The sequence below is a fragment of the Frankia sp. EI5c genome (assembly GCF_001636565.1).
GTDB lineage: Bacteria > Actinomycetota > Actinomycetes > Frankiales > Frankiaceae > Parafrankia.
This window is the reverse complement of record NZ_LRTK01000053.1, coordinates 1-57,671: the sequence shown is the minus strand read 5'-3', so window position 1 is coordinate 57,671 and position 57,671 is coordinate 1. Positions and strand designations below refer to the sequence as shown.

Below are 57,671 nucleotides of genomic sequence, written 5' to 3'. Positions count from 1 at the left end.
CCGGCGGGGATGTCTGGCGGCCGGACCGCGTAGTTGAGTTCCGACCGGTGGCTGTCCTGTTCGTACTCCTGCCCCAGCAGTCCCGCGACCGCGACCGGTACGGCCGCGATCAGAACGATGGCGGCCCCGCGGTGCAGGGCCCACGCGCGGGTGGATGTCGGCGTCCGCGTCGGCGGCGAGGTGCGCATACGAGCGAGTCTTCCGGTCAGCCGCCGGGACGACCTGAGCGCGAATACTCAGATTCGCCGCCCGGGACCAGCCCCGGCCGCCCCTTGCCGCGGCCGGTGCTCCGTCAGATCCTCGGGCGCCCAGCCGGGGAATGGGCGCCCGACGTGAACGGCCAGCGCAGAGCAGCCGCACTGGACGTCCCATGACGGATCGCGGCCCGGCAACTCGCGGATTTGGAGATCAGCGGCGCTTCGTCCGCCAGTGTCCGTGGACGTCCACCCCCGCGCCCGCAGCCGGCGAGCAAGTCGCGCCGACGCTGCATCGCCTTCAAGCCTGGCCGTTCCCCTCTGCTGGATCGGTGACGTCGGCACCTCCGAGTTCGTTGCCGGTCCGACGGCGGGGCCGCCGCAGCCACGCGAAGAACAGGCAGAGGGCACCCACCGGAAAGCCGATGAGGCACGGACGCCAACCGTCGGGCATCGTCGCGTTCACCCCAGACAGGATCATGGACGCTGCGACGATCAGCCAAAGGGACAGGGGGCGCCTGTATGCCATCCTCCGCGCGCGACGCACTGCGGCAGTATGCACTGCGGAAGCGACGGCTTGCCATCGCCGGACTTCGTCGCCATCCCGTCCAGCGGCAAGGGCGACCCAGCGACTCGCGCCACTGAGCTGTCGTTTGGGTCGAGGAGGTTGTCGTGACGCCAGACGTCGATCATCACCGGAGGGTGACAATGAACCGCCCCGGTCTCCACCGAACCCGGGGCGGTTCACGGGCCGCCCAGTGTCCGTCGGTGTCCACGTACGTCCGTCGGCTCGGGTACAGCGGTCGGTACACCTGTGCCCGGCCACGCGAGTCGAGGGCTGGCGCCAGACCGCCCATCGGCGGATCGTTCGCGATCTACCGTGACATCCCAGCCTTCCACCGAGAGTACAAAGTGGTCACACCAGTGGATCTCATGGGTCGACGGCCACCTCCGGCCGTATCCTGTCCTCCGTGAGCACCCGGCGAGACGAGTTGCACCGGCTCATCGATCGGCTTCCCGAATCCCAGGTGGCACCGACCCTGACCCTTCCGCAAGAACGCACACCAACCGAGGGCGGAAGCGACGAACGGCCGTTGCCGGACTCCGTTGCCACCCTGTCCAGTGGTAGAGGCGACCTCGCGGCCCGCGCCAGTGGGCTGTACTCCGTGTGGAGGAGGCTGTCATGACGCCAGACGCCGATCGTCGCCGGATGGTGACGATGAGCGAACTGCGTCGTCGTCGCGCGGACGTCTACGCGATCGCGCGACGCTACGGTGTGAGCAACATCCGTGTCTTCGGCTCCGTCGCCCGCGCCGAAGCAGACAACGCGAGCGACGTCGACCTCCTTGTCGATCTCGCTCCAGGACGAGGTCTGTTTGACCTCGGTGGCTTCATCAGCGACACCGAAGCGACGCTCAACGTCCACGTCGACGTCACGACGGTCGCCGGGCTACGCCCTCGGCTCCGTCCACGGGTCCTGGCCGAGGCTGTCGCCCTGTGAGATCGGACGATGAGCGCCTCCGCGACATCATCGAGCATGCGCAACTGATCAGCGCGCATCTCCCCACCTCTCGCGAGGAACTCGACCAAAACGTTGTTCTGTCCGCCGCCTTGATCAGATGGGTAGGAATCATCGGGGAAGCCGCAGCACGACTGTCGGACTCCTTCCGCACAGAGCACCCCGAGGTACCCTGGGGCGCGATCACCGGCATGCGCAACCACCTCGTACACGGCTACTTCTCCGTGGACACGGACCTGTTGTGGACCGCGGTCACCGTCGAGATCCCCGGGCTTTCCGTCACCGTCAGATCCTGGCTGAATGACTGACCCAAGCGAAGATCTCCGGCAGCCAGATCCTCGCGAAATCTCTCGGATTTGGCCTCCAACCCGGCACAGTGAACGGCCGCCAAGGAGCACGCTAAATACGTTCATGGTTGTTCGCAAAATGCGAGATAAATATGGAATGATCTCGATTTAATCGAGATCATTCATCTTGCGAAAGGTGCTCCGACAAGGAGCTACGGGTGCGCCGCCAGGGACTTGAACCCCGAACCCGCGGATTAAGAGAAGCAGGCGCTCCGTCCACGGACGTCCACCGACGTCCAGCAGGTCGGCGCGACCTGGGCTGCGGCGCCGGTCCGTGTCCGCCGGTGTCCACCGACGTCCGCCGGCTCGGGTACAGCGATGGGTACACGGTCGCCGGGCTCCACGGGGGCTGGGAGAGCAGACATGTCGGCCCCAACCTGGCCCGGCTCGAACGGGCTGGTCCCCTCCACAACGGGCCGGCGAGTGGGGGTGGCACCCGCTGACCGGCGCAGGCCCAGGGTCATCTTACAGAACGTGCCGATCAACGCAGGCGACTGTTAATCCGGATGCCTCGGGCGTGCGGAACCCCATGCCGTCGCCTCGTTGGCGGCCGAACCTTATGTTCCGTAGCCCTCGGCGCACCGTCCACGAACGTCCACCGACGTCCCTTGGCGCAGGTCGCGGGCTCGGTGATGTCCACCGATGTCCAGGAACATCTGTTCCCGTTGCAGTACTACTGCAGTACTCCGGATCTCCGGAAGCCGGTAACGGACCGTAAGAATCTGTGAGGTTTGCCGGCCTTGCGGCTTATTCGTGACTCAGGAAAGTGCGGCAGGAATTGATCGCTACGTCGGGGAGCGAACTGTGACTGCTATTCGGGTGGAGTCTTACTTGCCGACTGTTTCGGAAGAACATCGACTCGTTGAACGCTAATCGAAAAACCGGTTTCCAGACTTATGCGCTCCGCCTGTTCGTCAAGCTCTTTCCAGCGTTTCTGCATCGGCTTGGTGTCGGAATCGCGAATAGCAAGGAACACGGCTTGGTCGACTTTTTGGCTTTTCATATAGACGGGGGTCTGGCTCCGCAAGCCATTCCAGAACTGGCCGTGGGCGAGACGCTTCATCTCCAGGAGCACTCGCATACGGCGATCGGCTGATATTGTGAAATCTACTGGTCCTCGCCCTGTCTCGACCTCGCGGTCGAGACGGACTCCGGCTGCCTCGCAGTAGCCGTCAAGAATTCCGAGAAAAAGAAGCTGCATATTGGTTTCGGGAATAGCCTCCAGAGGTGTTGAGTTTTTCCAAAATACCCGCCACCCTCCTCTCTCCTCTGCCCAGTGGCGAAACTTGGCAATGATCGAAGAGACAAAAGCCATGAGCTCTTCGGATGAATTTATCGTCGCAGTGCTCTCAAATGGCTCTTCTCGAACAGCCTCGCGTGCAACCCGTTGCCACTTGACCAACAGCTTTGGATCNCTGCTTACATCATATGGCTGAGGTCGGCCGCGTTCCTTTACGCTAATCCAGTCTCGTAGAGAAGCGCGGTTTCTCTTCGCTATATCGACAATCTCCGACTTGCGCACCTTGGTTGATATATCTAGGTTGAGGTCATCGCGTAGAGCTGTGTCGAGATCGTCAAACCAACTGTCGGCTGAAATCGTAGGAAGTTCTCGCAGAAAACGTTTTGGAACTAGGATTATCGGTTTATCGCCGGACGGATCGACTGGTAGCAGGTGAGTCGCATCGGTCCATCTCTTCCGCATTTTGTTGAACTCGCTGCGGGGAACCCTAACTGTTTGCATCGGGATTCCTAGAGAGTGACAGACGTGTTGCGTGTACTCGATAAATTCGGGCTTCAGGAGACTGCATGTTATATCGGAGATCCGGTCTCGATGTATTCCTTCTACTAAGATTCCAAGTTCTTCGAAGTGTCGGATATCTCGCATGCCTCTTTTGATTGCTTCCGACATGGCCTCAATGACCTTCTGGGCAAGGCCAGGACCTGATCCGGAGCCATCGACGCCCTTACTTGCAAAGCCAAGGCGAAATTCTTTTGGCTCAGGGAACNCCATCAGGGAGAGCGCTCGCTTGTAGAACTGGTGTCTTGGGTTGAGGTCGCTTGCCGCGAGAATCTCGAATCCTTCATGGAAGTAGTCTATTATTTTGTCGTGCATCTTTTGCCAATTCTCATTGGCGTCAAGGAATATCAAAAATGGATCAACGAAGAGTAAGGTATCTCTTTCCAGGATCGGGTCAAACCATTCCTGATTGTCGACGTCTTCGATATTGAATAGTTCGCTAAAGTAGATTAATCTCACCTCGTCAAATTGATATGGGACATCATTGTATGATCTCGGTGAGATCGTGTCTGCTAGATAGCGCTTCCTGGTGCGCAAACTGCTGCTAAGCAGAAAGTCTGGTGTGTGCAGATTGGTTGCCAGGAGAGACGATGCCGCTGGAGTGGGACGCGCACAGGCCGTCGTCTCGGCGGGCACCTGACGTGGACGCGGCGCATGGTGCGGAATCTGCGGCGCAGAGGGAGGGTCCTCGATCGAAAACGGGGAGTCGACGGTAGGCGTTGGCGCCATGGCAGGCCAAGGTTGGGTGGGACTACCGCTACTGACCGGGCCGCTGGTCGTGCATCCAATCCGTAGTTAGATCTTGATCGTCCGCCGACGCCTGTGGACGTCCACCGGGTTCGCGGACCTGGTGTGCTCCGTCCGCTGGTGTCCACCAGCGTCCGTGGCCGTCTACCGCCTCGGCTGTCAACTTGGCTGTCGGCCAGGCCGCCGCTCTGGCTGCCAGCATCCCCCTGATCCGTAGCTTTGGTACCACTTCCATGGTGCCTCCGCGGGCTCTTCAAAGTCTTAAAAAGGAGGATCCGAATCTAGGCGTCCATTTGTAAATGTATATGATTCGTCCTTCAGAAACAGAACTATACGCTTTTCGTCTGAAAGAATCCGTAGTTTTTCGGTCAGCGAACCGAGTGGCCTCTGACCCTCGTTGACATGGATAAAATAGGCGCCATTCCTGGTGCCGTCACTGTGTATCTCGATATTATTTTCGCTGTAGTATTTTTCCATTGTTGCATAGAGATTTGCGATAAATGGACTCACCCCCCGACTTTCTTGTTGGATGTTGTAGTAAATGTCGCGGGCTGATGAATTTAGTGCACCTTCGAGCTTTTCTATCTTAGCGTGCAAGATGTCGGCAGTCTTTTGATGCTCTCTCAATAGAATTAGGCATTCTGCCAGCATTTCTCGTTCAGGCCTCGGGCGATCCTCCTCATTCTCCGCTGACGATTCGTGCTGTGCTTCCTCGTTGATTGTTGAGATGGATTCGCAAAGCTCCCCCCAGAAGGCATTAAGACGCTTCTCTAGTATTTCAGTCTTAATCGGTTCTGAAGCTGCCGAGTTGATGGCTTCGAGCATCATCCGGACCTGTGTCTTATTCGCGGCATCGACTCCCTGGAACTGCTTCAATGGTCCGTCTAGATCTGCTGCGGTAAGGTCAACAAGGAACGGAATAACTCGGCCTTCCGAGAGGGATTTGCTGAGTGCGCCGGCCTCGAAGTTAATCCACGGTGCATGCTGCGTCCGTTTGGATACACAGATTATTCCTATTTTAGTGTTTTCAAGCTCTTCGGCCAGTACGCTCATGGNGCGACTTCCGGTTGAGATATCTTGCGAGGACACCCAGAGTTCGACGGACTGAAGAATGCTTGGAATCCACTCCTTTAATTCTTCCGCTGCTTTCCTCATGTCATTTCCAGACCAGCTAATGAATACTCGCATATTCTCCCCCGAGGATCATTTCTGTTTGTCGATTTATTTCTTCTGGTGCTCGATGAGCTGTTAGTGGCCCGACGCGCCGGCGAGCACGGCCGCCCACGGCCGCGCGCAGCCGTCGCGCGGCGTGGCCGTGCCGCGTCTTGATCCCAAGAACGAGAGTTTCGGCAACGTGCGGGCTACCTGCCCTGCTCGTGGCGGTGACGCCATGCGGTGCAACGCTCCACGTAACTGGGCAGGNGGTCGCGGGCGAACTCGTTAGGGCTCCATGGCTGGGCGGGGAGGAACTCGGCGGGCTCGGCGCAGGCGTAGGCCCATGCGTGGCGGCCGTGCTCCAGGTCGATGCGGCTGACGGTGTAGAAGTCGGCCTCGAACGCGTCGAGGGTGCTCCACTCGGCTTCGGTGAGGTCGTCGAATAGGTGTCCCGTCGCGGTGGCGACCTGGTCGCGGATGAGTCCTGGGTAGATCCGCTCTGGGAGGGCGATGACCCGCCATCCGCTCACGGCGACGGGGACGCGGTGGGGGTCGCGGTCGATGAGGGCTCGCAGGACGTCAGGGAAGAGGAGGCTTCCGNAGACGAAGAGGGGCGCCGGGTCCGCCGATGCGGGGTCCAGTCGGCCAGAGCTGGGTGAGTTGGTGCGGGGTGCTGGGCTGGGTGTAGACGGCACGGAAGACCTTCCCCACGGTTTCGGTGTCGGCGGTGTCGGCAAGGTTGACGAACCAGTCGATGCCGGCGGGGTAGGCCCACAGGTAGGTGCGTAGCTGGGGGTCGTTGCCGCGGTCGGTGAGGATGTCGGCGATGGCGTCTGCGGTCCAGAACGGGACGCATGCGCGGGCATGGTCTGCGCAGTCTGCGACCGGGACACCGGCGTTGATGGCGCGGTGCAGGTCGGCGCGGATGAGCTGTAGGTAGTGGTCCAGTCGGACTCGGGCGGTCACGGCGGTGTCGTCGGGGGNGACGAACAGCGGCATGGCCTGCGCGATGCCTTCCAACAGCACCTGATAAGGCACGTGGACCGACAGCAGGCGCGGCCAGAGAACGTCGGTGCGGCTGGCGGTGGCGGTGTAGCTGGCGCTCTGGAGGGCGTGGCCGAGGATCTCGTGTAGGGCGAACTGACGTAGGCGGACCTTGGTGAAAGCGGCGTTGCGCAGGTTGAAGCGGAGACGTACGTCCTGTCCGGTGCCGTCGAGCCAGTAGGCCCAGTAGGCGTCGACGTCGGCGGTCGTGATCTCCAGGGTGTACGGGGCGTCCGTTTCGGCAAGGGCGCGGACGGCGGGCTCTGCCTCGCTGGCGGCAGCCCGGATCATCTCGGGTGCGTCGGCTGCCTCGACTGGTCCTTCGGCGTTGCGTAGCTGGCGGTCGGTGGTGGCATCCCAGGAAACCCCGATGTCGGCCAGTGCCGTGCGGGCGCGTTCACCGACGGCGGTCACGTACTCCTCGGGCCATCCGGCCGCGGAGCATCCCTGGGTGGCGGTCAGGTAGTCGTCGAGCGGGGGCCGCTCGCCGAGCAACGCGCCGAGATAGGCCAGATGGGCGCGGAGCTGCTCGGCGCAGACCTGGTCTCCGTCTCGCTCGGCTCGCTCGTGGAGCTGTGTGAGTGTGCTGTGGACGTCCAGGCGGCTCGGGGCCGTCGTCACCTTGGCCGCGGTCGGCGCGCAGTCGAAGTCGATGACCGGTGACGCCTTCCGGGCCTTCTCGTAGGCGTCCCATGCCCGTACGGTCTGTTCGATCTCGTCACGTAGACGCATGCGCGGTGTCCCATCGCAGCGTCACGAACTGGTTCGGTCGTAGGTTCCGGCGGGTCAGCTCGATGACGACTCCGGTCTCGTCNCGGGCGAAGGACAGACCTTCGGCCGCGGAGATCTCCGATCCGTCCGGCCGGTCCTCGGTCGCCGAGCATCGGGTCAGCGACGTGACGCCCTGGTGGCGAAGCCGGATCGTGAGGGTGCCGGTGGGGCGGACGATCGACTGACGCCAGTAGTGGTCGTAGACGAACCGTCCGCCGGTGCTGCGGTAGCCGACGGTCGCGGATTCCCCGGGCTGGATGGCGGGGAAGACCTGGCAGGCGAAGCGGGCGCTGAGCTTGGTGTCGTGGACGCGCTGGATGATGATGTTGCGGTCGGGGGAGGGCAGGGCCTCGATGTCCAGCGGGCCGTTGGTGGTCTCGAACCACAGCTCCCTGTTGAGCCTGGTGAACGGCGTGGCCGTGCCGTTGTAGAGCTCATGCCGGTAGGTCAGTGTCGCCCATCCGTCTTCGGCAACCTCGATGTCGATGGTCAGGCTGCGGTCCTCGACGTCTCCGGCCGGCTCGCGGGGCACCGGCATGCTCACGCCTGCGGTCGTGGTCGCGTAGGCGCTGGCCCGGTGATGGTCACCGATGCCGGCAAGGGCAGNGGAGGGCGGCGCGTCGGCTCTGGTCGTCTCGGCTTCCCACGGGCGGGGCGCGAGTCGGAAGTAGGCGCCGGGGATGCGCAGAGCGTCGGCGATGCGCTCGACCAGGTCGAGTGAGGTGATGTTGCTTTCCCCGCTCATGACCCGGCTGACCCGGCTCTGCGTGAGGCCGCGGACGGGGGAGGACACGCGGTCCTGGCTGGCGCCGTCGTACTTGCGCATGAGGCGGAAGATCGCCTGGAAGTCCAGGGTCTCGCAGGCGGCGCGGAACTCCTCGCGGGCAAGGAGATCAGGCGAGACGGTGTAGGGAGGGGCGGGCTGGGCCATCCGCCATCTCCTCGGGTGCGGGCCGACAGCCAGGGTCAGCGGGTGGTCAGGTCGCTACGCAGAGACTAACGCCACCATGCCACCTTGGTATGGGTGGTTCGCCGCTGATCTGACGCTTTGGCGCTCGGATGGCGCCTGACAGCCACTCGGCAGGCGGTGAACCGCCCGGATTCCATGCACACCGTGCCTTGCCAACTTGACGTTTCGTGACGCATCGGATGCGGACGACTCTTGTTCGCGGGCCACCCCGCTCCGCGTCGAGTCGGGATCTCCGCGGGGCGGGGTGGCGTCCAGGCCGTGAGGCGACGTGAGCGGATGAGGGGCGCTACGGGTGCGATGGGACATGACGGAGCAGACATGGACGGAACCTCGCGGCGGGTCCGGGGGTTCGCGATGACGTGGGCCAGCGGCTCATGCGAGACGGACGGGGAACCGGGCGTGGGTCTGCTGCCGTGGGGCGCGGACGCCTGGGCGCTCGTCGTACCGGCCGGCTCGTCGGCGCAGGCGCTGTACGCGGCGATGGCGGACATGCCCTCTGGCCTGCGCTTCGTCGAGTCCTTCGGGGACGTGGACACGGTCCTGGTCTACGAAGCGTCCGGGATTCGGCTGTCCCGGCGGCAGCTGCCGGGCTCGTTCCTGCGCTCCATGCTCGAACTCGACCCGGCGTCGGTCGGGGAGGACAACGGCCGGCGCTGGATGACTGAGGGGGAACGCGGGGCGTACGACGCGGGGAAGGCGGACATGGCTGATGCGCTGCGCCGGCAGGTGATCCGGCGGCGTCGGCGTCCACGGGCGTGGAGTCCCTCGGCACTGGAGGACTGACAGCACGAAGAGTCGCGATGGGCCGGACCTCGTCGGGGGGGTCCGGCCCATCGTCGTCTCAGGACGGCGTCTGGCTGTCCGCCCTGGTGACGGCCTGCTCGACGGCGGCGAGCCTGGAGGTGACCTCGGTGAGCCGCTCCTCGACCCGGGCCAGAGCGGCGAGGATCTCCCGGCCCGTGGGCTCTCCGGGCGTGCTGGCGACCGGCGGCTCTGACACGAGCACCTGGATCAGGTGATCGTCGGGCCACTCCAGCGCCTGGGCGATCGCGACGAGGGTCTTGTTCTGCACCCGGCGGCCGGCGCCGTGCTGAAGTTCGCGCAGCGTCGACACGGACACTCCCGAGATGCGGGCGAGCTCCTGCTGACCGATGCGACGGCGCGCCATCCGCTCGTTGAGCGCCGATGCGACGGCGGCCCAGTCCTCGCCGTTGACGGGCCCGCGGGCCCGGTACACCGGGGTTCTCCGGTCAGCCATGCGCGCATATTAGCGGCCCGCAAAACGACGCCAGAACCCATCCCAGCATGCCATATCACCTTGGCATGAACCTATGAGCGCCTGCATGGCGCCCATGTCACGGCTACATACAACGCTGGGTTAGCGGTTGATACGCGCTTGCTGAGCGGTGGATCGTGTATCTCGTCAGCCGGAACGCACGGTTGGTTCCGGGTAAAGGCGAGTGGAGGTGGCACGGTGGCGGTTCCGCAACGCATTCCGGTGCGGTTTGAGGACGTGTTCCCGCACGGTGCGTTCGTGCTGGGCGTGGAGGCGGCGAGCGACTTCGACAAGGTGAGGGAGAAGGCGGCGGACGTCCAGGCTCGGGACAAGGACACCGGCGAGCGGGTGTGGTCGGTGCGGGTCCTGGACGCGGACCCGATGGCCCGGAAGGCTGAACTGAAGGTGAAGATCTTCGGGGAGGTGGCGCCGGTCCTGCCGGACAACCTGCCGGGTCTCCCGTTCCGGCCGGTGATGTTCGAACACCTGGTGGTGGTCCCGTACGTGGACACCAACGGGTCGCAGCCGCGGGTGGCGTTCTCGCTGCGGGCGGGCGTGATGCGGCCGGTCGGTCCGGCTCGGCGGACCAACCCGGGGGTGGCGGCGTGAGCGGGCGCGAGATGGACGGGCTGCGCTCGTCGACGCACCTGGGGCTGCACGTGGGCTCGGACTGGTCGACCCGGTGCCACACCTACCCCGACAAGCCTCCGATCCTCTCCGTGCACACGGGCCGGACGCTGCTGTCCGTCTCGGCGGCCGGTAGCGCGGTGACCTCGGATCAGGTCGACTTCGCGTACGCCCTGCTCGCCGCGGTGAACGACTACCTCATTGAATGCGAGCGTTTCCGGTTCGCCGCTCAGGATGCGGCCGAACTGCCGGGGCATCTCGCCGCGTAGCTTCTCCGCGGTTCTCCTTCACGTCAGGCGGCCCGGAACCCTTCGTTCCAGCGAACGGTTCCGGGCCCGCCCCGCCTTCCTTCACCCCCTTTCTTTCGACTCCTGGTTTCGTGTGCTCTGAAACAGGTGGTATCTGTCATGTCCAGAATCAACGGCGACCGGGGAATTCCCCGCATTCCGTCCCGGCCCGACAAGATGCGGGTCCCGATGTGGATGCTGCTGCTCGCGGTGGCGGGCAAGGGGCTGGTGCTCGGGGTCCGCTGGTGCTGGCGGCATCGGGTGGCGGTGCCGGTCGCGCTCGTCTTGGCGCTGTTCGCTCGCCGGTTCGGGGCGCTGGGCCTGGTGGCGCTGCTCGTCGCCCTGGTCCTGGTCGCGGTTGTCTGGCGGCGCCTGCACGCCCGGTCGTTCGGCTGGCTGGCCCGGTGGGTGTGGGGCCGGGTGCGGCTCGGGTTCGTGTACCGGCGGCGGTGGCGGCCGGCAATGGTGCACTCGGGCCTGGCGATCCGCATGCCGGCGTCGAACGGCGATCAGGTGACCTTCGACGAGTACTTCCCGCGTATCCGGTCGATCCGCTCGACGCGGGCCGTGGATGTGCTGCGGGTGGAACTGCTCCCGGGGCAGACACCGGAACAGTGGTCGGACGCGGCCGAAGGACTGCGGCACGTCTTCCGGGCTCGGCGCTGCCAGGTGCAGGCGGAGGCGCACCGGTTCGTCCGGTTGCACTTCCACCACCGCGACACCCTGACCAGCCCCGTCGAACCGGCCGGGCTCGACCCGTCGGGCCCGGTCATCGACCACGACCCGGACGGCGACGCCACGGCGACCGGCGAGCCTGACCGGCTCGTCGGGGACCTCTCGGCCGTTCGCGTCGGCCGGCGGGAGGACGGCAAGCCCTGGACGCTGCCCGTGCGGGGAACCCATCTGCTCATAGCGGGGGCCACCGGCGCCGGTAAGGGCTCGGTGCTGTGGTCGGTCATCCGCGGTCTCGGCCCGGCCGTGCGCGCCGGCCTCGTCGAGCTGTGGGTGTGCGACCCCAAGGGCGGGATGGAACTCGCGTTCGGTGAGCCGCTGTTCGCCCGGTTCGCCACCACCACGGAGGAGATCGCGGATCTCCTCGACGACGCGGTCTCGGTGATGCAGGACCGGACGGCCCGGCTGCGCGGGGTGACCCGGCTCCACACCCCGACTCCCGGCGAGCCCCTGATTGTCCTGGTGGTCGACGAGATCGCCTCGTTGACGGCCTACGTCACCGACCGGGACGTCAAGAAGCGGATCGGGGCGGCGCTGCCGCTGCTGCTCTCCCAGGGCCGGGCGCCCGGGGTCGTGGTCCTGGCAGCGGTGCAGGACCCCCGGAAGGAGGTTCTGCCGTTCCGGGACCTGTTCCCGGTCCGGGTCGCGCTGCGGATGACCGAAACCGAACAGGCAGATCTCGTGCTCGGCTCCGGGGCCCGCGACCGGGGCGCACGCGCGGATGAGATCCCGGTGTCCCTGCCCGGGGTGGGCTACGTGCTCCACGAAGGACAACCGGAGCCCGTCCGGGTCCGGGCCTCGTTCATCGACGACACCGAGATCAGCCGGACCGTGTGGTCCTACCGGCCCACTCCCGCGGCCGGCGGCGGCTGGACACCGGACCTCGACCCCTACCGTGACGACGATTCGGCCGATCACGACAACTCCGCCGACGGCTCCTGGTGGGGTGAGGTGGCGTGAACGGCCCGGCCGGCGAGATGCCTGACGATCTGCTCGACTCGGCCGCGCCGGTGCCCGTCCTGCCGGTCTGCGCGACCTGCGGGCACCTGCGCATCACCCACCGGCGCGGCCGGTGCCGTGCGGACCTCGGCCCCGGAACCCTCTGCGGCTGCGCCCTCTTCACCACCGCCCCGGCCTGTCCGCCGGCCGCTGTGCGCCTGGACCTCGACGACCGGGAGGACCTCACCTCTTGATGACCGGCCTCATCTCGGCTGACCCTGACGACTCCGCCGGCCGTGACGATCGTGACGATCGTCCGGGTTCCCGGGCGGCGCGGATGCGGATGCCGCTCGCTCGTCAGGTCGTGGAAACGGTCGCCGTGGAGAACGGCGTATGCGTGCGGCCGATGGCGATGCGCCGGACGAACCTCGACACCGGCGAAACGGAGATCATCCCGGTACCGTGCGGGGCCACCCTGGCGAGCAAGTGCCCGCCCTGCGCGGAGAAGGCCCGGCGGCTGCGGATGGCGCAGTGCAAGGCNGGCTGGCATCTCGACGACGAACCGCTACCCGACCCGGACCCGCCCACGGACGAGGCGAAGACCCTCGCGGGCTTCCGCGCCGACCTCGAAACCGTCCGACTCGACGCTGAACGTGACGGGGACACGGCCGGCGTCGCCGAGATCGACGAACTCATCGGCCAGGTGGACGAGGAACTCAACNCCCTCGGCGTGCGGGGGAAGGCGGCGCCGGACAGTCGGGATCGGCCTCGCCGTGTCCGCTCGACCCGCCGGCGGAAGGATGCCCCCGACCTGCCCCGGCTCCCGGTGGACAAGCGGACAGTCGGACGGACCTTCGAAGCGACGGACGGCACCACCTGGCGGCCGTCGATGTTCCTGACCCTGACCTGCGACTCATACGGGCGGGTCACGAGTGAGGGAACCCCGGTCGATCCGGGCTCGTACGACTACCGGCGGGCGGCCCGCGACGCGATCCACTTCCCGAAGCTGATCGACCGGTTCTGGCAGAACCTGCGCCGCGCCGTCGGCTGGGATGTGCAGTACTTCGCCACCCTCGAACCGCAACGGCGGCTCGCCCCGCACCTGCACGCGGCCATCCGCGGCACGGTGCCCCGGGTCCTGCTGCGCCAGGTGGCGGCGGCCACGTATCAGCAGATCTGGTGGCCCTCGTGCGACCGGCCGGTCTATGACGACACGTGCCTCCCGGTCTGGGACGACACCGCGGCCGGCTACCTCGACCCGGACACGTCCCGGCCGCTCCCGACCTGGGATGAGGCAGTGGACGCGATCGGCGACGATGCCGAACCGGCGCACGTCGTCCGCTTCGGGCCACAGCTCCGCGCGGACGGTGTCACGGCGAACTCGGCGAACACCGGCCGGATGATCGGCTACCTGACCAAGTACCTGGTGAAGAGCCTCGACGCCTGCCATGCGGTCACCACCGACGCTCAGCGGCGGCACGTCGATCGGCTCGCGGACGCGCTGCGCCACGAACCGTGCTCGCCTACCTGCTCGAACTGGCTGCGCTACGGCGTCCAGCCGCGCAACCCGAAACCGGGCCTCGTCCCGGGGCGGTGCCGGGGCAAGGTCCACCGGCGGGAGACGCTCGGGTTCGGTGGCCGGCGGGTGCTCGTCTCCCGGCGCTGGTCCGGCAAGACCCTGACCGACCACAAGCATGATCGGGTCGCGTTCATCCGGGAGCAGCTCGAAGCCCTCGGCCAGGTGGCGACCGGCCCGGCGGCCACCGGCACCGACCCGGCGCGGACGGTGTGGACGCTGCTTCGGCCCGGTGATCCGGCGGCCCCTCGGCGCGAGCACCTGTTGTTGCAGGCGGTCGCGCAACGGCATGCCTGGCGTGCACAGCTCGACGCGGCCCGCGCTGCTACGGCCGGCGGACCTCCGGGAACCGGCCCACCGGCGGTGGCGGACGCTGCCTGAGCTGTCGTCTCGATCGCCTGGAAGGCAAGGATGACCAAGCTTCTCGTGACACCGGCCGAAGCCGCCGAGATCCTCGCGCTCAGTCGGAGCACCGTGTACGAACTGCTCGCCGCGGGCGTCATCGAATCCGTGCACGTCGGCCGGTCCCGGCGCATCCCGCGCGCCGCGCTCGACGCCTACGTGACCCGGCTGCGGGGCCTCGACGTCGGCCACGGTGCGGCGGCATGAGGCGTGCTACCGCTCGGCGGCCGGCGGAAGCTCGGGCCGATGTTCGGCAATCCAGGCTTCGACGTCGTCGGTCTGCCAGATGTGGCCTGCGGCGAGCGTGGCATGCGGCTTCGGGAAGGTCGGGTCCTCCTTCAGGAGCTGGTTCACCCTTGTCCGGCCCACCCCTAGCCGCTGCGCGATCTCCGCCGCACCCATGAGCGGTTGTCCCATGACCGCAGACTACTGGACGACCGTCCAGGCGCCATGTACCGTTGGCGTCGCTGGACGGTCGTCCAGTCGATATAGGCGGTCCCGGCGGGTGCGCCAACACCCAAACCGGGACCTGAGATCCCACCCTGCTCATGACAGGAGCGAGACCCTATGCCCATTTTCCCGTCTGGCAGCTTCGGCGCCTGGCGCACCCCCGGCGACGGCGGATCTGCCCTCGTCTCCGTGCGCTCCACCGACACCGGCTATGAGCTGCTCGTCCGTCCCGGTGNGGACGTTGGTGACCTGATGGCGATCCTCGCGGGGCTGCCCGTGGACGCCTTCTTCACCGAGCACTTCGGCGACGTTGACGCGGTCCTCGCGTTCCGTCGGGTGCCTGGTCTTTCGGCAACGGTCCTGGACGGTTGGAACCCCTTGACGGGTCCGGCGGCGGCGGGCGTTCCCCGCCCGTAGCGGCTGTTCTGCCTGCTCTACCCCCATTTTTCTTCCGTTCTCTGGTGGCGCTTGAAGCTGTCGGGGTGTCGGACGGGTCCAGGGTCGGCCGAAGGCCGATCGCGTAGCGACGCGCAGCGCCCTGGACGCGGCCGGCGCCCCGACAGACCATCCCAGCGCCAGAGAACGGAAACCCACCGGCACCGGGCGACGCCACCCGCGGCCCGCGTGCACCTGACCCGTTCTTCGGCAAGGAGCTGTGTTCGCCATGCCCACCGACAACGACAACACCCCGACCATGAGCCTGCCGCAGGCTCTGCGTGAACACCTCGGCCGGGCCCGCGCCGGTCAGGGCCGGGAGTACCCGCAGCCTGAAGGAGAGTCCAAGTTCGCCTGCGACATGGGCGACAGCCGATACGGCTGCGCCTGGTGCGACAACATCGCCTGGCCCGACGGCAACCCCCTGGACGGCGAGTGATGGCCGCGGGGGACGGTGCCGGGAACGACCGGCGCAAGCGGCGACGCTCCCAGGGCGAAGGCGCTCTGTTCCAGCGTGCCAGCGACGGTCTGTGGGTCGGCCGCGCCGATCTCGGCTGGGTGGACGGAAAGCGTTCCCGCAAGACGGTCTACGGCAAGACCGAGAAGGAATGCCGCGAGAAGCTCACCAAGGTCCAGCGCGCGGCCGAACTCGGCGTCAACGTCACGGCTGAGCGCCGGACGGTCGCGGTCTGGCTGGGGGAGTGGCTCGACATCAAGGAGGGCGACGGCACCCGCGCGTCGACGCTCCGGGCGTACCGCTGGCTGATCAACACGCACATCGTTCCGGTGATCGGCCGTGTCCAGCTCGACAAGCTGACGCCGTTGGACGTCCGGCGGCTCGTCGCCTCGGCGAAGAAGTCGGGCCTGTCGGCCGGCAGCGTCCGCCACGTGCACAGCCTGATCCGCAACGCGCTGGCGGAGGCCGAGCGGCTGGACCTGGTGGCGCGCAACGTGGCGAAGGCGGTCAAGGCGCCACCCACCCCGCATCGTGAGGTCCGGGCGCTGCGTCCGGAAGAGGCGCGCCGGCTCGTCGAGGTGCTCCGCGGTGAGCGGCTCGAAGCGGTGTTCGCATGCGGCCTGATGCTCGGGTTGCGCCGCGGGGAGATCCTCGGCCTGCGCTGGTCGGATGTCGACCTGGACGGCGCGACCCTCCACGTCCGCCAGACCCTGCAACGGGTCGACGGCTCGCTGATGTTCGTCCCGGCGAAGACGGAGCGGTCACACCGGCGGTTGCCCATCCCTCCGAAGCTGATGGCGATCCTGCGGCGGCACCGAGCCACCCAGACAGCGGAACGGACCGGCCTCGGTGACGCCTGGACGGAAACCGGCCTCGTGTTCACCTCGTCGATCGGCACGCCGTTGGAGCCGCGCAACGTCAACCGGCGGTTCGACGTGCTGCGTCGTCAGGCGGGGCTGCCGTGGCTGCGGCTCCACGATCTGCGCCACGCCTTCGCGTCGATGCTCTTCGCTGAGGGCGTCCCGGCCCGGACGGTGATGGAGCTGCTCGGGCACTCCACGATCCAGCTCACCATGAACACCTACACGCACGTGATGCCGGAGACCCGGCGCGACGCGGTCGGCCGGCTCGACCGGATCTTCAGCGACGATGCCGGCGGTGCCGCCGACGTCGACGAAGCGGACGGGGAGGACCTCGCGGGCTGACCGTGTACCCGAGTGAACGGGCGACGCCCCGGGATGGCTGTGTACCTTGCGGCGCCCGGGGCGTTTGCCGTCAGGGCGCGGAATGTCTGGGGTACAAAAGTGGGTACAGAACCCTTTTAAGAACGACTACCGAGAGCCATAAGGCCTGGTAGATACGGGTGCGCCGCCAGGGACTTGAACCCCGAACCCGCGGATTAAGAGTCCGCTGCTCTGCCAATTGAGCTAGCGGCGCGTGCCTCCGCGTTCCCGCGGCGACGTGGACAACCATACCAGCTCCGCGGGGCCTCTGACGCGGGGGGGGGCTGGCCACTTCAGGTCGCTCCGTCCAGTCCCCGTCCGGTGCCGGGCTCGGCACCGGACGGGGCGTGCGCTGGGACGGGCCAGCTCGCGCGGCAGGCGGTGGCGCGCTACTCGCAGCCGATGCCGTCACCGTCGCCGTCGAGGCGGTACGGGTCGGACCCTCGCACGTAGACGGGTCCTTGAACGTACTTGGGACCGTTCCCCGTGCCGCCCTCGCAGTCGTAGTCGGATGCGTTCGGGTCCAGGCAGGCCCCCGAGTAGGACGGGTGGCACGCCGGTCCCGCAGGCGGCTGGGCCGGGGGTGCGGCGGCAGGAGGCTGGGTCCGCGGCGCCGCCGCCGGCGGGGCGGGTGGCACGGCCGCCGCCTGAGCTGGCGCTTGCATCGGCGGCTGAGCCGGAGGCTGTGCGGGCGCCTGAGCCGGCGGCTGGGCCTGGGCCGACCCGCTTCCTGGCCGGACGCTGGCCGCGCTCGGCCGGGAGTCGGCGGTCGCCTGGGCGGCGCGCTGGGAGACCCTCGGTGCCACGCTCCGCGCGGTGGCACCGTCGGCGGATCCTGAGCTCGCCGCGCCACCGGGGGCGTTCAGGCCGTCCGGTGAGGTCTGGGTCGGCTCGGGCGTGATGGGCGCCGTCGACGTTGGTGACGGTGTGGTTTCCCACGCGGTGCTCCGCGGGCTGGCCGGGGATGTCGGCGGCAGAAGATCCGCTGCTCCCGTGAGGTGGGTGACCTCCCTCGCGCCGGTGGAGTCGCCCTCGCCCTGGCAGGCGGCCGCCAGGAGCATGGTGAGGACGGCGCAGGTTCCCAGCAGGCGCCGACGGAGGACGTCTCGACGGATGACACCTCGGCGGAGGGCGCCTCCGCGGGCGGCGGCCGGGTCGTCCCGCGGAAGTTCGCTGGGGACGGGGCGGCCGCGATTGGCGCGGCTGGTTTCGGGCACGGCTGAACTGGTCACTTCTGATCTCCNCCCGAGGTCTGTGACCGGGTCAGCGTAGATTGCCGCCCCCGCCCGAACCGGCGATGGTGTGGCTGTTGGCCGGTTCGTGTCACCGGGGAAGTGCACGGTTACGTCGCACGTGTGATAGCCCGTCCATTCGGACGATGAATTGTTGAACAGTGCCGTGGATGACGCCTGTCGGCAGCGGCCGCAGCGTCGCCCGGCGGGGCCTGAGTGCTCCGGCAACACCCGGAGCCCAGGGCGTTGCGGATTACCGGGCGTGACGGGCCATAGGGTTGGGCGGTGAGCCCGAGCGCCGCACGTGACCTGTCTGTCGATCGGACGGCTCTGCTGGAGTTCATCCGTTCGCGCCACCACGGCATCCTCATCACCACGCGCCGTGATGGCAGGCCGCAGGCGTCCCCGGTTTCCGTCGGTGTGGACGCCGCCGGTGACATCGTCGTCTCGAGCTATCCGGAACGGGCCAAGACGCGTAACGCGCGCCGGGACGAGCGGGCGTCCGTCTGTGTGCTGTCGGACGATTTCAACGGCGATTGGGTACAGGTCGACGGCACCATCACGGTTGTCGACCAGCCGGCGGCCGTCGAGCAGCTTGTCGAGTACTACCGCTGTATCAGCGGCGAGCACCCTGACTGGGACGAGTACCGCGCGGCGATGCGCCGCCAGGGCAAGGTGCTGCTGCGCCTGCGCATCGAGCGCTGGGGTCCGATCAGCCGGGGCGGTTTCCCACCCCACCTGCTCGCCGGGAGGAGCTGAGCTCGACCCGTCCTCGCCCACCCTGACCTGCGCCGACCTGGCCCGCCTCGCGCGCTGCCCCACCCGTCCCGCCCTGTCCCGCCCTGTCCCGCCCGGACAGGGCGGTGGTGGATACGGCACGGCGCGGCGGATGCGGTTCGCCGGGCTGGCGGTGAGGATGTGCTGGTGCAGCGGCGATCCGGCGGAGCCGCGAATCACGACAGTCCGGATTCCCGGCGCGCGCCCAGGGCCGTCCGGGCGGGCGTCGGCGCGGCCCGGCGGCGCGGCCGGCGGATCCTGACCGGAGATCTGGCTTCCCGGCTCCGCACGGCGGATCTGATCAACGGGGCGATGAATCTCGCCGCGTTGATCCTGCTGATGTTCTTTCCGTTCGTGATCGCTCTCGCGGCGGTGTCCCCGCTCCGCGGCGGTGGCGCGGCGGACATCGTCATCCGGCGGATGGGGCTGAACGACGAGGCTGCCATGGCCGTCGAACGACTCTTCGCGCCGCGGGGCGGAACGACGGTCACCGGGTGGACGCCGCTGGGCGTGCTCTGGGTGGTGCTCGGCGGGGTGAGCCTGGCGATCTCGATCCAGACGGTGTACGCGCGGGTGTTCCGGCTGGCGCCGGCCGGGCTCCGTGGCCTGCCNGCCCAGCTTCTCTGGCTGTGCGGGCTGATCCTCTTCCTCGCTGTTTCGACCGCGCTCGGTGCGGTACTGACCGGCACCGTGGCCGGCCAGATCTGCTACGGGTTGATCGTCACAGTGATGTTGGCCCTTTTTCTGTGGGCCGGGGTCCGGATACTCACGATGGGCCGGCTGCGCTGGCGGACAGCCTGGCCGACAGCGCTTTTCACGACGATCGGGCTGACCGGTCTGGGTGTCGTCAGCAGGTTTGTCTTCTCAACGACGATCGTCGCCAACGAGCGGACCTATGGATCTATCGGCGTGGTGTTCACGATTCTGTCCTGGCTGATCGGGTTCGGGGTGGTCATGATCGGCGGAGCGGTCGTCGGTGGCTGGTACGTCGAAGCCGAGGTCTCGGTCACCGATGTGCTGAGGAGGTTCGCCGTCAGCCGGCGAGGTCGAGGAGCTCGACGGTGACGGCCGCGATGTCACCGGGCTCCAGTTCCTCGGCCCGGCGGATGGCACGTTTGACGGGTAGCGCGTAGCTGCCGGTCTTACTGCTGGGGAAGATCGACGTCGTCCAGGTGCTGCCGCCGATGGTGACCCGAACCCGCAGGGACCCGAAGCCGCGGCGCAGCCCGCCGCAGCGGTCACGAATCTCCTCCGATTCGTCGGCGGGCAGGCTCACGAACGTCCAGCTTTCGTCGCGCCGTGCGTCCCACAGCCACAGCTCGCTCTCGAAGGCAACGATCACCACGTCAGTCTCACACGTGGGTCGGACAGTTCCGCCGTCTACGGGGCGGCCGCGGAATGCCCGCCAGCCGGGCTCAGCACCGCTGAGCTCAGCGCCGGTCGGCTCAGCGCCTGGTGTAGATGACGCCGAGTTGGTCGGTCTCGGTGCCGGCGCGGCCGTGGAAGCCGGCGATCTGCCAGCCCGACGGTGCCGTGCGGGTCACGCAGTCGGCGGTGGTGCCGCCGCCGGCGAGCGTGCGGCCGAGGCTGGTGGTGAACTTCGCGTAGAAGATTCTCGCGTTACCGCTCACCTGGCCCTGGCACAGCTTCACCGAGGTCAGATATTCCCCACTGCCCAGTGTCAGCGACTGGGCGCTGCCCCCGGTGCCACCGTGCGCCAGCGAGGTGCCGTTCGTCAGGGTGAGGCCGACCCGGTCGACGCGGGAACCGGAACGCAGGCTGACGGTGGCGACCGCGCCGCCGGTGGGAATCGCGTCGAGGTCGGTGTAGGCGGTCCCCTTCGGACCCCCGAACCGGTCGCTGGCCTGGTAGTCGGCGCTGCGGGTCCAGGTGAAGTCCACGGCGACCGGGAAGTGGTCGGAGAGCATGACGCCNTGGGCGTTCAGAAAGTCGGCGTTCCGGTTCGCGTAGCCGGTGGCGTCGAGCGAGACGAGCCGGCTGCTTCGGTACAGCACCTTGTCGACCACCTCGCAGGCGTCGGACGGCGCGGTTCCGTCGCAGGTCAGCGCGGGACTGCCCACGGTGGGGGCCACTCCCCCGCGCTCCAGCCGCACCCAGGCGTCGGTGAGCCCGTTCGCGGCCGCGAAGGCGGCGATGGTGTCCCCGGCGCGGGTGTACCGGGCGTTCGTGTCACCCATCACCACCACGGCGTTGCCCGCCGAGTGCGTGGAGATGTAGGACGCGAGCTGGCTCAGGTTCGACGCCCTGGCGGCGAGGTCCGCGCTGGTGCCGCCGGCATCGGCATGCAGGTTGTAGAAATCGACGTAGACGCCCTCACCCAGCCGGATCCGCTTGAGGGTGAAGCCTTTCGGGGTCAGGCAGTCGGCGCTGTCGAACGTGCTACAGCTGTTCCACTTCACCCGGTCGAGCTCGCTGTAGCTGAAGTCCGACAGAGTGTTGAGCCCACTACCGAAGGGCACACCGCCGCTGGTCGGCGTCCGGTACGGATGGGTGTCGGCCGCGTAGAGGCTGGCGTGGTAGTTGAAGTCCTCCTGCACCTGCACGATGTCGTAGGGGCCGAGCCGCTGCCCGATCGCGGTGGTGCTCTCCGCGCGCGGCGTCGTCGCGCTGGAAAGCGCCTCGGGCAGACCCGCGATGTTGTAGGTCAGGACGGAGAACGAGCCCCCGGCGGGCGAGTCCGCATGCGCCGCCGGCGCGGCGGCGGCACCGACAGCGAACGGCAGGGCGAGGGTCGCCGCGAGCAGGACACGGCCCGGGCGGGGACGAAAACGCATCAGCACTCCGCATCGACAGATACCGGACGAAATCCGGCGCCGAAAAAATACGGCCTCGGCAGCTGATGGTCAACAGTCCCCAAGTAAAACGGAAAGGTAATGGTTCCCCGGCTCAGGTGAGCGCGACACCGAGCATGCACACGTCGTCCTCGCGCTCGGTCGGCCCGGCGATCTCCGTCAGCAGCGCGTCGCAGAGGTCGTCCAGAACGGAGGGTCCGGGCAGCGGCGATGCCAGGCCATCCCTGAGAACCGCGGCGAGTTCACCGGCCGGAGTGGCGGGAAGCGTCGGACGGACCGGGCGGGCGGCGTGCGGCGTCGTGGGCGCCGGCCCGCGGGCAGCCGGCAGCCGGGCGGCGGTTGCGGCGGCGAGCGCGTCGAGCCGCCGGGAAATGGATTCGCCACGCCGCTCGACCAGGCCGTCCGTGTACAGCAGAAGGCCGTGCCCGGTCAGCCGGATCCCGCTCTGACCGTATTGGTGGTCGGGGAGAACCCCGAGCATCGGGCCGTGCACCTCCGCCAGGTACCGGGGCTGGCCGCCGGGTGCCGCGAGGTGCAGTGGCGGCGGATGACCCGCACACGACCAGCTGAACCGGCCGTCCGCCGGGTTGAGGTGGCCGATCACCGCGGTCGCCAGGATCTCCCCTCCGGAGCCCGCGAGATTCGCCGAAAGCTGGGTGGTGATCGCCGCCGGTGACAGGCCGTGCAGGGCGTAGGCCCGCGCGGAGTGGCTGAGCTCGGCCATCAGCGCGGTGGCACGCAGCCCGTGCCCGCCGACGTCGCCGACCGCCAGGGCCAGCGTCCCGTCCGGCAGGACGGTCGCGTCGTACCAGTCGCCGCCGATGCCGACGTCGCGGCCGGTGGGCAGGTAGCGGGCGGCGAGCTGGACGCCGTCCACCACCGGCAACTGCTGCGGCAGGATCGCCCGCTGGAGCGTCTCGACCATGCACATCTGTCGCTCGTAGCTGCGGGCCCGTTCGACCGCGCGCCCGTAGGCGGCCGCGATGGCGAGCAGGAAGGAGCGGCAGCCCGCCGAGAACGGCTTGGGCTCGGGCCAGGCGAGCAGCAGCACCCCGAGCGCACGGCCGTCGACGACGATCGGCAGGCTCACGCACGCGTCGATGCCGAGTGCCGTGAAGATCTCAGCGCGGTCCGGGAAGTCGGCGAGATAGCGCTCCTTGGACTCGTCGAACCTGGCCTGCCCCGTCCGCATCACCTGCACGGCCGCGGCGGGGCCGTAGCCACCGGGGCCGGCCCACACCCGGTCGACGATCGGCGGACGGGGCCAGGCGAGCACCCTGGTCCGTACCCCCGGGCCGTCGGCCGTGTTCCGCCCTTCCGCCGGGCCGCTCGGCCCGTCGGCCGATCTCCCCCCGGCGGACACGTCGCCGTCGTCCTCGAACAGCACCATGCCGGTGAAGGTCACGCCGAGACGGAGGAGCATCGTCCGGGAGGCGACCTGGGTGACCTCCTCGACGGTCAGCGCGGTGCTCAGGCCATCAGTGAAGTCGAGCAGCTCCAGTGACAGCGTGAGTTCCGAGGTCGGCCCGCCGTTGTAGCGCTCCGCGCAGCGCGCGCCTCCCTCGACGGGTGCCGGTGCCGGTGCGGGTGCTGGTGCCGCTGCCGGTGCCGACGAGGGCGCCACCGGTGCCGCTGCGGGTGTCGCTACAGGTGTCGGTGCGTGACGTACGCGGCCGCGGTCTCGGTACTTGCTTTGTCTGTGCCCCGGATGCGCCATGCGGTGGAACCTCCGTGCGCCNGATCAGTCGGGCGGCCCGTCCCCGCGCCGTTGACGCCGGCCTGGCGGGACACGCCGCGGATCAGATTGCCGCGGGCTCCGGGCGGCGGGAGCTCCCCCACTGCCTGCGTGCCGGACCAGCGCCGCGCCGCGCTCCGCTCTGGCGGGCTCCCTACCAGTGAACGAGCGAGCGCCGCCCACGATGCCGCGGGTCACAAGAAACGGGCCACGGGACGAGACCGGTCCAGCCGTAGGCGTGACATCGCCGGGGGCATCCCGCGCCAACCACCCGAAAAGGCTCACGGCGCTCGCCCAGTCAGCCCCAGGTGGAGAGGTTCATGCTCAGCGAGCCGGTGAAAGCCCCGGCGAACTCGTAGACGGCGGGCCGACGCTCCAACGTTCCGGTGCCCGCCGTCGTCGGCTCGTCCGTCCACGGATCAGACAGGGCGACACCGGCCGGACGGGCGGAGGTGTGGTCCCGCAGCGGCAGCGCCGCGGCGGCGGGGGCCGCGGCGGCGGGGGCCGCGGCGGCGGGCCGGTTCCTCGCGGGGTCCCATCGGCGCACCTCGTCGCCCTTGCNGGTTTTCTGACAGCTCTGGCCATTTTCGGCGCAGGCGCGGATGTCTTGTTCGTGCGACTAAAGAGCTTCTCGTGTCCACCGCCTTCGACGTCTTGACATGCCCATTTGAGCAGCTTTGGCAAGCCATCGAAAGCCGGTTTCCGGGAAAGCCCACAGAAAGGTCTTTAGTCGCCGTTCCGCGATACCGGCCGGGCGGCGGTGAGTGCCGGAATCCGCCCCGCCGATGGCCTACGGGCGCCCCTGACGGCCCCTGGCGCCCCTTGAAGGCGCAGGTAGCCGCGGTGATCCCGGATTACCGGTCACCGTTGCCCGGCCGCGGCCCGAGGTGCCGGGCGGAGGGGACATGACCGTGACAGGTCACCCGTCCCGTTCGGAACCGGACGGCGGACGGCGGACGGCGGACGGCGGACGGCCCGATCGTCCAACGGATCGACGCAACCCTGACATCAGACAGCGATGTCACCCAACCGGGTATCCGCCGGGCAGCGGCTCCCCGGCTCCCCGGCCGCCCACGCCCACCCCCAACGACTGACGTGCCTGCGCGGGCCTCCATCAGGCCGTGACGGTTGCGGCCGGAGCCAGACCGGCGGCCGCGGCGGTCAGTTTCACCGAGTGCAGCCGCTGGCCGATCGTCGGGGACTGGTGGGCGACGATGAGCTCGTCGGCCTCGGCGTGGGCGGCGAACCAGTCGAGGTAGTCCCGGACCATGTCAGGGGTACCGGCGCCGGTGTACTGCATCATGTGGACGAGCTGCTGGCCCTGCGGTGAGGCGAGAACCGCGTCGGCCTCGTCGTCGCTGAAGGTCCGCCCACCGCCGAGCAGCCAGCCGACCCGCTGGCGCCGGATCGTCCGCTGCTGGTCCTGCGCGTCCTCGACGGTGTCGGCCGCGATGACGTTCACCCCGGCGATGACGTACGGGGCGTCGAGTTGCTCCGAGGGCTGGAACAGGCGGCGGTACAGCGCCACCGCGTCCTGCAGCGCGTTCGGCGCGAAGTGCGAGGCGAAGCCGTACGGCAGCCCGAGGTGCGCGGCGAGCCGGGCCCCGAACAGCGACGACCCGAGGATGTAGAGCGGTACGTCCGTGCCCTTGCCGGGAGTCGCGTCAACACCGGGGACGAGGGTCCGCCCGGTGAGGTAGCCGCGCAGCTCCTGGACGTCCTGCGGGAACCGTTCGGCGGAGCGGTCGTCGCGGCGCAGGGCGCGCATCGTCTGGCCGTCGCTGCCGGGCGCCCGGCCCAGNCCGAGGTCGATGCGGCCCGGGTGCAGGGTGGCCAGGGTGCCGAACTGCTCGGCGATGGTGAGCGGCGAATGGTTCGGCAGCATGACGCCGCCGGCGCCGAGCCGGATGGTGCTCGTGTTCGCGGCCACATGGGCGACGAGCACGCTGGTCGCCGAGGAGGCGATGCGGGACATGTTGTGGTGCTCGGCGTACCAGACACGCCGGTAGCCGAGCTCCTCGGCGAGCCGGGCCAGCGCGACGCTGCCCTCCAGGCTCTGCCGCGGGGTCTCCTCCGGGCCGATGACGGCCAGGTCGAGGATCGAGAGCGGGACGGTCACAGACGGTGCCTTTCGTCGGGAACGCTCGCGGCCGGCCGGGCTCCAGCGGCGCGGAAGGGGCTCAGCCGATCAGCCCGGCCTTCCTCGCGTCAGCGAGCCACTGCGGGTACTCCTCCAGCAGCAGGTCGAAGAACTGGTCGTCGCTCAGGTCCTCGACATCGTCCGGTTCGACGAAGTGCGCGTTGTCCACCGCGCGGCCGCGCAGGTCGTCCAGGCGGCGCAGGAAGTCGAAGGGGCCTTCGCCGACGCCGAGGAACTTGTAGAAGATGTTCCGCTGGGAGGCCGTGACCAGCTCCTCCTTGGCCGCGGTCCGGCTGTCCGGCGCCCCGTCGGTGACGAAGAGGACGTACACGGGCAGGCCGTCGGCCGGGAAGTACTCCCGGACGAGCCGCATCGCCGCGGCGTAGTCCGTCCGGCCCAGGCGGCGGCCGGCGCGCAGCCGGTCGACACCGCCCGCGTAGTCGGTGAGCCGCAGTTCGCCGGCGTGGACGGCTCCGGTGTCGAAGACGAACACGTCGATCGCCCCGTCGTCGTCCAGCTGCGTGGCCAGCGCGAGGGCCCGCTCGGCGAGCCGCTGGACCACTCCCCTGGCGTACAGGGCGCGCATCGAGCCGCTGTGGTCGACGCACAGTGCGACCTTCGCGCGTTCCCCGTCCAGTGACTGTTTCACCAGCCGGGAGCGCGCACCTTTGACCAGGCTGAGCAGCCCCGGGGCCTGGGCCTCGATCTTTGCCATGGATACCGGCATGAACCCCACGCTATCGGGCCGCCGCCCGCCCGCCCGCGCCCGCCTCGGCGACGGCGACGGCGACGGCCCGATCTCGGTCATGCCGGCGGGCGCGCCGGAGCGGTCAGCTCTTCACGCTCAGTCGGGAGGCGACGGTCGGCAGGTCGGCGTAGGTGACGATGCCCGGCCGGGCGGCCACGACGGCGGGGATGGCGTTCACCACCGGCAGGGCCGTGATCATCGACCCCATCGCGCTGATGTCCTCCATCGTGAGCGACTCGAGATTGGCCGGGAGGACCTCGACCCGCAGGTTGATCTGCGGGGTACCGCGGACCTCGATGAGGTAGGCCATCGCGATCTCCCAGGCCGGTTCGATCTCGGCGGCGACCGTCCAGCGGACGTGCGCCTCGACCAGGTCGGTGCCGGCCTCGGCGCCGATCCACCGGACGTCGATCCCGGCGACGCTGCCGCGCTTCACCGTGCGGCCGGGAACATCCGCGTCGGCTGTCGCGTGGGCGAACTCGACCTCGCAGCGGATGTCGTCGATTTCCAGCCCCAACTGGTGGGCCATCGACTCGACGGCGTCCCCGAACACGGCGGTGGCCTTGCGGATCTCGTCGGCGTGGCCGGGGTCGCCGGCGGGACGGCCCCAGCCGAGCTCGTCCTGGTTCGCGTCGGCGGCCCAGAGCCCGATGTTGAACGACTCGGTCACCCGGATGTGGTTCACCTCGCGGCACGGGCCGGTGGCGACGGTGGCGAGATAGTCGGCGAAGCCGGGATTGATTCCGCTGCCGAACAGACTGGCGTTCCCGCTCCGCGCGGCCTCGTCCAGCGCCGCCCGGGCCTCGGCTCCGTAGGCGCGGCCGGTGACGAACCCGGCGGTGGAGACGACGTTGATGCCGGCGCGCAGCAGGCGGGTCAGGTGCTCGACGTTCGGGTACAGCGGCATGTAGACGACGCAGTCCGGCTGTAAGGCGATCAGCGCCTCGATGTCGTCGGTGGCCGTGACACCGAGGGGCCGGCCGAGCCGGGCGAGATCGCCGACGTCCTTGCCGACCTTTTCGCTGCTGAACGCGTACAGCCCGACGAGTTCGAGTTCCGGGCGCTCGATGATGGCCTTGAGTGCCTCCCGCGCCACGTTTCCGGTCGTCCATTGCACGACCCGCACCGGACGGTCTGTCGCTGTCATTCTGGTTTCCCTCCGTCAAGGACAGAAAACGGTACGTAGGAAAGGCGGCGCAGCCGAGCCGGCCTGCGATCGCGAGCCGTTTTCGAAGATTTTTGGCATTCGCCCAATAGGTTGGATTCTGTCTAGCACAGGCCTCGTCGGGGCGGCAAGGACACCGGAGGCGCGGGAGCGCCGGCGGCGAGAACACATCCCGTGGAGCAGTTCCTGAGCCAGCCAACAGCCGAGTAGCCCCTTTCGCTCAGCGCACCGACACTGACGCGGGCGGTGCTCGTGGCGGCCGGGGTGACCCGCTATGCTCCCGTGCCGGGAGGGGTCCCAGCGTGCCGAGTGCTCTCGGCGCCCGGAGTCGGAGGTCCTCCCGGATGCCGCCATCCCCCCGTGCCACATCCCGCCTGCGTCGTGCGCTGCTCGGTGGGGCGCTGGCGGCGGGCACGGTCGCCATGATCGCCGGATGTCTGCCGTCCGGGGGCGGCAGCCCCACCGATCCAGTGGGTCTCCCGGCAGGCCAACCCAGCGCCGCCGTGACGACCAGTTCCGCGGCCACCCCGGGGGCGAACGCCCCGGCCGGTCCCCACGGCCCGGGCAGCCCCGGTGGAACGCCGACCGCCACCGGCCCGGGCACGGCCACCAGCCCGGCCACACCCACCAGCCCAGCCACACCCACCGGCCTCGCCACGGCCGCGGCGTCCAGCCCGGGCAGCCCGGGCAGCCCGCCGGCCCCGCCGGCCACGCCCGCGGCGAACTCACCCGCGGCACCTCCCGCCGGCGGCGGTTCGTCGGCGTCCACGCCCGGCGGTTCGTCGGCGGCGCTCGCGGCCCCGCTCGCCGGCCGGATCCGGCCGGGCACGGTCTACCGCGGCCGGGCGACGCACTACGGCGCGGACGGCGGCGGGAACTGCATGTTCGACCGGCTGACCGATCCCGCCATGCCGGTGGTCGCGATGAACGAGGCCGACTACGAGACCGCCCGCGCCTGTGGCGCCTACATCGAGGTGACCGGCCCCGGTGGCAGCACCGTCGTGAAGGTGACCGACCGCTGCCCCGAATGCGCTCCGGGTGATCTGGACCTGAGCCAGCCGGCGTTCAACCGGATCGCCGGCGGCATCCCGGGGCAGGTCAACGTCACCTGGCGGCTGGTCAGCCCGGCGGACGTCGGCGCCGTCGGCTACCGGGTGAAGGAGGGCTCGTCGGCCTACTGGCTGGCGCTGCAGGTACGCGGTCACCGCAATCCGATCGCCGCCCTTGAGGTGCAGGTCAGCGGCACGTGGACGTCGCTGCCGCGCGAGATGTGGAACCACTTCGTCGCCCCGCAGGGGCTCGGCCCGGGGCCGTTCACGGTGCGTGTCACCGATATCTACGGGGAGCGGCTGGTGCACACGGTCAACCTGTCGCCCGGCACGACCCAGCCGGTGAGCGGCCAGTTCGCCCGGCGCTGAGCTCCCCGGCGGCCAGCGCTCAGGGCCGTGGCGGCGCGGCCGGCTCCCCCGCGGTGGGGGCCGGTGTCCAGCCGAGTCGGGGGGCGACGGTCGCGGCGATGTCCTCCAGCAGTCGCAGGTTCTGCCGCAGCCCGAACGCGGGCGGCAGAAACGCGATCAGCTCGTCGGCGAGCGGGACACTCGGATCGGCGAGCAGCTGGTCGACGACCGCGGCCGGGTCCCCGTGCTGGACGGGGCTCATCGTGAACCGGGCGGGTGGGGCCGCGGCCGGCGTCAACGCCCCGCGCGGGCGGGACGCCGCCGGCCCCTGAGTGCGCCGCTCCTCGTCGTAGGCCGCGTAGACGCGGGCAAGTTCCGGGGAGGTGGCCGGCAGCACGGAACGCGCGACGGCGGTCCGCCCCGCTGCCCGCGGGGCGGTGCCCCCGGACGCGGTCGCGGCAGCGGCCGGGGCCGGGGCCGTCTGGTGGTGGGCGGCCTGTTCCGCGGCCTGTTCCGTGGCCCCGTGAGTGGCCGCCTGGGTGGCGTAGGCGGCGTGATAGGCCTCGATCGCCCGGGCGAGCTCCGCGCCGTAGTCGTCCACCTGGCCGCTGAGGATGGTGCTGAGCAGCAGGCGCAGACCCCGGCGCCCGACCCGCTCGGCGGAGGCCACGGAGGACGCGCCGTACCAGATCCGTCCAGGCAGGGTGGGGCTTGTCGGCCGCACCACCAGCTCGGTGCCGGCGGCCACCAGACCGGCCGGGTCGGTCACCACCCCGAGCCGCTCGCCCCGGATGCCCCGCAGGAAGCCGGCGAGCCGGTTCAACGACTGCTCACGGCCGTCGTTCGGCTCCTGGCCGAAGACGCCGTCGTAGCCGCCCTGCCCGGTGCCGAGGCCGAGTTGCAGGCGCCCGCCGCTGAGCAGGTCGGCGGTGCCCGCGGCCTCGGCGAGCAGCACCGGGTCCTCGTAGCGGACGCCGATGATGGCGGTGCCCAGCCCGATCCGTTCGGTGTGCTGCGCGACGGCGGCGTGGAAGACCAGCGGTGCGGCCAGGTAGTTGTCGAAATGGCGCTGGTAGACCCAGCCGGTGTCGTAGCCGAGCTGCTCTGCGACGCGGAACAGCTCGATGCCCTCGCGCAGCGCCTCGGCGGCGTGCCCGGTCGGGAAGGCGATCCGCGCGTTGAAACCGAGCTTCAGGCGCCGCGTCATCGGCTACTCCTTCGTTTCACGGTGCTCCGCCGACGCTGACGTCCGCACCGCCGGCGGCGAGGGTGTGGCCCACCCAGACCTCGTGCAGCCGCGCGTAGCGGCCGGGATGTGCCACGAGTTCGTCATGCCGCCCGTTCTGGACCAGCCTGCCGCCGTCGAAGACGAGGATGCGGTCGGCGCTCTCCGCGGTGACCATGCGGTGCGCGATCGAGATGGTCGTCCGGCCGACGGTGAGTGCCCCGAGGGCCTGCTGGACGCGGACGTCGGTGGCCGGATCCACACCGCTGGTCGCCTCGTCGAGAACGAGCAGGTCCGGGTCGACCAGGGCCGTGCGGGCAAGCGCGACGAGCTGGCGTTCGCCGGCCGACAGCCGCGCGCCGCGCACCCCGACCCGGGTGTCGAGGCCGGCTGGCAACGTCTCGATCCAGGCGCGCAGCCCGAGCGAGTCGACGATCTCGGCCAGCGCCTCGGCGTCACCGCGCACCCCGGCAGCACGCACCCCGGCAGCACGCACCCCGGCGGCACCGCGCACCCCGGCCCCGCCGCGCGCCCCGGCCCCGCCGGGAGCATCATGCGCACCGGCCTCACCGTGAGCACCGGCCAGGATGTTGTCGGCGATCGTCGCGTCGAAAAGGAACGGGTCCTGCGGGACGATGGCGATGCGGCGCTGGAACGACAGGTCGGCCGCCTGCCCGATCGGCACGCCGCTGAGCAGCACCCGGCCGTGCCGCGCCGGGAGCTGCCGGGTGAGCAGCCGGGCGAACGTGCTCTTCCCGGAGCCGGTCTCACCGACCACGGCGACATGCTCACCGGCGTCGATGCTGACAGTGAGGTCATAGAGCGCGGGCGGTCCGTCCCCGTACGCGACCGTGACGCCGTGCAGCTCGACGGCGATCGGGCCGGGCGGGAGTTCCCGCGCGCCGGGGCCGGCGACCACTCCCGACGGCGTGACCGCCAGCTCCATCGCCCGCCGCCAGCCCGCGACGGCGTTCTGGACCTCGCCGAGCATCTGGACGAGCTGCTGCAGCGGCCGGACGAAGAAGGTGACCAGCAGCAGCATCGCGACGAGCTCGCCGGCCGACAGGTGCAGCGCCGGCTCCCACCGGGTGTGGTCGGTGGACCAGCGGACCCCGGCGATCACGACGATGGCGGTGATGAGCGAGATGGCCACCTCGCCGAGCGCGGTGTTGGTGTGCAGCGGGACCAGCGTGTGCCGCTGGGCGGCGGCCACCTCCTCGACGGAGGCGTCGGCGGCGGCCCGGCTGCGCCGCTCGGTTCCGGTGGAGCGGATGACGTGGATGCCGGCGACAGCCTCGCCGACGACGGACTGCATCGCCGACACCCGCTCCCGCACGGCGACGAAGCGACGGCCGACAACCGCCTGGATGCGGCGCATCACGATGAGCAGCAGCGTCGCCACGGCCAGTACCGACAGCGCCAGCTGCCAGGAGTAGGCCGCGATGAGGGCAGCCGCGATGACCATCTGGGCGGCGTTGACGAGCAACATGACACCGCCGTTCTGGACGAAGGTCGTCACGGCGTCGAGGTCGCTGGTCAGCCGGCTGACGAGGTCGGCGCTGGGTGTTCGGGTGAACGTCCCGTACTCGATCTCGTGGATGCGGGCGACGCCGTCGGCGCGCAGCTGGGCCAGGGCGGTCTCGGTGCGCCGGAACACCCGCCGGCTGAGAGCCCAGGACGCGAGCGCGGCGAGGGCGGTCGCCGCGGCGCCGACGCCGACCGCCCGCAGGACGACATCCGCGGTGCCGCGGTGCGGGTGGAGCAGGCCGTGGTCGAGGGCGTACTGGACGGTCAGCGGCGTGACGATGCGCCCGCCGCCCGCGATCAGGGCCAACAGGCCGGTGATGACCAGGCCGTTGGTCAGGACCGGTGTGGACGCGCGCAGCAGCTGGAGGAGCCGGCGCGCGCGGGCCGGCCCGAGATCGGCGAGCCCGGCCGCGGCGAGCCCTGGCGCGGCAGGCCCAGGCCCAGGCCCAGGCTCAGATCCAGATCCAGGTCCAGGTCCGGCGGGACGGGCAGGGTCACTCATGGACGGCGTCCTGATCGCTGTAGGCGCGCAGGATCCGGCGGTACTCGGGTTCGGCGTCCAGCAGCTCGCTGTGGGTGCCGACGGCGGCGAGCCGGCCGGCCCGCAGGAACGCGACCCTGTCCGCGACCTGGACGGAGCTGGGGCGCCCGCCGACGATCAGCACGGTGACCTGTCCGCGCAGTCGCGCGAGTGCGGTGAGGACGTCACGTTCGACGGCCGGGTCGAGGGCGGAGGTGGCGTCGTCGAGCAGGAGCGCGCCCGGTTCCCGCACGAGGGCCCGGGCCAGGCACAGCCGCTGGCGCTGGCCGCCGGACAGCCGGGCGCCGCGCTCACCGACCCGGGTGTCCAGGCCGGCTGGCAGCGCCCGGACGACCTCGTCGGCGCCGGCCTCGGTGAGCGCCCGCCACAGCTCGGCGTCGGTGTAGGGGCGGTGCTCGCGCGGGTGCCCGTCGAGCTGGAGGTTCTCCCGGACGGTGCCGCTGAAGAGCCACGCCGTCTGGGAGACCACGGCGAGCCACGCGGAGATCTCCCCGCGGGCGAGGCCGGCGGCGGGCACGCCGCCGATCTCGACGACACCCTCGGTGGGGTCGGTCTGGCGTCCGAGCAGGTGGACGAGGGTGCTCTTGCCGGCGCCGGTCGCGCCGACCAGGGCGAGGATCTCCCCCGGCCGGATTTCCAGGTCGACGCCGGTGAGCAGGTGTGTCCCGCCCACTGCCAGCCCGACGCCCCGGGCCCGCAGCCCCAGCGGTCGCCGCGCCGGCGGTCGCCGCGCCGGCCCGGTGCTCTCCCGGGCCGCGGCCTGGTCACCAACCAGCGACCGGTCACCAACCAGCGACCGGTCGCCGTAGGAGGTCGTCTCGGCGGAGCCGAGAACGGCGCCGACGCGGGTCCGCCCGGCGGTCGAGACCGGCAGCATCCCGAGGAAGCGGCTGATGACGTTGAGCGGGATGGAGATTGTGAGCAACAGGTAGACCACCTCCACCAGTACTCCGACACTCAGGTCGCCGGACTCGACCTCGCGGGCCCCGACGGCGAGGACGGTGAGCACCGCCGCGGTCGGCAGCAGTTCGACGACCGGGTCGAACGCCGAGCTGACCGCGCCCATCGAGACGTTGGCGTCCCGCAGCCGCCCCGCGGCCGCCCCGGCCCGCCGGCGCTCCCGGCCGGCGAGGCCGAGCGTCCGGACGACCTGGCCGCCCTCGACGCTCTCCAGGGCGAGCGCGCCGAATCCGCCGCGCGCCTGCTGGGCGGCGGCGGCGCGCGGGCCGAGCAGCCGCTGGTAGAGGAGGTTCAGGCCGAGGACGGCGGTGACGAGCACGACGCCGATCAGGCCGAGAGCGGCCGCGTGCAGGAACATCTGGATGATCGCGACGATCAGCATCGCGGTCATCCCGAGCGCGAAATAGAAGAAGATCATCGGGAGCCACAGTGCGTCCACGTCGGCGACCGCCGTGGCCAGCAGCTCCCCCGGCGGGTGCCGGCGGTGCCACGCCAGCCCCAGATCCAGATAACGGTGGACGACTGCCCGCCGCACGTCGGCCTGCGCGCCGTGCTGGACGTAGCCGGTGGCGATCCCCCGGACGATGATCGTGATCCAGCGCAGGGTCGAGACACCCAGGATCGCGCCCGCCGCGATCCACCAGGCGGACCGGTCGACCTGCCCCCCGGTGAGGGCGGGAACGATCAGATGATCGGTGGCCCAGCCGATCGCGGCCGCGCCGAGAATCATCGTCATCCCGTTGGTGACGCCGGTGAGCACGGCGACCAGGGCTGGCACCGGATGGGCGAGGGAGCCGTCCACCATGGTCCGCAGCCCCGGCCAGACCGTCGCCTCCCCCGGCCGGACCGTCCGGAGGCGGTCAGACATCCACGGGCACGCCGGACCGGGCCTTCGTCCCCGCGGCCGCCCCGGCGGCGCCGGCGGCGGATCCGTACGCCCCGGCGGGACCGCCCATGCCGGCGGAGAGCGCGGCACTGCGCTGGCCGGGGATGGCCTCGATCAGTTCCCGGGTGTAGTCGCTGCGCGGCGAGCCGAAGACCTCGGCGACCGCACCCGACTCCACCGCCCGGCCGCGGTTCAGCACCGTGACGGTGTGCGACACCTGCGCCACGACCGACAGGTCATGCGAGATGAACAGGTAGCTCAGCCCGAGCCGCTCCTGCAGTTCCCGCAGCAGGGCGAGGATCTGTTCCTGCACCGAGACGTCGAGCGCGGAGACGGGCTCGTCGAGCAGCACCAGCTCGGGCTCGGGCGCGAGGGCACGGGCGATCGCGACCCGCTGGCGCTGCCCGCCGGACAGCTCGGCGGGCAGCCGGTCGAGGTAGGAGGCGGGCAGCGCCACCTGGTCGAGCAGCTCCGCGGCGCGGGCGCGGCGGGTCCGCCGGTCGCCGATCCCGAACGACACCAGCGGCTCGGTGATGCTGCGCCCGATGGTGAACCGCGGGTCGAGCGAGGCGAACGGGTTCTGGTGGACGAGCTGGATCCGGCGCCGCAGTGGGCGGGTCTGCCGCCAGCCCAGCTCGGTGATGTCGACGCCGTCGAGCAGGACCCGGCCGCTCGTGGCCTTCTCCAGGCCCAGCGCGAGCCGCAGCGCCGTGGTCTTGCCCGACCCCGACTCGCCGACCAGCGCGTGGGTGCGCCCCCGGGCGACCTCCAGCGACACGTCGTCGAGCGCGAGGAAGCTCCCGGACTGCCGCCCGGGCAGGGGGTAGCGCTTGGAGAGACCTTCCAGCCGGATGACCGGGTCGGGCGTGCTGACCTGCTCGGGGGGCAGCACCAGCCGGGGCACGATCCGGCCGCCGTTGGCCAGGCCCGGCGCGGCCGCGATGAGGCGGCGGGTGTAGTCCCGGGCCGGGTTGACCAGGATGTTCCGCGGGCTCCCCTGCTCGACGATCTCGCCGTTCTGCAGGACGATCACCCGGTCGCTGCGGTCGGCGGCGACGGCGAGGTCGTGGGTGATGATCAGCAGCGAGATCCCGGAGTCGCGGACCAGCCCTTCCAGGTGGTCGAGGATCCTGCGCTGCACGGTGACGTCCAGGGCGCTGGTCGGTTCGTCGGCGATGATCAGCCGGGGCCGCCCGGCCAGCGCGATCGCGATGAGCACCCGCTGGCGCAGGCCGCCGGACAGTTCGTGCGGGTACTGGCGGGCCCGCAGCTCGGGGTCGTCGATACCGGCCTGGGCGAGGAACTCCAGCACCTCGGCGCCGACCCGGTCGCCGGTGACCCCCCGCAGCCGGATTCCCTCGGCGACCTGCGCTCCGATCCGGCGGGTGGGGTTGAGCCCGACCATCGGGTCCTGCGGGACCAGGCTGATCACCCGGCCGCGCAGCCCGCGCAGGGTCCGCTCCCGCGCGCCGACCAGCTCCACCGCTTGGCCCGTCCGGGCGATGCGGTCATCAGGCTGGTCCGGCCCGCCAGGCTGGTCGACGTCGTCAGCGGGGTCGCCGGAGCCGGTAGCGGGGTCGCCGGAGCCGGCGGCGAGGTCGAGGGTGACGCTGCCGCCGGTGACCCGTGCGTTGTCGGGCAGCAGGCCGATCAGCGTGTTGGCGATCGTCGACTTGCCGGAGCCGGACTCGCCGACCAGCGCGACGATCTCGCCGCGGGCGACGGACAGGTCGACCCCTCGGACGGCGGGGACCGTCCGGCGGCGGCGGACGTAGCCGACCCGCAGATCCGTCACCGTCACCAGCGGTGCGACCGTCATCGTTCCAGCTCCTGCAGGGTCTTGGAGACGTGGTTGAGGCTCAGCACCACCGCGGCGACGAAAAGCCCGGGCAGCAGCGAGACCCACGGGGCGGTGATGAGGTAGTTGCGGCCGGCGGAGATCAACGTGCCCCACTCCGCGGCCGGCGGCGCCGCCCCGAAGCCGAGGAAGCTCAGCGAGGCGATGTAGATGATGGCCACGCCGGTGTCGAGGACGGCGAGCACCGCTACCGGGCCCCAGGAGTTCGGCAGCACATGGGTCAGCAGCACCCGCAGCCAGGACGCCCCGCCCGCCCGCGACGCCTCCACGTACGGCAGGGTCTTGATCCGCAGTACTTCGGCGCGGGTGGTGCGCGCGAACCCCGGCATGATGCCGACGCCGACGGCGATCGCCACCGGCACCGTCCCGAAGCCCAGCGCCGTCACGATGGCGAGCGCGAGCAGCAGGGTGGGAATGGCGAGCTGGACGTCGACGATCCGCATGAGCAGCGCGTCCACGAAACCGCCGCAGAATCCGGAGAGGACGCCGAGCCCGAGACCGGAGACGATCGCGATCCCGAGCGCGATGATCGCGGCTTTGATCGTCAGCGCGGAGCCGTAGAGCATGCGGGTCCACAGGTCGCGGCCGATCTCGTCGGTGCCGAAGAGATGGTCCAGGCCCGGGGAGACCAGCCGCTCCGCCGGCGAGGTGTCGTAGGGGTCACGCGAGGTGAACAGTCCCGGGGCGAAGGCGGACACCACGACGAAGGCGATGAAAAGCACCGCGAGGACGAAGCCCGGCCTCACCGCGAGGGTCCGCAGCGACGCGCGGAGGCCGGCCCGCCGGCCGCCCGGCCCCGAGCTGCCGGCGGGATCCACCGCGAGATCGGCGGCAAGCGCGTCGCCGAGCCCTCCGCCGACCATCCCGGCCACCGCCGGCTCGGCGGCAGCTCCACCGGCAGCTCCACCGGCAGCTCCGCCGGCCGCTCCGCCGGCCGCGCTGTCACCCGCCGGTTCGGTGACCGCCGGCCTGACCGCTGCCGGGCTGGCCGCCTGGGGAGTCGAAAGCGTCATGGCGCGACCACCTTCCGCTGACCGTGGACGATGCGCGGGTCGAGCAGCGGATAGAGCAGGTCGACCACGAGATTGACGAAGACGAAGATCGCCGCGGCCAGCGAGACGATCGCGAGGACCACCGGGATGTCCTGGGCGAGCACCGACTCCTGGGCGAGCTTGCCGAGGCCGTTCCGGGAGAAGATCGTCTCGGCGATGATCGAGCTGGTCACGGTCTGCCCGACGAGGACGCCCAGGATCGTCATGGCCGGCAGCAGGGCGTTGCGGAAGCCGTGGCGCCACTGCACCGCCGCCCGGGAGAGGCCCTTCGCCCGGGCCGTCACCACATAGGGCTGGCCCAGCGTGTCGTCGAAGCTGCGCATCAGCACCTGGGCGAGCTGCGATGCCACCAGGATCGAGATGGTGATCGTCGGCATCACCAGCGACTTCCAGCCCCTGCTGCCGGTGGCCGGCAGCAATCCGAGGTTGAACGACAGGAACTGGATGAGCAGCAGCGCGATGAAGAACTGCGGGAAGGAGGCCCCGAGCGAGGGCAGCCGGCTGAGGAACAGCCNGGCCGGCCGCCACCGCACGTACGAGGCCAGGTAGGCCAGTGCCGTCCCGGCCAGCAGCGCGAGAACGGCGGCGCACAGGCTCAGGGTGACGGTGATGCTCAGCCGTTCGCTGATCAGGTGGGCGACCGGCTGCTGTTTGGCGATGGACTCACCGAAGTCGCCGTGCAGGAAACCCCACAGGTCGGACAGATACTGCTCCAGGATGGGCCGGTCCAGCCCGTATCTGGCCTTCGCGGTGTGCAGTTCCGCGGGGGAGAGTTTGTCCGTCTCGATTCCCGCCGCTCCCAGCTGCAGAGCGACCGGGTCGCTCGGGAGCAGGTAAAGAATCGCGAAGGTCACGGTGTAGGCAGCCCAGAGCACTCCGAGTGCCTGCGCGAACCGACCGAGGACGTACCGGGTCATCGTCTCCGCCTTCTCTCCCCCGCGGCCGGCTACTGCTGCTTCCAGACGTCGTTGAGCTTCAGGAAGCTCTCGGACGTGAAGGCGAACCCCTGGACGGCCTTGCTGACTCCGGCGTACTGCACCCGCTCGAACCACGGGTAGACGACGCCCTTGTCGATGAGCAGGCTCTGCAGGTCGGCGTAGGCCACCTTGCGCTGCGCGTCATCGGTGGTCTCGCGCGCCTTGGTGAACAGCGCCTTGATCTCCGTCTGGACGTCCGGGGTCGACGCGTTCGTCGCCAGCGCCTTGGAGTTGGCGTAGTCGGGGTCGAGGATGAACTGCAGCGCCCCCGGGTCGGCGCGGGTGAAATAGCTCGAGGTGAGGTCGTACTCGCCGTTCTTGAGCACCGCCGGGAGCTCCGCCCCGGTGACCACCTTGATCTGCAGCTCGATACCGACCTGCTTGAGCACGTCCTGGATCAGCTCGGCGCCCCCCGCGAACTGGGTGGTGGTGGGCAGCAGCAGGGAGAGCTTCCTGCCGTCCTTGAAGCGGTAACCGCCCTCGCCCACCTTCCAGCCGGCGGCCTCGAGCAGCTTGGCCGCGCCCTGGGGGTCGTGACGCAGCTTGTCGCTCTGCGGCGCGAAGAACGGGGTGGTGGAGTCGAAGGCACCGGCGACGAGCGGGTAGTCCGAGCCGAAGATCGTCTTCGCGTAGGTCTCCAGGTCGAATGCCTTGTAGAGCGCCCGGCGGACGTCGAGTTCCGCCAGCGGGCGACCGGCGGCGGTGTTCGGGTAGAAGGCGCTGGCCACCCCGGGCAGCGGCCGGGACTCCAGCACGTTGCCGGACTTCTTGATCAGCTCCCGGTCCTCGGCCGTGATCGGGTTACGCGGCCAGGCGATGTCGATCGCCCCGCTGATCAGGTTGCCGATCCGGACGCTGTCCTCGGCCACATAGCTGAACTCCACCGAGTCGAGGTGGGCCGCGCCGGTGTTCTCCGACAGCGCCGATCCCCAGTTGTAGTCCGCTCGCCGGGTGATTCTGGTGAGCTCGTTCGGCTTGTAGCTCTCCAGGGTGAACGGCCCGGAGGCGGTGTAGTCGCCGAGGCAGCGCTCCTTGGCGGTCTTCTTGTACGAGTCCGGCGAGATGATCGCCAGGTTCGTCGTCGAGCTCGCCTGCAGGAACGACGAGTTCGGCGCCGAGAAGACGACCTTGACGGTGAGCGGGTCCACCACCTCGCTGTGGTCGTAGCCGAGGATGTAGCTGGCTCCGTAGGTCGAGCCGCCGGTCTCCTTCACCACGGCCTGCGCTCCGTCGAGGTTGACCTTGACGGCGGCGGCGTCCAGCTTGGCGCCGTCACTGAAGGTGACACCGTCACGCAGGTGGAAGGTGTACTCCTTGCCGTCGGCGCTGATCTCCCAGCTCTCGGCCAGCCACGGCTTGATCTCACCGGTCTTCGGGTCCTGGTCGGTGAGCGAGTCCGCGAGGTTGCGGATGACCGTGCGGTGCTCGATCCAGTAGGTCTGGAACGGGTCCAGGCAGGTGAAGGACGGATTGTCCGGCCAGAAGGCGACTTTCAGAGTTCCGCCCGCTACCGGCTCACCCCCCGCGGGGGCCGCGCCGGCCTCGTCACCCGAGGAACCGCACGCAGTCAGACCCAGCGCTGCCGTGACGGCCAGGGCTGTCGCGGCAATGCCGCGCCGGGACACGCGTCTCATCATTGAATACTTTCTTTCTCGTGCTTTCGCGGGAACTTTCATGGAAAAATCGCGGAGAACTTCTCCGGGAGATTCGTGCGGATTCTCGGGCGGATCAACCTGCGGAGAGTGGCCGGCTCCCGCGGAGGACTACTGGCCCAGCAGCCGGCGGCCGGCCGCCAGCAGGGCGGTGTCCTCCTGCGGTGGGTGGACCCGCACGCACAGGACGTCACGAAGGAGCCGCTCGAAGGGCAGGTGCCGGGTCAGGCCCGGGTTGCCCAGCGCCGCGACCGCGGTGTTCACCGCCGCGATCACCGAGCGGGCGATCTGGATCTTCAGCAGCGACAGCTGCGGCAGGTGGGTGGTGTCCCCGGCCTCGATCCGCAGTAGCGCGCCGAACAGGAGCGTCTCCGCCTGCGCGATCTGCGCGTCGATCTCGCCCGCGACCGTCTGGATCCGCTCCGTCGTCGCGATCGGGCGGCCCAGTGCGGTGGGCACCCGCTCGCGGGCGTACTGGACGAAGGCGCTGCGTGCGGCCCGGGCGACCCCGATGTAGAGCGCCGGGTGGCCGAAGGCGTGCACCGACGCCGCCATCGCCGGGTCCCGGTACACGCCGTCCGGCCCGCGCGGGATCTCGATGAACGCGTCGGCCGGCACCTCCACGTCCGTGTACCGCACGTCGTGGGTGTTGGACGCCCGCAGGCCCAGATGGTCCCAGGTGTCGATCCAGGTGATGCCGGGCAGATCGCCCGGGACGATCACATGGCCGACCCGCGGCCGCTCGGGGTCGCCGCCGGGCTCGTCGGCGACCGCCCACACCACGTGGTAGGCGAGCGCGGTGCCCCCGGTGGCGTACGCCTTGCGGCCGTTGAGCACCCAGCCGTCGGCGGTGCGCCTCGCCGTGGTCTTCGGCAGGCCGCCGCGGGCCGGGGCGCCGAGCTCCGGCTCGGCCCGCACCGCGTTGGCCAGCGCCGGGCCTTCGAGGCCGCGGCGCAGGTACTCGGCGTAGTAGGCCGCCGGCCAGTGGGACGCGAGCGCCTGCCCCTGGTGGGTCCCCAGGTTGTTGGCGGCCAGCAGCCCCACCGAGGCGTCGCCCTCGCCGATCGCGATCAGGATGCGGGCGGCGTCCAGCGGCCCCACCCCGGGCCCGCCGTAGCGGGCGGCGACCGTCGCGGTCAGCAGCCCGGCGCGGTGCGCGGCCTCCAGTCCGCGCACCGGGATCTCGCCGGTGCGGTCGTACTCCGGTGCGGCCGCGGCGATCTCGGCGGTCACCGCGGCCAGCGCCGCCGGTGACAGGTCGGGCACAGGCAGCCTGACGACAGCCGCCTCGCTGGAAGCGGCGCCGGGCCCACCCCGCTCGGACACACCGACGTCCTGCCCGCTGGGGGCGTGCTCCTCCCCCACCACCGCCGTCATCGGGTGCCTGCCAGCGAGGCCAGGTCGAAGTCCGGTGCCAGCGCCCCCGGATGCTCGGCCTGCAGGGTGCCGCGCTGCCCGGTCGCGGCGCGGTGCGCGAGCTCCTGCCGGACGAGTGGCAGCACATAACGGCCGTAGTCGATGGCGTCGGCGAGGGTGTCGTAACCCCGGATCGACACCAGGCTGGCGCCCTGGTCGACGTAGTCGAGGATCGCTGCGGCCACCGTCTCCGGGCTGCCCACCAGCGCGGTCGACGCCCCGGCGGCGTTGGTGGCGGCGGCGGTGCGCGTCCACAGCGCGCGGTCGTAGACGTCCGAGCGGCTGGCGAACGCCAGGGCCCGCTGCGAGCCGACGTTCTGCGGCGTGGTCCCGAGGTACTTCTTGTGGAAGGAGCCGGCGTTGTAGGTCTTCTCGATCTTCGCCACGTACTCGTGGGCTTTCTCCCAGGCCAGTTTGTCGGTCTGGGCGATGATCGGCCGGAAGGTCACCCAGATGCGCGGGCGGTCGGTCCGGCCGGCGGCGGCGGCGATGCCGTTCACCCGGTCGATCTCGGCGCGCAGGTCGGCGAGCGGCTCGCCCCAGAAGCTGAAGATGTCCGCCTTCGCGCCGCCGACCTGGAAGGCCGCATCCGACTGGCCGCCGATCGAGATCGGGATGCTCTCCCCGTACGGCGCGAAGCCGGGCCCGAAGTCGTCGAACCGGTAGAACTCGCCCTGATGGCTGAACGCACTGGTCTCCGTCCAGGCCCGGCGCAGCAGGTCGATGAACTCGCGGGTGCGGTCGTAGCGGCGGTCCTTGGGCAGGTAGTCGCCCTGGCGGGCCTGCTCGGCGTCGCTGCCGCCGGAGATGATGTGGACGACGGCCCGGCCGGAGGTGAGCTGGTCCAGTGTCGCGAGCTGCTGCGCGGCGACCAGCGGGAAGACGGTGTTCGGCCGCAGCGCCACGATCGGCCGCAACCGCTCGGTGAGCTGGCCGACCGCCGAGGCGAGCACGAAGGAGTCGGCGCTGCTGGAGCCGTACGGCAGCAGGGTGTAGTCGTAGCCGGATTCCTCCAGCCAGCGCACATACCGCCGGAAGTACGGCAGGTCGATGCCGCGGCTGGGGACCGGATTCAGCTCCGTCGACGGGTTGAGGTGCGACAGGCTGATGAACTCGACCTGCGGAGACGCCGTCGCGGGAATGGCGGCGGAGACGGAACCGGAGACGGCCGGCGAGGACGCCTGCGGCGGCGGCGCGGTGGGGCCGGTGGGGTCGGTCGGGCCGGTCATCACGCCACCGGCCCGGCGGCCGACGCGGCGAGCGCGAGCTCGGGCGTGCGGTCGAGGCCCGCGTCCTCGGGAACTATCTCACCGCGCCGGCCGGTCGCTTCGCGGTGCGCGAGCTCCTGGCGGACGAGCGGAATCAGGTAGCGGGTGTAGTCGAGCGCGTCGTTGAAGTTGTCGTAGCCGCGGATCGAGATCAGCTCCGCGCCGAGGTCGACGTAGTCCAGGATCGCCGCGGCTACTGTCTCCGGCGTGCCGACCAGCGCGGTCGACGCCCCGGTGGCGTTCGTCGCGGCCGCCGGGGCCGTCCACAGGGCGCGGTCGTGCAGCTCGCCGGCGGCGGCCGCCGCGAGCAGCCGCTGTGATCCGACGTTCGGGGGTGGCGCCTTCAGATCGGTGCGGAACGCGGCCGCGGCCGTGCTGGTGCTGCGCAGCACCCCCAGGATCCGGGCGGCCTTCTCCCAGGCCAGCTCGTCGGTCGCGGCGATGATCGGCCGGAAGGTCACCCAGATCCGCGGAGTGTCGGTGCGCCCGGCGAGACGCGCCTGCTCGGTCACCGCGTCGATCTGCTGCTTCGTCTCCCTCAGCGGCTCACCCCACAGGCCGAAGATGTCGCCGAGCGCGCCACCGACCCGGTACGCCTCCGCCGACGAGCCACCGACGGACACCGGGATCGTCCCGTTCGTCGGGCGGACCGCGGAGACGAAGTCCTCGAACGAGTAGTAGGTGCCGGCATGGTCGAAGGGCTCGGTCGAGCTCCAGACCCGGCGCAGGATGCCGATGTACTCGGCCTGCCGGGCGTAACGCTCCTCCTTGCCCAGCCGGTCGCCCTCGCGGGCCTGCTCGTGATCACTGCCACCGGCGATGAAGTGCACCACCACCCGGCCGCCGCTGAGCTGGTCGACGGTCGCCAGCTGCTTGGCCGCGACGGTCGGGTACATCGTGTTCGGACGCAGCGCGATGATCGGCCTGAGTCGCTNGGTGCACTGCGTCACGGCCGCCGCCACGGTGAACGGGTCGTGGCCGCCCGAGTGATACGGAACCAGCGTGTAGTCGAAGCCGCCCTCGTCGAGCAACCGCGAGTACCGCTTCAGATAGGACGCGTCCAGACCCGTCAGTCGCAGCTGGTTCAGCTCGTTGGACGGATTGACGTTGATGGCGCTGATGAACTCGACGGTCACGAGGTACCTCCGCGGGGCGGGACAACTGGTCCGCACCGAGACGAACGGCCGCAGAAGACGGCCGGGGGACGATGAGCCGGCCGGTGGGCCGGGCTCTGCCCGGTGGCGGATCCGGGATGGATGGACTGGTCAGCCGGCCCGGTGGCGCCGCCTCCGGAGGCGGTGATGACGGCTCGCCCGGCTTGGCGATCAGTCAGGAGCCCGACCGGCGTCCGGCCGGGGCCGAAAACCATGATCGGCGCCGGTGTGCCCGTCTGATCACGCAGCGGGGTCATGGCGCGGCGTGACGATGAGTGGTCGTGTCGACAGGGCATGTCACCGGGCTGGGGGCGGTTCCCCTCACCCGTTCGGGGGACCGCCGGCCCGGGCCCGGACCGCCCCCCCCCGATGGAAACCGGTCCGGACTCCGGTGCGGGCCCGATCACCTGGTCCGGCACCCCGGCGACCGCCCCGGCACTCCGGCACTCCGGCACTCCGGCGATGCGGCGGGGTGAGCGAGGTGATCCCCGGTGGACCTGAGCCACCGCAGGCCAGCAGCACCAGCCGGCAGGACCGGCTCGTCCCGGTGGTGGGCTGGTCTTCAGCGCCGCGGCCGACGCCAGGCGAGCAGGCCGGTCAGCAGGGGCGACAGCAGGCTGAGGTCAGAATTCCGAAATCGACGAACCGCCGCCGGGTCAGCACCTGCCCGGGCACCGAGAGACGCACCGGCCGGCAGCTGACCGCGGGCGCACGGCTCGGCCCGCGTGCTTCCCCCCCTGGGCTCCCTGACATGTCCACCAGAATGGTGGGAAATACCGGCGCTGTCGAGATCCGATCGCCGATCACAGTGATAAGAGATCCTGATAGATCCTCTTGTCTGCCCAGGCCGGGCGTCCCGCCGGCCCTCCGCGGGCACCCGTGGGCGTCCCGCCGGCCCTCCGCGGGCGCACCGCCGCAGCGGGGCAGAGCACGACCGCGGCGCCACCGAACCATCTCGGGGCGCCGCGGGGGGAGTTTCGTCCGGGCCGGTTGCCGGGCCTGCCGATCAGAGATCAGCCACCAGCACGGCAACCGGCCGACGGGGTCATGAGGCTGCCGTGAGCTCCTTCGCGGTTCCGAACTCGCGGAACTTGCCGTCCCAGGTGATCTCACCGTCGCGCACATGCGCGGTGGTGTAGGCGGAGTTGTAGATCGCGGCATAGGGCAGGGTGCTGGCGGTGGAGAAGTCGATGGGCGGGGTCAGCCCGCCGGTCTCCACCTTGTTCAGCTTCCGGATTCCCGCCAGGACGGAGGCTCTGTCCACAGTCTCGATCGAGGATGCCACCTGCGCGAAGATCTTGACACCGAGCCAGCTGTTCAGGCTGAGCTCGTCGACCTTCCCGCCAGCCTCGTAGGCCTTGATGTCCTCGTTGAACTGCTTCCNGTAGGCGCTGGAGGTGTCCCAGGCCGGCGGCAGGACGAGACCGACCGTGAGCGGGCCACCCGCGCCCATGCTGGTGAGCTGGTCCTTGTCGAACGCGCTGCCGGCAAAGGCGACGGTGCCGTCGTACCCCGTCGCGCGCAGCGCCTTCACGGCGACGCTGGTCTGCGCGGCGAAGGTCAGCCACACGACCGCGTCCGGCTTGTTCTGCGTCGCCTGCTGGGCCGGGGCGCTCAGGTCCGCGGTGGACGGCGCGAGCTGGACGTTGTTGACGACCTCGACTCCGGCCTCGCGGAAGACGTCGCCCACCGTCTTGCGGATGACGTCGGCGGTGGGGATGTCGAGTGTGACGAGACCGACCCGCTTCGCCCCGCTGGACGCGACGTCCTGGGCCAGGCCGTGGAAGCCGACGACGACGGCGCCGTTGACGTTGAATGCCAACGGGTTGGTGAGGTCGAAACTAGACACGGGGTACTGCCCGATGATCGGCATCTGGGCGGCCTCGATCTGGGCCTTCGAGGCGTCGTGGTAGTTGTCCGACCCGCCGGCGATCGCCACGATGCTCTTGTCCGCGAGGATGTCGCGGAAGCAGTTCGCCGAGTCCGTCCCGTTCTGGTGGTTGTCACAGAGCTTCAGTTCCAGCGGCCGGCCGCCGATGCCGCCGCCCGCGTTGATCGCGCGGACGGCCGCCCTGGCCCCGGTCGCGTACTCCGGATTACTGCTCACGCCGCCGCTGAAGCCGCCGATCGCGGCGATTCTGATCGGCTCCCCCGTCAGACCGCCGGATAAGTCGGTGGCCTCCCCCTCGTCCCCGCCGCCACAGGCGGCCAGTGCCACCATGAGTGACAGGACGGCGACCAGCGCCGCCGCGGTTGTCCTTGCGGTTCTCGTCAACATTCAGATCCTCATTTCCGTGATCCAGATTTCCGTGATCCAGCGAAAATCGCTTGTCGGGTCGGTTCCGGGCAGCACGAAGACGCTCCGCGGCTGCGCTGCGCGCAGATTCGGCATCCGGTTCGGATGCCGACTCGAAGGCCGACTCGAAGGCCGTTCCGGGAGCTTTGCGAGTGATGTCCTTTTTGGCGTACCGGTCAGGAAAGGTAACGGGCCGCCAGGCCGTCCAGATCGGTCAGCCAGCGACTCGCGGTCCCTTCGTCGACAATCTCGCCGCGGCTCATGACATAGGCGCGGTCCGCTCGGCCGAGCACCGACCGGGCGTTCTGCTCGACCACGAGGACCGCGACGCCGCGGTCGGCGATCGACCGGACGGTATCGAGTAGGCGCTCACGTACCAGCGGCGCCAGGCCGAGCGACAGCTCGTCGATGAGCAGCAGACGCGGGCCGCGGGCAAGGGCCAGAGCAAGCGCCAGCATCTGCTGCTCACCCCCCGACAGCAGGGCGGCGCGGTGACGGGAACGCGCCGCGAGACTCGGGAAGAGCTCGATCGAGTCCGCGCCGCCCCGGACGAGACGCAGCGACTGCCGGACGGTCAGGCCGGGGAAGATGTGCCGCTCCTCCCCCATGAACGACACCCCCTGCCGGCAGCGCCGGTAGACGGGCACGCGGTTGCACGGCGTCCCGAACAGCAGGATCTCGCCACTGGTCGGCCGGCGGTAGCCGGCGAGGGTTCGCAGCAGGGTGGTCTTGCCGGCGCCGTTCGGGCCGAGAAGGGCCACCACCTCACCCGGGCGCACCTCGATGTCGATGTCGCGCAGCACCGGTATCCGCCCGTAGCCGGCCGCGAGCCCACGGGTCTCGATCGCGGGTGGGATACCGGAACTCGCCGAATGCGCGGGCGGGTCACCGGGAACTGTCGCCACACCATTCGGAGCACCTTCACCCATACGTGATCCTCCGTACCCTGAGAGTAAGCAGCCGCGACTACCGCATTGGCTCGCAAAAGACCACCCCGAGACCGGTGGCATCCGCCGCCCGCCGCGGCCGGACAGGGTCTTGCGAGTAAGCGCTCACGAGCTTACGCTGCTGATCCAGGGTCCGCAATGGCCTTCGCAGCGACGGACGAGGCGAATGCGCAGGACCAATCGGCGATCACTCGTTCCTATGTCCCTGGAGGCTCCATGGATCTGCGATCCGTCCTGCAGTTCGCCTTATTAGGCCTCGGTGTCGGCGGCGTCTACGCGGTTAGTGCGGTCGGTATCGTGGCGATCCACCGTGGGTCACGGACAATCAACTTCGCGCACGGGGGCATTGCGCTGTGGGGCGCCCTCGTGTTCTACTGGCTCCGCGACGACCACGACATGCCGGCCGTTCCGGCGGCATTCATCACGCTGCTCGGAGCGGCCTTGTTCGGCGCTCTGGTATACCTGCTCGTCATACGGTTCGTCCGCCACCGGACGCAGCTCTCGCGAATGGTGGCGACGCTCGGCCTCCTCGGCCTTCTCATCGGCCTGGCGCACTCGGTGTTCGGCAACGCGACGCGGGTGCCCGACAGTTCCTTCCCCGCCGGCGGCGTGGACGTCCTCGGCCAGACGATCCCGTCCGAGCGGTTCATCATCTTCGCCATCGCGGTGGTGGTCGTGCTGTTGCTGGCCTTCTGGTCGGCGACCGCCCGGCTGCCCCTGATGACCAGGGCGATGGCGGAGCACGAGTCCGCCGCGCAGGCGCTCGGCGCCTCGCCGCACCTGCTGGGCAGCCTCAACTGGGCGCTCGGGTCGGCGCTGGCCGCAGCCGGCGGCATCCTCGTCGCGCCCATCGTGGGTCAGTTCGACACCGCGATGGTCACCGTGATGGCCTTCGCCCTCGCGGCGGCGCTGCTCGGCCGCTTCGACAGCTACCTGCTGGCGCTCGCCGGGGGCGTCGCCCTCGGCGTCGGCGAAAGCGTCGTCACCCATCTGGTCGCCGAGCACGTGCCGGCACGGTTCCAGCTCGGCTGGCCGCAGACTGTGCCCTTCGTCGCCGTGATGGCGATTCTCGTGCTGCGCCGGGACCCCGCGAGCAACCGCCTGCCCGCGGTTCCCGCCGCACCGGTCGCCGCCGGACTGTTCCGGCCCGTCCCGGCGGCCGTCGCGCTCGTCGCGGCAGTCGCGGTGCTGCTGCTCGGAGATGCCCGCTGGCAGGATGCGGCGACCCTGTCGATCATCTTCGGGATCCTGGTGCTGTCCCTGGTCATCCTCGTCGGCTACGCCAACCAGATCAGCCTCGCGCACATGACGGTCGCCGGCCTGGGCGCCTACGCGGCCGTCCGGCTCGACCTGGACATCCGGCTGCCCTTCGTGCTCGCGCCGGTCGCCGGGGCCGCCGTGGGAGCACTGGCCGGCCTGCTCGTCGGCCTGCCCGCGCNGCGGGTCCGCGGCATCAACCTCGCCATCCTCACCATGGGCATGGCCGTCGCGGTCTCCGGTGTGCTCTTCGACAGCAGTCACTACACCGGGGGGATCACCGGCTCGCAGCCCCACCCGCCGACCATCTTCGGTCTTGAGGTGGACGCGGCGCGCCATCCCGAGCGATACGGCTTCGTCGCCCTGTGCTGGCTGGTGGTCGCGGCCTGTCTGGTGGCCGCCGTCCGCCGGTCCGGCCTCGGGCGGCGGCTGCTCGTGGTGCGGACGAACGAACGCGCCGCCGCGTCCGTCGGGGTGAACGTCGCCCGGGCGAAGCTGTCCGCCTTCGTGATCTCCTCCGCGATGGCCGGAGCCGCCGGTGTCCTGCTCGGTTTCCGCAACTCCTCGGTGACCTTCACACAGTTCTCGTTCATGGAATCGATCAACCTGGTGAGCCTCGCCGTCATCGCGGGCGTCACCTCGATCACGGGCGGGCTGCTCGGCGGCGTGCTGGCCTTCGGCGGCCTGGTCTACCTGGCCATCGCCCGGCTGCACATCGGTTTCATCACCGAGAACTACGCGACGATCTTCGGCGCGGCGCTGGTCGTGACGGTGCTCGCGCACGAGAACGGGGTGGCCTGGCACCGGCGCTTCCAGCATGATCCGGCGCCGGTCCCGGAAGGAGAGCAGCCGGCCCGGGCCGGTGCTCCGCTGGAGACGGTGGACGTGTCGGTCCGCTTCGGCGGAGTCGCGGCCGTCCAGGACGTCACCCTGCGCGCGTTGCCCGGTTCGGTGACCGGGCTGGTGGGCCCGAACGGCGCCGGCAAGACCACCCTGCTCGACGCGATCGGCGGGTTCGCGGCCACGCACAGCGGCCAGGTCTCACTCGGTGGCAGCTCGCTGAACAGTGCCGGCGCCGACGCCCGGGCCCGCGCCGGGCTCGGGCGGGTCTTCCAGGCCGGTGAGCTGTTCGAGGATCTCACCGTCGCGCAGAACCTGCGCGTCGCGGCGGAGAACGCCGGCCGCACCGACGGGCGGCTGCCCGCGCCGGCACGCGCGGCACTGGAGCGTTTCGGGCTGATCGACGACCTCCCCCGCCTGCCCACCGAGCTGCCGATGGCGAAGCGGCGTCATGTGGGCATCGCCCGCGCCCTCGCCAGCAATCCCGCCGTCGTCCTGCTGGACGAGCCCGGCGCCGGCCTGTCCATCACCGAGATCGGTGACCTGGCCGCCAACCTGCGCGACCTCGCCCACGACAGCGGGCTCACCGTCCTGGTCGTCGACCACGACATGGCACTGGTGATGTCGGCGTGCGACCGGATCGTCGTGTTGCACCAGGGCCGGGTCCTGGCCGAGGGCACGCCCGAGGAGATTCAGGCCGACGCGGCGGTGCGCGAGGCGTACCTGGGCGAGAGCACGGAGCCGGTCGCCGCCGGGCAGCAGCCCACCATCTCCCCGCAGGTCACAGGAGTGGCGCCCGACCAGCAGGCCACGAGCGGCGTGCCCAGCGCCTGACCCGCGGACGGACAGGACGTGACGCCAGCCTGACGGCGGGCTGGCGTCACCGGGTGCCGCCGCTCAGGTCCGGAACGGCCCGGTCACCTCGAAGGTGATCCCTCCGGATGACGATCCGGTGGTGCCGCGCTGGGAGGAGAAGTAGAGGCGGTTGCCGCTCGGGGAGAAGGCCGGGCCCGTGATCTCGGACGAGCCGTGGCCGGAGAGCCGGAGGATGGGGGCGACCACCTCGGTCGGGGTGATGATGCAGATCTCCAGGTTGCCCCCGTCCTCGGCGACGTAGAGGTCGCCGTAGCTGGAGCCCGTGATGTTGTCGACGCCGGTCAGCGGCGCGGTGCCGGAAACCAGGGAGTCGTCGTAGGTCAGCTCGAACGCGTTGGTGACGCAGTTCAGTTTCCAGACCCGGTTGTCACCCTTGGTGGTCCACCAGACGGTGTTGTTCGCGTAGTGGACGCCCTCGCCACCGTTGAAGTGCTTTGCCGCCGACACCTGGTTGCGGGTCACGGTCGGTGAGCCGTCCGGGTCGGGGACGGTCTGCCAGGTCGCGGTGCCCGAGGTGGCCGACGCCGCGGCGCACAGCACCTCCAGTGTTCCACTCGCGAGGTTGCCCCAGGTGGTGGGCCTGAACCGGTAGAAGCAGCCGCTGCTGTCGTCCTCCGTCAGGTAGATCACCTGACGGACCGGGTCGCAGGCCGCGGCCTCGTGGGCGAAGCGGCCCATCGCGGGCCGGGCCACCGCGCTGGCGCCGGTGGCCGGGTAGGTCTCCCACACCCGCCCGGTGGAGGTCTCCTCGCAGGACAACCAGCTCCCCCAGGGCGTGGCCCCGCCGGCGCAGTTCGAGCTCGTGCCGGCGAGGATGCGCTGCGCGGAGGTGACGGTTCCGGACGAGTTGAAACGGAGCACCGACGCCCCGCCGGACCCGCCGCCGACTTCGGAGTTGGACACGTACATCCACCCGGTGCCGTTGGCGTAACAGGCGCCGCCGTCCGGGGCGCTATGCCACACATAGCTCGTGCCGGGCACCGTCTGGCCGGACCTCGCGACAATTCTGCTGGTGAACCCGGACGGCAGCTGAACGCCATTGGCGTCCGCCGCCAGAAGCGATCCGTAAGGACTCGTACCAGGCTGCGCCGGCGCCGCCATGGCCACCTCCAGCGCGGTGCCGGAGAACGCCATCACCCCCGCTCCGACGAACGCCGAACGAATAAATGAACGCCGGTCGACCATCAATCCTCCAGAAAGCTGGGCAGCTTTGTCCGCGAGCTACCGAACGCCTCGGAACGATAGTGGCCGCCAAATAGCGCCACCAGCCACGGCAGGATGAACGTTTCGGTCCGCCGGCGAAAATTATCCGAAACATTGCGCTAATACGGCACGTGCTGGGCGCCGCCGGCTCCACCCAGGCCAGGTGGCGTACCGGAGGGCCGGCGAATCCCCCACCACCGGGTTGTCCGCTACCCGACACCCCGCCGCGACGGCTCTCCGCGCGGGCGGCCGGCGGACGACGGCGGGACGACAGCCGGACGACAGACAGGCCGCCGGACCGAGAAGGCTGACCCAGTGCCGCCGGACCACCACCGGCCCCATAATTCTCGCCAACCCTCGGATGACCTCGGTGCGAAAAATCACGCGCCTCCCCGGCACCGCCTGGATAAAATGCCGTCATGGCTACCGCGAATCATCCTGGACCCCAGGACATGATTTCTCGTCCACGTGACTCACACAGGTCGGGCGGGGCGGCAGTAAAGGCACCGGAACTCGTCATCCTGCTCAGTCCCTCCGGCGACGTCGTCGGCACCACCCCGAAGGCGACGGTGCACGGTCCGCAAACCCCCCTGCACCTCGCCTTCTCGTCCTATGTCTTCGACGACCTCGACCGTCTGCTCGTCACGCGGCGGGCTTTGGAGAAGAACACCTGGCCGGGTGTCCTGACCAACACCTGCTGCGGGCACCCGGCACCTGGGGAGGATTTCCGGGAGGCCATAACCCGGCGTCTCGCGGAAGAGCTCGGTCTGCGGGTCGGCCGTATCGATCTGGCACTGCCGGCATTCCGGTACCGCTGCGTGATGGACGACGGAACGGTGGAGAACGAGATCTGCCCGGTCTTCTTCACCCGTGCCTCGGGCCCGTTCCAGATCAATCCGGACGAGGTCGCCGAAGCCTTCTGGATCCCCTGGTCGAAGTTCGTCGAGGATGTCACGAGTGGTGCGCTCGCGATCTCGCCGTGGGCACGGCTGCAGGTGGAGCAGCTGCGCACACTCGGTCCCTCGCCGCGCAACTGGCCGTCCGCGCCCGACGAGCAGCTGCCCCCGGCCGCCCGGCAGAGCAGCCGCCTCGCCAGCTGATCACAGGCTCGCCGGCCGACCAGCCCCGCGCCGTCGTACCGCCCGTTCCCACGGCGGCACGGCGGCGCGGCGGCGTGCGGGGCCAGCCGCGGGACGACGTGCCGGGTCGCCGACTGCGGGACACAGCAGGACCACGGTCCGACAGCGTTTGATTGCCGCGTCGGGGAGGAGCGGCTAGGTTCCGGGCAGCCGAGAGGAGGTGCGATGTCCCGGACCACGACAGCGCTGGACCTGATCGCCGTCGTCGACGACCTCCTGGCTCGCTTCCCCNCGGCCACGACCGACCCGCGCGAGTTCCTGGGCGCGCGGTTCGACGCCGGCCTCGCGTGGGTCTGGGTCGAGCGCGGCCACGGCGGCCTCGGCGCGGAGGCGTCGTCACAGCCGCTCGTCGAGGAGCGCCTCGCCGCCGCCGGCGCGCCGGCGCCGTTCCGGTACAACCCGATCGGCGTCGGGATGGCCGGCCCGACACTGCTCACCCACGGCACCGTCACGCAGCGGTCCGCCTACCTGCGCCCGCTGTTCGCCGGCACCGAGGTCTGGTGCCAGCTGTTCAGCGAACCGTCGGCCGGCTCGGACGTCGCCGGCCTCGCCACCCGCGCCCGGCGCGAGGGCGGCGAGTGGATCGTCGACGGTCAGAAGGTGTGGACGTCCTACGCGCATCTGGCCCGTCGGGGCCTGCTGCTGGCGCGCACCGACCCGGGCCTGCCCAAGCACGCCGGGCTGACCGCCTTCGTGGTCGACATGAACGCGCCAGGTGTCGAGGTCCGCCCGCTGCGTCAGCTGACCGGCGAGGCGGAGTTCAACGAGGTCTTCTTCACCGAGGTGCGCGTACCCGACACGGAGCGGGTCGGCGAGGTCGGCGGCGGCTGGCGGGTGGCCACGACGACGCTCATGAACGAGCGGGTCTCGCTCGGCGGTGGCCTCGGCCGCGGCGGGAGCGAGCCGGGAGCGGTCCTCCTCGACGCCTACCGCGAGGCCGCGGCTCGCGGTGAGGGCGGCCCGGTTCGCCGGGACGAGGCGGTGCGGCTGTGGATCGAGGCCAACGTCAACGCGCTCACCGCCGCCCGGGCGGCCGCCGGGGGGAACCGCGGGCGCCCCGGGCCCGAGGGCTCGGTCCTCAAGCTCACCGGTGCCGAGCACAACCGGCGCGCAGCCGCCTACCTCGTCGACCTGCTGGGCCCCGCCGGGGTCCTCGTCCCGGACTACCGGATGACACGGCCGGATCTTCCCATCGGCAGTACCGGTGCCCGCGACGCGGCCCAGGCGTTCCTGCGCTCACGCGCGAACACCATCGAGGGCGGCACGTCGGAGATCCTGCGCAACATCCTGGGCGAGCGGGTCCTGGGCCTGCCCGGTGACGTGCGGATCGACAGGGCGGTGCCCTGGCGCGACATCCCCCGTTGACCGCACGCCGTCGACCCGCGCCGGAGGCGGGCCGGCGCCGCGCCGGAGGCACCCTCCCCACCGACAGGCCCACCGAACAGCAGCCACCCACAGACCCACCGGAACCGCCCACAGCCGACAGACCCGGGAGGAGCGCCGTGAGCCTCGTGTTCTCCGACGAGCAGGACGACCTGCGCCGCACGGTGCGGACCTTCCTCGACCGCAGCTCGCCCGAATCCGAGGTCCGCCGGCTGATGGAGACCGACGACGGCTACGACCCCCAGGTCTGGCGGCAGATGGCCGAGCAGCTCGGCCTGCAGGGGCTGCACGTGCCCGCGGAGTACGGCGGTGCCGGTTGCGGATACGTCGAGCTCGGCATCGTGCTGGAGGAGATGGGCGCGCGCCTGCTGTGCGCGCCGTTCCTCGCCTCCGCCGTGCTCGCCACGGGCGCGCTGCTGGAGGCGGACGACCCGGCGGCCCGCGCGGAGCTGCTGCCGGGGCTCGTCGACGGCACGGTCATCGGCACCCTGGCCTTCGCGGGCCCGACCGGCAGCCCCGACACGGCACCCGCCGCGGCGCCCGGGGCCGCGGGGGCCGGCCCGTCCTACGGCCCGCTGATCAGCGCCACGCCCGCCCCGGCCGGCGGCGGCTACACCCTGCGCGGGACGCGCCACTTCGTCCTGGACGGCGGGCTGGCCGACCTCCTGCTGGTGACGGCCTGGGCGGAGGGCGGGCTGTCGCTGTTCGCGGTCCGCGGCGACGCACCGGGGCTGATCCGCTCCCGGCTGCCGGTGATGGACCTGACCCGGAAGCAGGCGGATCTGGCGTTCCGGGATACCCCGGCCCAGCTGATCGGCGCCGAAGGCGCCGCCGGCGGTGTCGTCGCGCGGGTTCTCCGGCTCGCCTGCGTGGCGCTGGCGAACGAGGGCGCGGGCGGCGCCCGGGCCGTGCTGGAACAGGCGGTGCGGCACGCGCGGGAACGGATCCAGTTCGGTCGGCAGATCGGGAGCTTCCAGGCCGTGAAGCACCGGTGCGCCGACATGCTGGTCGCGGTCGAAGGGTCCCGGTCGGCCGCCTACCACGCGGCCCGGGTCGCCGCGGCGGGTGACCCGAAGCGGCTGGCCCAGGCCGCGTCGATGGCGAAGGCCTACGTCGGCGAGGCATATTTCTCCGCCGCGGCGGAGAACATCCAGATTCACGGCGGTATCGGTTTCACCTGGGAACATCCCGCCCATCTGTACTTCAAACGGGCGAAGACCTCGGAACTGATGTTCGGTGATCCCGTCCACCACCGGGGCCTGCTGGCCGACCAGTTCGAGCTCTGACCCACAGCCCCACAGCCCCGCCAGTGGGCAGCACGCTGATCGCGCGCATTCTTCAGAACCGCCCCTGAACGCGACCTTTGTCGGGGAGATCGCACCACCGGCCGGTATCCGCGCCACCGCGAAACAGCCGGCCGAAAAAGCGCCCGCGGGGCGGACAACCATGTCCGCCGGACGACATCGCCCGGCCTTTGCTCGCTATCGGGCACAACTTATCGTTGTGTACAACCCCCGCTGGTGACGACGGCAGATTACCGCGCTGACCCCGCTTCCTCCCCGCGGCAGACCTCCAGCCCACACTGGATCTCCGCCGGCGACGGACCGGGAAGTCCCGCGCCAGGAATCACGGACCGGCACCGCCCTGACCTGCCCGTCCGACCGAAGGTAGGGGTCCCGTGGCGACCACCGCACCCACCACACAGGATGCACCCCCGTCCCTGACACTGGCCGCACTGCTGGCGTTCGGCGTTCTCCTTTTCCTGGCCTGCGGCATCATCCTGTACCGCCTCGCCCGCTGGATCATCTTCTCGAAGACCTCCCGCCTACTGATGATCTACGCACTGATCACCATGGCGGTTCTTCTCGGCATCACCGAAAGCCAGGCAGGCAGCATCTCGGATGTTGTCGACCAGATCTCACGAAAAGTGGACGCCGCGCTCGCCGCGGAAAGCGGAAGCCAGTAGGCCGGCATCCCCGCCTCACCAGGCGGGGAAATCCCGCTTGCGGATCAGGCAGTGCACACCCTTCACATCGTCGACGACCTGGCTGACCACGAAGTCCGCGGCGGCCGACAGGTAGCTGTAGGCCACCATCAACGGCACGTCCCGGACCTGCCCCAGCACCCGCAGCGCCTCGCGGACCGCCAGGCGCATGGCCTCGTCGAGATCGGTGTGCAGGCCGACGGCGATCCAGTGTTCCGGGGTCTCACCGAACGGCCCGCCGGGACCGGCGCCGAACGGCGCCGCCTCGGCACCGGTCAGAACGGTGAGGCGCACCGTCGTGCGCAGTGACGCCTCCAGGGCGGTCAGCGACACCTCGCCGTGTCCCTGGGCGAAGTGTGGATCCCCGGTGTAGAAACCGGCGCCCGGGATCTGCACCGGAAGGTAGAGCGCCGTGCCGGTGACCAGGTCACGCACGTCGAGGTTCCCGCCGAACGCCCCGGGCGGAACAGTGCTGAGGGCCTTCTCCCCCACCGGGGTGACCCCGGTGAGGCCCATGAACGGCGCGATCGGGAAGGTGATCTGCCGCCCGGCGCCGTACCGCATCACGGCCTGACCGGCTGTCAGGTCGACCGCGCAGAACTGGCTGTAGCGGTCGACGAGGGTGCCGCCGTCGTCGACGGGCAGCTCGCCGGGCAGCGCGCCCCGGCCGTGCCGGCTGGAGACGAGACCGTAGGGCACCCGCGGGCGCAGCTGGAGGTACTCGACCTTGAGGACGTCGCCGGGCCGGGCCCCCTCGACGTGGACCGGCCCGGTGACCACGTGCGGGCCGTCCAGGCCACGGTGGTGCGTGACCTCCCGGGCGATGTCGATCGCGTCCTGGAGCACCGCCCCCGCGGCCAGGTCGTGCTCCGCCCAGAAGGCGACCGGGTCACGCCCCTGGTCCTCCATCAGCCCCTCGTGGGACACGGTGTCGATGGTGACCGTGGCCCCGGAGACCACCCGCAGCACCGGTTCGGTCGCCGAGGTCGGCAGGCGCCCCCAGGTGACCGTGCTGGGTGACGATGGCAGATAGTGCTGCCCCGGCAGATCGCCGGACCCACACTGCAGGACGGACATGACGCGCTCCCCTGTCGACCGTCCACAACCGGGCCGTCCATGGCCGCACAGCGGTCGAATGGCCCAATCTCATCAGGAAAGCCCACGTCAGGGCCGGTGTAGCGCGCTGTCTCACACCCGCGGGGGCACCCGCGGGGGCACCCGCGGGGGCCGGTACTTCGGCGGGGCCAGGGCCGTGGCGGCGCAACCGGTCAGGGCGACGAGTGCTCTGATCCTGTCCGCGAAGGCCCTGCGTTCACCGGCACTCACCAGCGTGATCACGTTCCCGGCCGCGGCCAGCGCGACGAGCGGCACCAGATCGGGCGCGGCGTCCGACGGACTGACCTCACCACGGAGCACCCGGCCGGCGGCCCGGTTCAGCTCCCGCACCCGCGGCCGCTCCAGCAGAACTACCGCGGAGGTGGGAATCAGCGACAGCAGCTGGCCGCGGGCCACTCGCAGCCAACCGGCCGACTCAAGATCGTCGCGGGTCTCCAGCACCGCGGCCCGGTGGTCGTGATCGATCCAGTGTCCCCAGCTTCTCGGCGTGGGCTCCGAACTGATCTGTCGGAACACCGCGGCGACGAGGGGATCCGCTCGCCCCGCTCCGCCGCGCGGGGTGGGGCCCGTCGCCCCTCCGGAGCCCGGCTCCCGCGGGGTGGGCCCCGTCTCCCCTGGCCTCGCCTCCTGCGACCGCGCACCCTCCGGTGACGTACCCGCGACCCGGACCAGGCCGTGGTCGTCGACCACCCAGCCGTCCGCCTCCAGCTCGGCGAGCGCGGCGGCCCGCAGCGCCCGGCCCAGGTGCCGGTTCGGGTACATCCGGTCCTTCTCCAGGTTGTAGGCCAGGAGATAGAGCTTCGCGGGCAACGAGGTCAGCAGCTGTGGTTCCACACAGATGTGCATACACAGCCTCACCCGGAACGCCAGTCCGGCAGACGACACCGTCTCGGTGCGTCGTGATCGGCCGAATGCCTCAGCTGACGGCCGCGGGCGGCGCTGACGGCCGCGGGTGGCCGCAGCCGGGCGCGGGCGGGTGCGGGTGCGGGCGGGGTGCGGGTGCGGGTGCGGGTGCGGGCGGGGCGGGTGCGGGTGCGGGCGGGGCGGGCGGGGCGGGCGGGGCGGGGGGGGGGGGGGGGGGGGGGCGGGCGGGTGATCTGACGGTGGCGGTCAGCGTTTCGGGTGCCGGCGCGGGTGTGGCGATGCGGCGACTGAAGA

At 70.3% G+C, this 57,671-nt stretch carries 43 protein-coding genes, 1 tRNA gene and 16 pseudogenes; 25 read left to right on the top strand and 35 right to left on the bottom strand.

The window, feature by feature from the left end; all coding sequences use genetic code 11:
- The first annotated feature begins 1,377 nt into the window (after positions 1-1,377).
- Both UG55_RS19945 and UG55_RS19940 read left to right on the top strand, forming a co-directional pair.
- Positions 1,378-1,695, top strand: coding sequence for a nucleotidyltransferase family protein (locus tag UG55_RS19945; RefSeq protein WP_242424821.1), 318 nt, complete (start codon positions 1,378-1,380; stop codon positions 1,693-1,695).
- Complete coding sequence (locus tag UG55_RS19940) at positions 1,692-2,021, top strand: DUF86 domain-containing protein (protein WP_066071431.1); 330 nt, start codon at positions 1,692-1,694, stop codon at positions 2,019-2,021. The genes UG55_RS19945 and UG55_RS19940 overlap by 4 nt, the downstream gene beginning before the upstream one ends.
- Before the next feature lie 2,845 nt (positions 2,022-4,866).
- Here UG55_RS19940 and UG55_RS47670 read toward each other — a convergent pair.
- The 6 genes and pseudogenes from UG55_RS47670 to UG55_RS39790 form a co-directional block, all read right to left on the bottom strand.
- Positions 4,867-5,660, bottom strand: a pseudogene (locus UG55_RS47670) (hypothetical protein); the annotation flags it as partial.
- Position 5,661: 1 nt separating this feature from the next.
- Positions 5,662-5,793: pseudogene (locus tag UG55_RS47665) on the bottom strand (hypothetical protein); the annotation flags it as partial.
- Between the two features lie 235 nt (positions 5,794-6,028).
- The coding region (locus UG55_RS39795) for a gamma-glutamylcyclotransferase family protein (RefSeq protein ID WP_242424825.1) at positions 6,029-6,323 on the bottom strand (295 nt) is incomplete at its 3' end.
- Between the two features lie 38 nt (positions 6,324-6,361).
- A pseudogene (locus UG55_RS47660) lies at positions 6,362-6,743 on the bottom strand (hypothetical protein); the annotation flags it as partial.
- Between the two features lies 1 nt (position 6,744).
- Positions 6,745-7,536, bottom strand: a 792-nt coding sequence (locus UG55_RS19930; RefSeq protein ID WP_242424820.1) for a hypothetical protein, incomplete at its 3' end; no start/stop codon positions are given.
- A 646-nt stretch (positions 7,537-8,182) separates the two neighbouring features.
- The coding region (locus tag UG55_RS39790; protein ID WP_242424819.1) for a helix-turn-helix domain-containing protein at positions 8,183-8,506 on the bottom strand (324 nt) is incomplete at its 3' end.
- A 357-nt stretch (positions 8,507-8,863) separates the two neighbouring features.
- Here UG55_RS39790 and UG55_RS19920 point away from each other — a divergent pair.
- A complete protein-coding gene (locus UG55_RS19920) occupies positions 8,864-9,328 on the top strand; it encodes a hypothetical protein (protein ID WP_083987005.1) in 465 nt (154 codons plus the stop codon).
- 58 nt (positions 9,329-9,386) lie between these two features.
- On the opposite strand, the gene UG55_RS19915 is transcribed toward UG55_RS19920, so the two are convergent.
- Positions 9,387-9,803, bottom strand: coding sequence for a helix-turn-helix transcriptional regulator (locus tag UG55_RS19915; protein ID WP_199865202.1), 417 nt, complete (start codon positions 9,801-9,803; stop codon positions 9,387-9,389).
- A 216-nt stretch (positions 9,804-10,019) separates the two neighbouring features.
- Here UG55_RS19915 and UG55_RS19910 point away from each other — a divergent pair, with 216 nt between their 5' ends.
- The 8 genes and pseudogenes from UG55_RS19910 to UG55_RS19885 all read left to right on the top strand — a co-directional run bounded on the left by UG55_RS19910 (position 10,020) and on the right by UG55_RS19885 (position 14,591).
- A complete protein-coding gene (locus UG55_RS19910; RefSeq protein ID WP_066071416.1) occupies positions 10,020-10,430 on the top strand; it encodes a plasmid replication, integration and excision activator in 411 nt (136 codons plus the stop codon).
- Positions 10,427-10,717: a hypothetical protein gene (locus UG55_RS19905; protein ID WP_242424818.1), complete on the top strand. Its 291-nt coding sequence runs from the start codon at positions 10,427-10,429 to the stop codon at positions 10,715-10,717. The genes UG55_RS19910 and UG55_RS19905 overlap by 4 nt, the downstream gene beginning before the upstream one ends.
- Positions 10,718-10,855: 138 nt before the next feature.
- Complete coding sequence (locus UG55_RS19900) at positions 10,856-12,427, top strand: FtsK/SpoIIIE domain-containing protein (protein ID WP_066071414.1); 1,572 nt, start codon at positions 10,856-10,858, stop codon at positions 12,425-12,427.
- On the top strand, positions 12,424-12,660 hold the full coding sequence (locus tag UG55_RS19895) for a hypothetical protein (RefSeq protein ID WP_242424817.1): 237 nt from the start codon (positions 12,424-12,426) through the stop codon (positions 12,658-12,660). The genes UG55_RS19900 and UG55_RS19895 overlap by 4 nt, the downstream gene beginning before the upstream one ends.
- Positions 12,660-12,946, top strand: a pseudogene (locus tag UG55_RS39785) (replication initiator); the annotation flags it as partial. The gene UG55_RS19895 and the pseudogene UG55_RS39785, both read left to right, overlap by 1 nt.
- Position 12,947: 1 nt before the next feature.
- Positions 12,948-13,127: pseudogene (locus tag UG55_RS39780) on the top strand (replication initiation protein); the annotation flags it as partial.
- A 1-nt stretch (position 13,128) separates the two neighbouring features.
- The coding region (locus UG55_RS39775) for a replication initiator (RefSeq protein ID WP_242424816.1) at positions 13,129-14,363 on the top strand (1,235 nt) is incomplete at its 5' end.
- A gap of 30 nt (positions 14,364-14,393) precedes the next feature.
- Positions 14,394-14,591, top strand: coding sequence for a helix-turn-helix domain-containing protein (locus UG55_RS19885; RefSeq protein WP_066071408.1), 198 nt, complete (start codon positions 14,394-14,396; stop codon positions 14,589-14,591).
- A 6-nt stretch (positions 14,592-14,597) separates the two neighbouring features.
- Here the strand turns inward: UG55_RS19885 and UG55_RS19880 are convergent, their stop codons facing one another.
- Positions 14,598-14,801 carry an AlpA family transcriptional regulator gene (locus UG55_RS19880; protein ID WP_242424815.1) on the bottom strand — a complete coding sequence of 68 codons (204 nt, stop codon included), beginning with the start codon at positions 14,799-14,801 and terminating at the stop codon, positions 14,598-14,600.
- Positions 14,802-14,951: 150 nt separating this feature from the next.
- Between UG55_RS19880 and UG55_RS45570 the strand changes: the two are divergent.
- The 4 genes and pseudogenes from UG55_RS45570 to UG55_RS19865 all read left to right on the top strand — a co-directional run.
- Positions 14,952-15,069 (top strand): annotated as a pseudogene (locus UG55_RS45570) (hypothetical protein); the annotation flags it as partial.
- Between the two features lies 1 nt (position 15,070).
- Positions 15,071-15,251 (top strand): annotated as a pseudogene (locus UG55_RS39770) (hypothetical protein); the annotation flags it as partial.
- A 247-nt stretch (positions 15,252-15,498) separates the two neighbouring features.
- Positions 15,499-15,708, top strand: coding sequence for a hypothetical protein (locus tag UG55_RS19870; RefSeq protein ID WP_066071500.1), 210 nt, complete (start codon positions 15,499-15,501; stop codon positions 15,706-15,708).
- Entirely contained in the window at positions 15,708-16,931 is a 1,224-nt protein-coding gene (locus UG55_RS19865; protein ID WP_066071400.1) for a site-specific integrase, read from the top strand. Before UG55_RS19870 ends, UG55_RS19865 begins: the two co-directional genes overlap by 1 nt.
- Before the next feature lie 159 nt (positions 16,932-17,090).
- Here the strand turns inward: UG55_RS19865 and UG55_RS19860 are convergent.
- A tRNA-Lys gene (locus UG55_RS19860) sits at positions 17,091-17,163 on the bottom strand.
- A 784-nt stretch (positions 17,164-17,947) separates the two neighbouring features.
- Here UG55_RS19860 and UG55_RS28745 point away from each other — a divergent pair.
- The 3 genes and pseudogenes from UG55_RS28745 to UG55_RS39765 all read left to right on the top strand — a co-directional run.
- Positions 17,948-18,172: a hypothetical protein gene (locus UG55_RS28745; protein ID WP_066071398.1), complete on the top strand. Its 225-nt coding sequence runs from the start codon at positions 17,948-17,950 to the stop codon at positions 18,170-18,172.
- A 294-nt stretch (positions 18,173-18,466) separates the two neighbouring features.
- Positions 18,467-18,940: a PPOX class F420-dependent oxidoreductase gene (locus UG55_RS19850; RefSeq protein WP_066071396.1), complete on the top strand. Its 474-nt coding sequence runs from the start codon at positions 18,467-18,469 to the stop codon at positions 18,938-18,940.
- A gap of 630 nt (positions 18,941-19,570) precedes the next feature.
- Positions 19,571-20,023 (top strand): annotated as a pseudogene (locus tag UG55_RS39765) (ribonuclease BN); the annotation flags it as partial.
- On the opposite strand, the gene UG55_RS19840 reads toward UG55_RS39765, so the two are convergent.
- The 8 genes and pseudogenes from UG55_RS19840 to UG55_RS19810 all read right to left on the bottom strand — a co-directional run bounded on the left by UG55_RS19840 (position 19,992) and on the right by UG55_RS19810 (position 27,541).
- The gene (locus UG55_RS19840; RefSeq protein ID WP_066071497.1) at positions 19,992-20,300 is read right to left on the bottom strand and encodes a DUF1905 domain-containing protein; all 309 of its coding nucleotides are present in this window, start codon (positions 20,298-20,300) and stop codon (positions 19,992-19,994) included. The pseudogene UG55_RS39765 and the gene UG55_RS19840 overlap by 32 nt on opposite strands.
- A 103-nt stretch (positions 20,301-20,403) precedes the next feature.
- Positions 20,404-20,892: pseudogene (locus UG55_RS39760) on the bottom strand (jacalin-like lectin); the annotation flags it as partial.
- Position 20,893: 1 nt separating this feature from the next.
- A pseudogene (locus UG55_RS39755) lies at positions 20,894-21,753 on the bottom strand (endonuclease); the annotation flags it as partial.
- Between the two features lie 112 nt (positions 21,754-21,865).
- Complete coding sequence (locus UG55_RS19830; RefSeq protein ID WP_242424814.1) at positions 21,866-23,395, bottom strand: PP2C family protein-serine/threonine phosphatase; 1,530 nt, start codon at positions 23,393-23,395, stop codon at positions 21,866-21,868.
- 1,225 nt (positions 23,396-24,620) lie between these two features.
- Positions 24,621-25,307, bottom strand: a pseudogene (locus UG55_RS19820) (MsnO8 family LLM class oxidoreductase); the annotation flags it as partial.
- 1 nt (position 25,308) lies between these two features.
- Positions 25,309-25,625: MsnO8 family LLM class oxidoreductase (locus tag UG55_RS39750; protein WP_242424812.1), on the bottom strand; the 317-nt coding region annotated here is incomplete at its 3' end.
- Positions 25,626-25,686: 61 nt separating this feature from the next.
- Entirely contained in the window at positions 25,687-26,373 is a 687-nt protein-coding gene (locus UG55_RS19815; protein WP_066071489.1) for a VWA domain-containing protein, read from the bottom strand.
- A 103-nt stretch (positions 26,374-26,476) separates the two neighbouring features.
- Positions 26,477-27,541 carry a dihydrodipicolinate reductase gene (locus UG55_RS19810; protein ID WP_066071385.1) on the bottom strand — a complete coding sequence of 355 codons (1,065 nt, stop codon included), beginning with the start codon at positions 27,539-27,541 and terminating at the stop codon, positions 26,477-26,479.
- A gap of 362 nt (positions 27,542-27,903) precedes the next feature.
- Here UG55_RS19810 and UG55_RS29585 point away from each other — a divergent pair, with 362 nt between their 5' ends.
- Entirely contained in the window at positions 27,904-28,977 is a 1,074-nt protein-coding gene (locus UG55_RS29585; protein WP_066071381.1) for an expansin EXLX1 family cellulose-binding protein, read from the top strand.
- A gap of 19 nt (positions 28,978-28,996) precedes the next feature.
- Here the strand turns inward: UG55_RS29585 and UG55_RS19800 are convergent, their stop codons facing one another.
- The 15 genes and pseudogenes from UG55_RS19800 to UG55_RS19745 all read right to left on the bottom strand — a co-directional run bounded on the left by UG55_RS19800 (position 28,997) and on the right by UG55_RS19745 (position 46,697).
- Positions 28,997-30,163, bottom strand: coding sequence for an LLM class flavin-dependent oxidoreductase (locus UG55_RS19800; protein WP_066071378.1), 1,167 nt, complete (start codon positions 30,161-30,163; stop codon positions 28,997-28,999).
- 16 nt (positions 30,164-30,179) lie between these two features.
- Positions 30,180-32,210: an ABC transporter ATP-binding protein gene (locus UG55_RS19795; protein WP_066071375.1), complete on the bottom strand. Its 2,031-nt coding sequence runs from the start codon at positions 32,208-32,210 to the stop codon at positions 30,180-30,182.
- The gene (locus tag UG55_RS19790; RefSeq protein WP_066071372.1) at positions 32,203-34,077 is read right to left on the bottom strand and encodes an ABC transporter ATP-binding protein; all 1,875 of its coding nucleotides are present in this window, start codon (positions 34,075-34,077) and stop codon (positions 32,203-32,205) included. The genes UG55_RS19795 and UG55_RS19790 overlap by 8 nt, the downstream gene beginning before the upstream one ends.
- Entirely contained in the window at positions 34,070-35,914 is a 1,845-nt protein-coding gene (locus UG55_RS19785) for an ABC transporter ATP-binding protein (protein WP_066071369.1), read from the bottom strand. The genes UG55_RS19790 and UG55_RS19785 overlap by 8 nt, the downstream gene beginning before the upstream one ends.
- Positions 35,911-36,966 (bottom strand): ABC transporter permease, encoded by a 1,056-nt coding sequence (locus UG55_RS19780; protein WP_066071366.1) that lies wholly within the window; start codon positions 36,964-36,966, stop codon positions 35,911-35,913. Before UG55_RS19780 ends, UG55_RS19785 begins: the two co-directional genes overlap by 4 nt.
- Positions 36,963-37,519, bottom strand: a pseudogene (locus UG55_RS39745) (ABC transporter permease); the annotation flags it as partial. The gene UG55_RS19780 and the pseudogene UG55_RS39745, both read right to left, overlap by 4 nt.
- A gap of 1 nt (position 37,520) precedes the next feature.
- Positions 37,521-37,922: pseudogene (locus tag UG55_RS39740) on the bottom strand (ABC transporter permease); the annotation flags it as partial.
- Positions 37,923-37,951: 29 nt separating this feature from the next.
- Complete coding sequence (locus UG55_RS19770; RefSeq protein WP_396230957.1) at positions 37,952-39,616, bottom strand: ABC transporter substrate-binding protein; 1,665 nt, start codon at positions 39,614-39,616, stop codon at positions 37,952-37,954.
- A 129-nt stretch (positions 39,617-39,745) separates the two neighbouring features.
- On the bottom strand, positions 39,746-41,011 hold the full coding sequence (locus UG55_RS19765) for an acyl-CoA dehydrogenase family protein (protein WP_083987003.1): 1,266 nt from the start codon (positions 41,009-41,011) through the stop codon (positions 39,746-39,748).
- A complete protein-coding gene (locus tag UG55_RS19760; RefSeq protein WP_242424810.1) occupies positions 41,008-42,279 on the bottom strand; it encodes an LLM class flavin-dependent oxidoreductase in 1,272 nt (423 codons plus the stop codon). Before UG55_RS19760 ends, UG55_RS19765 begins: the two co-directional genes overlap by 4 nt.
- A pseudogene (locus UG55_RS19755) lies at positions 42,279-43,252 on the bottom strand (LLM class flavin-dependent oxidoreductase); the annotation flags it as partial. The pseudogene UG55_RS19755 and the gene UG55_RS19760, both read right to left, overlap by 1 nt.
- Before the next feature lies 1 nt (position 43,253).
- Positions 43,254-43,454: LLM class flavin-dependent oxidoreductase (locus tag UG55_RS39735; protein WP_242424809.1), on the bottom strand; the 201-nt coding region annotated here is incomplete at its 3' end.
- Positions 43,455-44,517: 1,063 nt separating this feature from the next.
- A pseudogene (locus tag UG55_RS39730) lies at positions 44,518-44,855 on the bottom strand (ABC transporter substrate-binding protein); the annotation flags it as partial.
- Between the two features lies 1 nt (position 44,856).
- A partial coding sequence (locus UG55_RS19750; protein ID WP_242424808.1) for an ABC transporter substrate-binding protein occupies positions 44,857-45,750 on the bottom strand: 894 nt, incomplete at its 3' end.
- 194 nt (positions 45,751-45,944) lie between these two features.
- Positions 45,945-46,697 carry an ABC transporter ATP-binding protein gene (locus UG55_RS19745; RefSeq protein WP_083987002.1) on the bottom strand — a complete coding sequence of 251 codons (753 nt, stop codon included), beginning with the start codon at positions 46,695-46,697 and terminating at the stop codon, positions 45,945-45,947.
- A 156-nt stretch (positions 46,698-46,853) separates the two neighbouring features.
- Between UG55_RS19745 and UG55_RS39725 the strand changes: the two are divergent.
- Together UG55_RS39725 and UG55_RS39720 are read left to right on the top strand one after the other, a co-directional pair.
- A pseudogene (locus UG55_RS39725) lies at positions 46,854-48,153 on the top strand (ABC transporter); the annotation flags it as partial.
- A gap of 1 nt (position 48,154) precedes the next feature.
- Positions 48,155-49,646: branched-chain amino acid ABC transporter ATP-binding protein/permease (locus UG55_RS39720; protein ID WP_242424806.1), on the top strand; the 1,492-nt coding region annotated here is incomplete at its 5' end.
- 63 nt (positions 49,647-49,709) lie between these two features.
- Here UG55_RS39720 and UG55_RS19735 read toward each other — a convergent pair.
- Entirely contained in the window at positions 49,710-50,873 is a 1,164-nt protein-coding gene (locus tag UG55_RS19735; protein ID WP_066071343.1) for an alkaline phosphatase PhoX, read from the bottom strand.
- Between the two features lie 437 nt (positions 50,874-51,310).
- Between UG55_RS19735 and idi the strand changes: the two genes are divergently transcribed.
- The 4 genes from idi (at position 51,311) to UG55_RS19715 (ending at position 55,379) form a co-directional block, all read left to right on the top strand.
- Positions 51,311-51,991 (top strand): isopentenyl-diphosphate Delta-isomerase, encoded by a 681-nt coding sequence (gene idi / locus UG55_RS19730; RefSeq protein WP_199865201.1) that lies wholly within the window; start codon positions 51,311-51,313, stop codon positions 51,989-51,991.
- 271 nt (positions 51,992-52,262) lie between these two features.
- The coding region (locus tag UG55_RS19725; RefSeq protein WP_396230956.1) for an acyl-CoA dehydrogenase family protein at positions 52,263-53,395 on the top strand (1,133 nt) is incomplete at its 5' end.
- Positions 53,396-53,532: 137 nt separating this feature from the next.
- Positions 53,533-54,699: an acyl-CoA dehydrogenase family protein gene (locus UG55_RS19720; RefSeq protein ID WP_066071334.1), complete on the top strand. Its 1,167-nt coding sequence runs from the start codon at positions 53,533-53,535 to the stop codon at positions 54,697-54,699.
- Positions 54,700-55,091: 392 nt separating this feature from the next.
- A complete protein-coding gene (locus UG55_RS19715; protein ID WP_066071331.1) occupies positions 55,092-55,379 on the top strand; it encodes a hypothetical protein in 288 nt (95 codons plus the stop codon).
- A gap of 15 nt (positions 55,380-55,394) precedes the next feature.
- Here UG55_RS19715 and UG55_RS19710 read toward each other — a convergent pair whose 3' ends face one another.
- Both UG55_RS19710 and UG55_RS19705 read right to left on the bottom strand, forming a co-directional pair.
- A complete protein-coding gene (locus UG55_RS19710; protein WP_066071328.1) occupies positions 55,395-56,474 on the bottom strand; it encodes an acetamidase/formamidase family protein in 1,080 nt (359 codons plus the stop codon).
- 111 nt (positions 56,475-56,585) lie between these two features.
- Complete coding sequence (locus UG55_RS19705; RefSeq protein ID WP_066071474.1) at positions 56,586-57,347, bottom strand: GPP34 family phosphoprotein; 762 nt, start codon at positions 57,345-57,347, stop codon at positions 56,586-56,588.
- Positions 57,348-57,671 lie beyond the last annotated feature (324 nt).

Excerpts from the sequence above, each read along its gene's own strand:
- UG55_RS19945 (WP_242424821.1), top strand. The coding sequence starts at position 1,378 with ATGACGCCAGACGCCGATCGTCGCCGGATGGTGACGATGAGCGAACTG.
- UG55_RS19920 (WP_083987005.1), top strand. The coding sequence starts at position 8,864 with ATGGACGGAACCTCGCGGCGGGTCCGGGGGTTCGCGATGACGTGGGCC.
- UG55_RS19915 (WP_199865202.1), bottom strand. The coding sequence starts at position 9,803 with ATGGCTGACCGGAGAACCCCGGTGTACCGGGCCCGCGGGCCCGTCAAC.
- UG55_RS19900 (WP_066071414.1), top strand. The coding sequence starts at position 10,856 with ATGTCCAGAATCAACGGCGACCGGGGAATTCCCCGCATTCCGTCCCGG.
- UG55_RS19885 (WP_066071408.1), top strand. The coding sequence starts at position 14,394 with ATGACCAAGCTTCTCGTGACACCGGCCGAAGCCGCCGAGATCCTCGCG.
- UG55_RS19880 (WP_242424815.1), bottom strand. The coding sequence starts at position 14,801 with ATGGGACAACCGCTCATGGGTGCGGCGGAGATCGCGCAGCGGCTAGGG.
- UG55_RS19870 (WP_066071500.1), top strand. The coding sequence starts at position 15,499 with ATGCCCACCGACAACGACAACACCCCGACCATGAGCCTGCCGCAGGCT.
- UG55_RS19865 (WP_066071400.1), top strand. The coding sequence starts at position 15,708 with ATGGCCGCGGGGGACGGTGCCGGGAACGACCGGCGCAAGCGGCGACGC.
- UG55_RS19815 (WP_066071489.1), bottom strand. The coding sequence starts at position 26,373 with ATGCCGGTATCCATGGCAAAGATCGAGGCCCAGGCCCCGGGGCTGCTC.
- UG55_RS19810 (WP_066071385.1), bottom strand. The coding sequence starts at position 27,541 with ATGACAGCGACAGACCGTCCGGTGCGGGTCGTGCAATGGACGACCGGA.
- UG55_RS29585 (WP_066071381.1), top strand. The coding sequence starts at position 27,904 with ATGCCGCCATCCCCCCGTGCCACATCCCGCCTGCGTCGTGCGCTGCTC.
- UG55_RS19800 (WP_066071378.1), bottom strand. The coding sequence starts at position 30,163 with ATGACGCGGCGCCTGAAGCTCGGTTTCAACGCGCGGATCGCCTTCCCG.
- UG55_RS19795 (WP_066071375.1), bottom strand. The coding sequence starts at position 32,210 with ATGAGTGACCCTGCCCGTCCCGCCGGACCTGGACCTGGATCTGGATCT.
- UG55_RS19790 (WP_066071372.1), bottom strand. The coding sequence starts at position 34,077 with ATGTCTGACCGCCTCCGGACGGTCCGGCCGGGGGAGGCGACGGTCTGG.
- UG55_RS19785 (WP_066071369.1), bottom strand. The coding sequence starts at position 35,914 with ATGACGGTCGCACCGCTGGTGACGGTGACGGATCTGCGGGTCGGCTAC.
- UG55_RS19780 (WP_066071366.1), bottom strand. The coding sequence starts at position 36,966 with ATGACGCTTTCGACTCCCCAGGCGGCCAGCCCGGCAGCGGTCAGGCCG.
- UG55_RS19770 (WP_396230957.1), bottom strand. The coding sequence starts at position 39,616 with ATGAGACGCGTGTCCCGGCGCGGCATTGCCGCGACAGCCCTGGCCGTC.
- UG55_RS19765 (WP_083987003.1), bottom strand. The coding sequence starts at position 41,011 with ATGACGGCGGTGGTGGGGGAGGAGCACGCCCCCAGCGGGCAGGACGTC.
- UG55_RS19760 (WP_242424810.1), bottom strand. The coding sequence starts at position 42,279 with ATGACCGGCCCGACCGACCCCACCGGCCCCACCGCGCCGCCGCCGCAG.
- UG55_RS19745 (WP_083987002.1), bottom strand. The coding sequence starts at position 46,697 with ATGGGTGAAGGTGCTCCGAATGGTGTGGCGACAGTTCCCGGTGACCCG.
- UG55_RS19735 (WP_066071343.1), bottom strand. The coding sequence starts at position 50,873 with ATGGTCGACCGGCGTTCATTTATTCGTTCGGCGTTCGTCGGAGCGGGG.
- idi (WP_199865201.1), top strand. The coding sequence starts at position 51,311 with ATGGCTACCGCGAATCATCCTGGACCCCAGGACATGATTTCTCGTCCA.
- UG55_RS19710 (WP_066071328.1), bottom strand. The coding sequence starts at position 56,474 with ATGTCCGTCCTGCAGTGTGGGTCCGGCGATCTGCCGGGGCAGCACTAT.